Source organism: Corallococcus sp. CA049B (genome assembly GCF_003611685.1).
GTDB lineage: Bacteria > Myxococcota > Myxococcia > Myxococcales > Myxococcaceae > Corallococcus > Corallococcus coralloides.
Genome location: NZ_RAWC01000008.1, coordinates 1 through 57,671, shown reverse-complemented (window position 1 = coordinate 57,671; position 57,671 = coordinate 1). Strand labels below are relative to the sequence as shown.

41 protein-coding genes and 2 tRNA genes (1 of these 43 running past the window's edge) are annotated in these 57,671 nt (G+C 70.1%); 16 read left to right on the top strand and 27 right to left on the bottom strand.

The window, feature by feature from the left end:
• The 3 genes from D7W82_RS03040 to D7W82_RS03030 all read right to left on the bottom strand — a co-directional run.
• Positions 1 to 256: the 5' portion of a hypothetical protein gene (locus tag D7W82_RS03040; RefSeq protein WP_120616874.1), read on the bottom strand. It extends 122 nt beyond the left edge of the window; the window shows 256 of its 378 coding nt (coding positions 1-256); it begins with the start codon at positions 254 to 256; the stop codon falls past the left edge of the window.
• A gap of 211 nt (positions 257 to 467) precedes the next feature.
• Positions 468 to 1,358: a hypothetical protein gene (locus tag D7W82_RS03035; protein ID WP_147439202.1), complete on the bottom strand. Its 891-nt coding sequence runs from the start codon at positions 1,356 to 1,358 to the stop codon at positions 468 to 470.
• Positions 1,359 to 1,564: 206 nt separating this feature from the next.
• Positions 1,565 to 3,325: a SulP family inorganic anion transporter gene (locus D7W82_RS03030; protein ID WP_120616872.1), complete on the bottom strand. Its 1,761-nt coding sequence runs from the start codon at positions 3,323 to 3,325 to the stop codon at positions 1,565 to 1,567.
• Between the two features lie 173 nt (positions 3,326 to 3,498).
• Between D7W82_RS03030 and D7W82_RS03025 the strand changes: the two genes are divergently transcribed.
• Positions 3,499 to 4,995 carry a HAMP domain-containing sensor histidine kinase gene (locus D7W82_RS03025; protein WP_147439201.1) on the top strand — a complete coding sequence of 499 codons (1,497 nt, stop codon included), beginning with the start codon at positions 3,499 to 3,501 and terminating at the stop codon, positions 4,993 to 4,995.
• The gene (locus D7W82_RS03020; protein WP_120616870.1) at positions 4,985 to 6,412 is read left to right on the top strand and encodes a sigma-54 dependent transcriptional regulator; all 1,428 of its coding nucleotides are present in this window, start codon (positions 4,985 to 4,987) and stop codon (positions 6,410 to 6,412) included. The genes D7W82_RS03025 and D7W82_RS03020 overlap by 11 nt, the downstream gene beginning before the upstream one ends.
• Here the strand turns inward: D7W82_RS03020 and D7W82_RS03015 are convergent.
• Positions 6,409 to 7,755: an amidohydrolase family protein gene (locus D7W82_RS03015; RefSeq protein ID WP_120616869.1), complete on the bottom strand. Its 1,347-nt coding sequence runs from the start codon at positions 7,753 to 7,755 to the stop codon at positions 6,409 to 6,411. The two genes, D7W82_RS03020 and D7W82_RS03015, sit on opposite strands and share 4 nt — an antisense overlap.
• A gap of 118 nt (positions 7,756 to 7,873) precedes the next feature.
• Between D7W82_RS03015 and D7W82_RS03010 the strand changes: the two genes are divergently transcribed.
• From D7W82_RS03010 to D7W82_RS40405, 3 genes are read left to right on the top strand one after another with little or no spacing between them, the layout of a single operon-like run.
• A complete protein-coding gene (locus tag D7W82_RS03010; RefSeq protein ID WP_120616868.1) occupies positions 7,874 to 8,941 on the top strand; it encodes a hypothetical protein in 1,068 nt (355 codons plus the stop codon).
• Positions 8,942 to 8,975: 34 nt separating this feature from the next.
• Positions 8,976 to 9,680, top strand: a complete 705-nt coding sequence (locus D7W82_RS40410; RefSeq protein WP_158617576.1) for a hypothetical protein — start codon at positions 8,976 to 8,978, stop codon at positions 9,678 to 9,680.
• Positions 9,677 to 10,300, top strand: coding sequence for a transposase (locus tag D7W82_RS40405; RefSeq protein ID WP_370450926.1), 624 nt, complete (start codon positions 9,677 to 9,679; stop codon positions 10,298 to 10,300). Before D7W82_RS40410 ends, D7W82_RS40405 begins: the two co-directional genes overlap by 4 nt.
• A gap of 38 nt (positions 10,301 to 10,338) precedes the next feature.
• Here the strand turns inward: D7W82_RS40405 and D7W82_RS03000 are convergent, their stop codons facing one another.
• The 3 genes from D7W82_RS03000 to D7W82_RS40400 form a co-directional block, all read right to left on the bottom strand.
• Entirely contained in the window at positions 10,339 to 10,911 is a 573-nt protein-coding gene (locus D7W82_RS03000) for an imm11 family protein (protein ID WP_120616866.1), read from the bottom strand.
• A 3-nt stretch (positions 10,912 to 10,914) separates the two neighbouring features.
• A complete protein-coding gene (locus D7W82_RS02995; RefSeq protein WP_120616865.1) occupies positions 10,915 to 12,243 on the bottom strand; it encodes an AHH domain-containing protein in 1,329 nt (442 codons plus the stop codon).
• A gap of 556 nt (positions 12,244 to 12,799) precedes the next feature.
• Complete coding sequence (locus D7W82_RS40400) at positions 12,800 to 12,961, bottom strand: helix-turn-helix domain-containing protein (RefSeq protein WP_158617574.1); 162 nt, start codon at positions 12,959 to 12,961, stop codon at positions 12,800 to 12,802.
• A 99-nt stretch (positions 12,962 to 13,060) separates the two neighbouring features.
• Here D7W82_RS40400 and D7W82_RS42495 point away from each other — a divergent pair, with 99 nt between their 5' ends.
• Both D7W82_RS42495 and D7W82_RS02985 read left to right on the top strand, forming a co-directional pair.
• On the top strand, positions 13,061 to 13,159 hold the full coding sequence (locus D7W82_RS42495) for a hypothetical protein (protein ID WP_370450923.1): 99 nt from the start codon (positions 13,061 to 13,063) through the stop codon (positions 13,157 to 13,159).
• Between the two features lie 138 nt (positions 13,160 to 13,297).
• Positions 13,298 to 13,714: a hypothetical protein gene (locus D7W82_RS02985; RefSeq protein WP_147439200.1), complete on the top strand. Its 417-nt coding sequence runs from the start codon at positions 13,298 to 13,300 to the stop codon at positions 13,712 to 13,714.
• Positions 13,715 to 13,821: 107 nt separating this feature from the next.
• On the opposite strand, the gene D7W82_RS02980 is transcribed toward D7W82_RS02985, so the two are convergent.
• The 9 genes from D7W82_RS02980 to D7W82_RS02945 all read right to left on the bottom strand — a co-directional run bounded on the left by D7W82_RS02980 (position 13,822) and on the right by D7W82_RS02945 (position 23,889).
• Positions 13,822 to 13,898 (bottom strand) — tRNA-Asp (locus D7W82_RS02980).
• Between the two features lie 13 nt (positions 13,899 to 13,911).
• Positions 13,912 to 13,983, bottom strand: a tRNA-Val gene (locus tag D7W82_RS02975).
• A 137-nt stretch (positions 13,984 to 14,120) separates the two neighbouring features.
• Positions 14,121 to 14,270 (bottom strand): hypothetical protein, encoded by a 150-nt coding sequence (locus D7W82_RS40395; protein ID WP_158617573.1) that lies wholly within the window; start codon positions 14,268 to 14,270, stop codon positions 14,121 to 14,123.
• Between the two features lie 96 nt (positions 14,271 to 14,366).
• Positions 14,367 to 14,861 carry a Spy/CpxP family protein refolding chaperone gene (locus tag D7W82_RS02970; RefSeq protein WP_147439199.1) on the bottom strand — a complete coding sequence of 165 codons (495 nt, stop codon included), beginning with the start codon at positions 14,859 to 14,861 and terminating at the stop codon, positions 14,367 to 14,369.
• A 214-nt stretch (positions 14,862 to 15,075) separates the two neighbouring features.
• Positions 15,076 to 18,534 (bottom strand): PD40 domain-containing protein, encoded by a 3,459-nt coding sequence (locus D7W82_RS02965; protein WP_120616862.1) that lies wholly within the window; start codon positions 18,532 to 18,534, stop codon positions 15,076 to 15,078.
• Positions 18,528 to 19,067 (bottom strand): DUF1318 domain-containing protein, encoded by a 540-nt coding sequence (locus D7W82_RS02960; protein ID WP_120616861.1) that lies wholly within the window; start codon positions 19,065 to 19,067, stop codon positions 18,528 to 18,530. The genes D7W82_RS02965 and D7W82_RS02960 overlap by 7 nt, the downstream gene beginning before the upstream one ends.
• A complete protein-coding gene (locus D7W82_RS02955; protein WP_120616860.1) occupies positions 19,064 to 22,735 on the bottom strand; it encodes a hypothetical protein in 3,672 nt (1,223 codons plus the stop codon). The genes D7W82_RS02960 and D7W82_RS02955 overlap by 4 nt, the downstream gene beginning before the upstream one ends.
• A gap of 112 nt (positions 22,736 to 22,847) precedes the next feature.
• Positions 22,848 to 23,624, bottom strand: a complete 777-nt coding sequence (locus D7W82_RS02950) for a hypothetical protein (protein WP_120616859.1) — start codon at positions 23,622 to 23,624, stop codon at positions 22,848 to 22,850.
• Positions 23,625 to 23,628: 4 nt separating this feature from the next.
• Positions 23,629 to 23,889, bottom strand: a complete 261-nt coding sequence (locus D7W82_RS02945; RefSeq protein WP_147439198.1) for a hypothetical protein — start codon at positions 23,887 to 23,889, stop codon at positions 23,629 to 23,631.
• 224 nt (positions 23,890 to 24,113) lie between these two features.
• Here D7W82_RS02945 and D7W82_RS02940 point away from each other — a divergent pair, with 224 nt between their 5' ends.
• Entirely contained in the window at positions 24,114 to 29,288 is a 5,175-nt protein-coding gene (locus D7W82_RS02940; protein WP_147439197.1) for an HYR domain-containing protein, read from the top strand.
• Positions 29,289 to 29,411: 123 nt separating this feature from the next.
• On the opposite strand, the gene D7W82_RS02935 is transcribed toward D7W82_RS02940, so the two are convergent.
• A complete protein-coding gene (locus D7W82_RS02935) occupies positions 29,412 to 31,322 on the bottom strand; it encodes a glycoside hydrolase domain-containing protein (RefSeq protein ID WP_233587261.1) in 1,911 nt (636 codons plus the stop codon).
• A gap of 264 nt (positions 31,323 to 31,586) precedes the next feature.
• Positions 31,587 to 32,510 (bottom strand): diiron oxygenase, encoded by a 924-nt coding sequence (locus D7W82_RS02930; protein ID WP_120616855.1) that lies wholly within the window; start codon positions 32,508 to 32,510, stop codon positions 31,587 to 31,589.
• 71 nt (positions 32,511 to 32,581) lie between these two features.
• Between D7W82_RS02930 and D7W82_RS02925 the strand changes: the two genes are divergently transcribed.
• Positions 32,582 to 33,187, top strand: coding sequence for a hypothetical protein (locus D7W82_RS02925; RefSeq protein ID WP_147439196.1), 606 nt, complete (start codon positions 32,582 to 32,584; stop codon positions 33,185 to 33,187).
• 157 nt (positions 33,188 to 33,344) lie between these two features.
• On the opposite strand, the gene D7W82_RS02920 is transcribed toward D7W82_RS02925, so the two are convergent.
• From D7W82_RS02920 to D7W82_RS02910, 3 genes are read right to left on the bottom strand one after another with little or no spacing between them, the layout of a single operon-like run.
• Positions 33,345 to 35,522 carry a 3-hydroxyacyl-CoA dehydrogenase NAD-binding domain-containing protein gene (locus D7W82_RS02920; protein WP_120616853.1) on the bottom strand — a complete coding sequence of 726 codons (2,178 nt, stop codon included), beginning with the start codon at positions 35,520 to 35,522 and terminating at the stop codon, positions 33,345 to 33,347.
• Between the two features lie 38 nt (positions 35,523 to 35,560).
• Positions 35,561 to 36,772, bottom strand: coding sequence for an acetyl-CoA C-acetyltransferase (locus D7W82_RS02915; protein WP_120616852.1), 1,212 nt, complete (start codon positions 36,770 to 36,772; stop codon positions 35,561 to 35,563).
• 28 nt (positions 36,773 to 36,800) lie between these two features.
• The gene (locus D7W82_RS02910; protein WP_255417085.1) at positions 36,801 to 37,019 is read right to left on the bottom strand and encodes an acyl-CoA dehydrogenase family protein; all 219 of its coding nucleotides are present in this window, start codon (positions 37,017 to 37,019) and stop codon (positions 36,801 to 36,803) included.
• Positions 37,020 to 37,187: 168 nt separating this feature from the next.
• Between D7W82_RS02910 and D7W82_RS02905 the strand changes: the two genes are divergently transcribed.
• Positions 37,188 to 38,261 (top strand): hypothetical protein, encoded by a 1,074-nt coding sequence (locus D7W82_RS02905; protein ID WP_120616851.1) that lies wholly within the window; start codon positions 37,188 to 37,190, stop codon positions 38,259 to 38,261.
• Between the two features lie 21 nt (positions 38,262 to 38,282).
• On the opposite strand, the gene D7W82_RS02900 is transcribed toward D7W82_RS02905, so the two are convergent.
• The 5 genes from D7W82_RS02900 to D7W82_RS02880 form a co-directional block, all read right to left on the bottom strand.
• Positions 38,283 to 39,626, bottom strand: coding sequence for an FAD-binding oxidoreductase (locus D7W82_RS02900; RefSeq protein ID WP_120616850.1), 1,344 nt, complete (start codon positions 39,624 to 39,626; stop codon positions 38,283 to 38,285).
• A gap of 120 nt (positions 39,627 to 39,746) precedes the next feature.
• Positions 39,747 to 40,820, bottom strand: a complete 1,074-nt coding sequence (locus D7W82_RS02895) for a fatty acid desaturase (RefSeq protein ID WP_120616849.1) — start codon at positions 40,818 to 40,820, stop codon at positions 39,747 to 39,749.
• Between the two features lie 26 nt (positions 40,821 to 40,846).
• Positions 40,847 to 47,620 (bottom strand): type I polyketide synthase, encoded by a 6,774-nt coding sequence (locus tag D7W82_RS02890; protein ID WP_120616848.1) that lies wholly within the window; start codon positions 47,618 to 47,620, stop codon positions 40,847 to 40,849.
• A gap of 26 nt (positions 47,621 to 47,646) precedes the next feature.
• On the bottom strand, positions 47,647 to 49,104 hold the full coding sequence (locus tag D7W82_RS02885; RefSeq protein WP_120616847.1) for an SDR family oxidoreductase: 1,458 nt from the start codon (positions 49,102 to 49,104) through the stop codon (positions 47,647 to 47,649).
• A 90-nt stretch (positions 49,105 to 49,194) separates the two neighbouring features.
• The gene (locus tag D7W82_RS02880; protein ID WP_233587259.1) at positions 49,195 to 49,725 is read right to left on the bottom strand and encodes a hypothetical protein; all 531 of its coding nucleotides are present in this window, start codon (positions 49,723 to 49,725) and stop codon (positions 49,195 to 49,197) included.
• Positions 49,726 to 49,916: 191 nt separating this feature from the next.
• Between D7W82_RS02880 and D7W82_RS40880 the strand changes: the two genes are divergently transcribed.
• The 3 genes from D7W82_RS40880 to uvrA all read left to right on the top strand — a co-directional run bounded on the left by D7W82_RS40880 (position 49,917) and on the right by uvrA (position 53,921).
• Entirely contained in the window at positions 49,917 to 50,072 is a 156-nt protein-coding gene (locus D7W82_RS40880; RefSeq protein ID WP_199727665.1) for a hypothetical protein, read from the top strand.
• A 68-nt stretch (positions 50,073 to 50,140) separates the two neighbouring features.
• Complete coding sequence (locus tag D7W82_RS02875; protein WP_120616845.1) at positions 50,141 to 51,259, top strand: serine hydrolase; 1,119 nt, start codon at positions 50,141 to 50,143, stop codon at positions 51,257 to 51,259.
• Positions 51,260 to 51,377: 118 nt separating this feature from the next.
• On the top strand, positions 51,378 to 53,921 hold the full coding sequence (uvrA, locus tag D7W82_RS02870; protein ID WP_120616899.1) for an excinuclease ABC subunit UvrA: 2,544 nt from the start codon (positions 51,378 to 51,380) through the stop codon (positions 53,919 to 53,921).
• A gap of 20 nt (positions 53,922 to 53,941) precedes the next feature.
• Here uvrA and D7W82_RS02865 read toward each other — a convergent pair whose 3' ends face one another.
• The gene (locus tag D7W82_RS02865) at positions 53,942 to 54,703 is read right to left on the bottom strand and encodes a hypothetical protein (RefSeq protein ID WP_120616844.1); all 762 of its coding nucleotides are present in this window, start codon (positions 54,701 to 54,703) and stop codon (positions 53,942 to 53,944) included.
• 330 nt (positions 54,704 to 55,033) lie between these two features.
• Here D7W82_RS02865 and D7W82_RS02860 point away from each other — a divergent pair, with 330 nt between their 5' ends.
• The 3 genes from D7W82_RS02860 to D7W82_RS02850 form a co-directional block, all read left to right on the top strand.
• Positions 55,034 to 55,606, top strand: coding sequence for an RNA polymerase sigma factor (locus tag D7W82_RS02860; protein WP_171422966.1), 573 nt, complete (start codon positions 55,034 to 55,036; stop codon positions 55,604 to 55,606).
• A gap of 3 nt (positions 55,607 to 55,609) precedes the next feature.
• Positions 55,610 to 56,407: a hypothetical protein gene (locus tag D7W82_RS02855; protein WP_120616843.1), complete on the top strand. Its 798-nt coding sequence runs from the start codon at positions 55,610 to 55,612 to the stop codon at positions 56,405 to 56,407.
• The coding region (locus D7W82_RS02850; protein WP_147439195.1) for a caspase family protein at positions 56,394 to 57,671 on the top strand (1,278 nt) is incomplete at its 3' end. The genes D7W82_RS02855 and D7W82_RS02850, both read left to right, overlap by 14 nt.

Below are 57,671 nucleotides of genomic sequence, written 5' to 3'. Positions count from 1 at the left end.
AGGTGAAGTCGGAGCGGTGGCCCATGCCGGTCGGGCCGCGGCCCGTGACGACGATCTTGTTGGTGTAGACGGCACCCTCGTAGCTCTCGATGGAGATCTTCTGCACGTACGAGCCGCCGTCGCCCTTGATGCACTGCGAGAGGTCCGTGCTGCCGTTGATGGACACCAGGGCGGAGCCGGGGAGCATCGGGCCACCCGTGGCGGTGCCAATCGAGGAGCCGCAGGTGGTGGAGCTGAAGGCATTGGTGCTGGACATGGTCGTTCTCTCCTGAGCGTGAGGTGGGATTGGGCCGGAGCGGCTTCGTGCCGCTCGCGACGCATCCCCCTCAGTACACAGGGCGTGCCAGCACGCGGACGCCTCGGGACACACGCGCGGCGCCTGGAATGGCCCTCCTTCGACGCGTCGAAAACGCCCGTTCGACGTCGATTCGACGCGTCGAGGTCAGGTTACACCTGCCGGGGGGCGCTCAGTACGTGCAGCGCAGGACCTGGCGGTAGGTGCCGCACTGGCTGAAGTCCGTCGTGCCCGCGGGCTGCGAGTGGTAGCAATTGGAGACGACGGGGTCGCAGGGCAGGCTGGGCCAGACGTCGTAGGCGTCGCCGTCGGTGAGCGCGAACTCCGTCACTCGCGCCACCAGCCGGGCGGTCTTCTGCATCGTCGCGCCGTTGTCGCCGCCCGCGCTGAAGGCGAGCGGGACCGTGTGCGGGTCGATGGCCTGGTGCAGCTTCGTGTACGTCCAGTCGAGCTTGTAGTTGGGCCGGCCGTAGACGGACGGGATGCCGTCGGGCGCCGTGACGGAGAGCCAGTCGGTGTACCCGGAGACCGAGGCGTGGCCCCGGTAGAGCAGGTTGTCATTGCCCTGGACGACGTAGCGGGGCGTGACCGCCTCATCAATCCAGATGCCCGAGGAGCCGCGGAAGTCGAAGAAGCGCGGGGCCACCACGATGCGCGCGGTGTACGAGCGCGGCGTGCCCGTGTTCGTGGTGACCTTGACGAAGAGCGGCAGGCCCGAGAGCACCGTGTTGAGCTCGTGCCCCTCGTGGAGGACGATCTCGAACCGGCGCTCGCTGATGACGCTCGCGTCCCCGAAGGCGTCGTCCGGAACGAAGCTAAGGACGTCCGCGAGGTAGCGGTTCGCGGTGGCGCGGATGACGAGCGCGCGGACGCCGTCACGCTGCTCGAAGGTGCCGAGCGTCTCGAAGCTCAGCTCGTTGTCACCCACCGTGGCGTAGAGGCGGGTCGCCGTCTCCGCGGCGGTGCTGACGCCCAGCTCCTCCGGGGACTCGGATTCGATGGGGGTGTTGTCACAGGCCGCGAGCGCGGTGAAGCAGGTCAAGGCAAGGGCACGCAGATGCATGGGGGGCTCTCCAGGTGAGGAGGCCTCTGTATCACGCGTCCCTGACACCGCCCCTGGCTGGGATTGTGTCAGCCTTGTCACAACAGGCCCGCTCCCCCAACCGCGGAGCCACTCACCCCCCCCCGCGCACGCCGCTGCCCTGAGCCGTTGACGGGAGCGTCCCCCTGAGGCGTTCAGCAGGGGGACGCGCGGTGAGCGCTGGCGCGCTACGGGTGCGCGGAGTGCGCGGCGCGGGCGACAGGCTCCAGGGCCACGGCGTGCGCAGGGTGGGCGAGCGGCTCCTCGATGGGCGCGGGCTGCATGAGGCCGGCACCCAGGAGCGCACCCTCGAGCGAGCCGTGCATCCGCTTCTCGAGCAGGTGCTGCGTGAGCGGCTCGAGCGCGGCCTCCAGATGGGGCGGCACCTTCACCAGGGCCAGGTGCGCGCCGCGCACGGAGAGGAACTCCGCCAGGTACTGGAGCGTCGCCACGCCGGCCGCGTCCACGAGCGACACCCGCGACAGGTCGATGACCACGAGCTTCGCCCAGGGCGGGCCTTCGACGAGATCGTAGAGCTTGAGGTGGTTGATGAAGAGGATGGGCCCGTCCACGCGAGCGACCAGCAGGTCCAGCGCCTCGGGGGCGTTGGGCGCTTCCGGGGCCTGCATGTGCAGGCCGCGCTGCAGCTGCGACGCATCCTCCACCCGCTGCACCTCCAGCCGCAGGGCGCCATGGCGCCGCACGTAGAGGAGGCTGGCCAGCGCGAGCCCGGCCCCGATGCCGACAAACACGTTGAACATCGCGATCCCCAGCGCGGTGACGACCACCACGCCCAACGTCGACTTGGACTGATTCCACATGGCAACAAGACCCTCCAGATTGAGCAGGCGCACCCCCACGACCAGCAGGATGGCGGTGAGTGCGGCAATGGGGATGCGCGCCACCAGCGGCGCGAGCAGCGCCATGGCCACGAAGAGCCACAGGGCATGCAGGACAGAAGCAGCGCGGGTGCGCGCACCCGCTTGAATGGAGGCGCTGGCGCGCACGATGGCGCCCATCACCGGGAAGCCGCCGAACACGCCGGCAGCCATGTTGGCCAGGCCCTGCGCGATGAGGTCCTGGTCCAGGTCACTGTGGGTGGTCGCACCCGTGAGCGTATCGAGCGAGCTCGTCGCGAGCAGCGAGCCGAGCGACGCGAGCAGCGCGAGGCCGAGGGCCGCCGGCAGGAGGCTCGCGAAGTGCACGCCCTCGAAGGACGGCAGCGTCGGCATGGGCAGCGAGCGCGGCAGGGCGCCCACCGCGTCGTAGCCCGCGCCGAGCGAGACCATGAGCACGGTGCCGACCGTCAGCCCCACGAGCACCGCGGGGATGCGCTTGTGCACCCGGGGCAGGCCCACCATGGCCAGCGCCGTGAGGGCTCCGGCGGCGACCCCGAGCCAGCCGATGCGCTCGCCCCAGGTGCGCTCCAGCACGAGCGCCACGGCGTTCGTGTGCGTGTCCTCCACCGCGAACAGCCTCGGCAGCTGCGTGTTGAGCAGCAAGAGCCCGATGCCCACCGTGAAGCCCATCACCACCGGGCGGGGAATGAGCCGCGCGAACCGCCCGGCGCGCGCGAGCCCCAACGCCACCTGCATGGCGCCCGCGAGCACCGTGGCGATGGCGAGGCCCGCGGCCCCATGGATCGCCACGATGGCCGCGGCCATGGGCAGCAGCGCCGCTTCAGGCCCGGTCACCTGGTAGCGGCTGCCACTGAGCAGCCCGCCCACGATGCCCGCCACCACGCCGGAGACGAGCCCCACGCTCGCGGGCAGCCCCGCGGCGGTCGCGAGCGCGACGTTGAGAGGAAGTGCGACACACGCCACGCTCAAGCCGGCGGCTGCGTCGGCTGGCAGGCTGCTGGGCTGTACCATCTCGCGCCAGCTGTGGATGAGCTCGCCCGCACGCCGGGTCGAGAAGGGTCGCTTGGAGAGAGCGGTCGTCGAACGCATGGACGGCGCGTCTTTCAGATGCCGTGCCAGCCCCTGTGTCAGAGGGGAGAGGGCCCCCGTTGTCGGTCTACCCCAGCAGCCTTCCTGTCGGCTGGGACCAACACTGTTGGGACCGGCAGACGGCCGTGAGAAGTGACGGGCCGTGCGAACGGACGCGCGTTAGATTGCGCGCCATGTTGGTGCTTCGACTGCGCGCCCGGCTCCTGTTGTCCTACGCGGTGGTCACCGCGCTGCTGGTGGCGGCGTTCTCACAGATGGCCGTGGGCCTCATGCGCACCCACGAGGTGGTGGCGAGCGTGGGCCAGGAGGAGCTCGCGTCCTTCGAGCGGGAGCAGCGCGTGTACGTCGCGGCCTGGGCGCTGGAGCTGGCGGTGCGGCGCGGCGTGGTGGCCTGCGAGCAGCACGACAGCAGCGCGGCCTCCGTGCACCACGCTGTCGCCAATGCACGCCAGGACCTCCAGGCCGCGCTCGGCGCCGGCACGGAGCAACTCGATGCGGGCTTCCGCGCGAGCGCCCAGGACTATGTGCAGTACGCCCTGCAACTGGAGCAGGCCGGCACCTGTGAGTCGATGCTGTCGTTTCCCCTGCGGGAGCGGCGGTTGCAGCTGGATGAGGTCCTGACCACGGTGTGGTCCGAGCGCACGCGGGACATGCGCCTGGCCATCCAGGCCAAGGAGGACCACGCGCGTGGCATCGGCTCGGCGGCGCTGCGCTCCGGCGGACTCTTCGGCCTCCTGGGCATCCTCGCCGCGGGCGCGCTCGCCTTGTCTCAGGCGCGCGCGGTGTCGAACTCGGTGGCGCTGCTCTCCACGCACGCGCGCCGCATCGGCCAGGGTGACTTCAGCCCGCTGCCCCCCTTGCGCGGGCCGGAGGAGCTGCGCGCGCTCTCGTTGGACCTGGACCGCATGCGGGGGCGCCTGGCGGAGCTGGATCAGCTCAAGAGCGCGTTCGTGGCCTCGGTGTCCCACGACCTGCGCACGCCGCTGGCCCGGGTGCGCGAGGCCCTCTCGCTCCTGGGTGATGGCAGCACGGGGCCTCTGACAGCGCAGCAGGCCCGCGTGGTGAAGCTCGCCCAGGCGGCGTGCGAGCGTGAGATTCGCATGGTGACCTCCGTGCTGGACCTGTCGCGCGTGCAGTCCGGCCAGCCGCTGCAGCGCAATGCCGGGGCCTCGGTGGAGCAGATCGTCCAGAACGTCCTCCAGGACCTCGCCTTCGAAGCGGATGAGCGCAAGGTCCAGCTGGTGTTCGACGCGGCCTCCAAGCCCGTGCGTGCGCCCATGGATACCGCGCTGGTCGAGCGCGCCCTGTCCAACCTGGTGAGCAACGCCATCTCCGTCTCCAGCGCGGGCAAGACGGTGCGCATCACGTGTGAGCTGGTGAGCCGCAAGCGCCCTGGCGCCGCCAGCCCCGTGCCCGCGGTCCAGCTGTCCGTGTCGGACGAGGGCCCGGGCGTGCCCGCGCACGCGCGCGAGTGGATCTTCCGGCCCTTCGCGAGCCTGGAGGTCGGCGGGCGCCGCAGCACGGGGCTGGGCCTGACCATCGCGCGTGAGATGATCACCGCGCACGGAGGGGAGCTGTCGCTCGCGGAGACGTCCGGGCCTGGCGCCACCTTCACCTTCTGGATTCCCCTTGAAGACCCCGCGACCCCTGGAGTCCGCCTTGACGCCTGAGACCACCGTCCAGCAGCCCCACGTGCTCCTGGTGGACGATGACCTCCAACTCGCGGAGCTCATGTCCATGCGGATGATGTCGCGAGGCTACCGCGTGACCGTGGAGGGCGAGGGCAGGACCGCCCTGCAGAGGATCGCGCGGGAGCGCGTGGACGCGATGGTGCTCGACCTGCGCCTGGAGGACATGGACGGCATGGACGTGCTCCGGTCCGCGCGGCAGTGTGCTCCCGAGCTGCCCGTCATCATGCTCACCGCGCATGGCTCCATCGAGACCGCGGTGCAGGCCATGCAGGAGGGGGCCTACGGCTTTCTCACCAAGCCGTTCCACGACCACGAGCTGATGCAGAAGCTCACGCACGCGCTCGAGCGCTCGGTGCTGCGCCGGGAGGTGGCCGAGCTGCGGCGGCGCATGGGGGAGGACGGGGAGCCCCTGCTCCTGGGCATCAGCGAGGCCATCTCGCGCGTGCGCGAGGTGATTGCCCGCATTGCCCCCACCGACGCCACAGTCCTGCTCACCGGAGAGAGTGGCACCGGCAAGGAGCTGGCGGCGCGGATGCTCCACGTGCTGTCGCGCCGCAACGCGGGGCGCTTCGTCGCCGTCAACTGCGGCGCCCTGCCGCCGGAGCTGCTGGAGAGCGAGCTGTTCGGACACGTGAAGGGCGCGTTCTCCGGCGCCGTGCGCGAGCGCGAAGGCCTGTTTGGCGCGGCCAACGGCGGCACGCTGTTCCTGGATGAGATTGGCGAGGCGTCCCCGTCCGTGCAGGTGAAGCTCTTGCGCGTGCTGCAGGAGCAGCGGCTCACGCGCGTGGGCGCGGACGTGGAGGAGCCCGTGGACGTGCGGGTGGTCGCCGCCACCAACCGGGACCTCGCGGAGGAGGTGGCCGCGAAGCGCTTTCGCCAGGACCTCTACTTCCGGCTGCACGTGGTGCCCATCGAGCTGCCGCCCCTGCGCGAGCGGCTCGAGGACATCCCCCTGCTCGCGCAGCTCTTCCTGGAGCGCACGGCGAACCGCTATGGCCTGCGTCCGCCGCGCCTCGCGCCCGCGACGGTGGAGCTCATGCAGCGCTACAACTGGCCGGGCAACGTCCGGGAGCTCATCCACGAGATGGAGGCCGCGGTGCTCCTGGCCGGCGCGGACGAGCTCCAGCCGCGACATGTGCCTCGCCTGGGACAGGCGCTGGAGCGGCCCCCGGCCGAGAGCGCGCAGCTGCCAGGCGTTCCAGGAGGGGCCGCGGACCTGCCCTCGCTGCGCGAAGCCCGCGATGCCTTCGAGCGCGCCTACCTCGCGGAGGCCATGCGCCGCTGCAGCGGCAGCGTCAGCGCCGCGGCCCGGATGGCCGGGCGCAACCGGAGCGACTTCTACGACCTGCTCAAGCGGCACGGACTGTCCGCCGCTGACTTCAAGGGAACAGACTAGGGCGGGCCCCTGCTGGGAGCGCGGGCGTCCAGGACCACCTGCCCGTCCTTCATCACGAACCGGACCTGCCTCAGCGCCCGGAGGTCCTTCAGCGGATCCCCCTCCACCGCGAACAGGTCCGCGAGCTTGCCCGGCCCCAGCGAGCCCAGCTGGTCCTGCATGCGCAGCAGCTCCGCCGCGTTCACGGTCGCTGCACGCAGGATGTCCACCGGTTTGAGGCCCGCCTCGGCATAGGAGATGAACACCCTCACGCTGGCCTCGCCGCGCGTCAGCCCAGGCATCACGAGGTACATGTCCGAGCCGGCGGCGATCCGGACCCCCGCGGCCACCGCACGGCGGAGGCGTTCCTGGACCCTGGCCACGGCCTTCTTGCAGCGCTCCTTCACCTGACGCTTGCGCTCCGCGTTGCCGGTCTGGGCATCGAAGGCGTCACACATGTCCATCGGGCCATCCGTCGGGACCAGGAAGATGCGATTGCGGACCATGGGGGCCAGCACGTCATCCGGGAGGGAGTACCCATGCTCGATGGAGTCGACGCCCGCCTGGACCGCGATGCGGATGCTCTCGTCGGTGGTGGTGTGCGTCGCCACCGGCCGCTTCTTGCGGTGGGCCTCCTCGACGATGACCTTCAGCTCCTCCAATGAGAGGAGGTTGTGCCCGTTGTCGACGATGACCTTGATGCAGTCCGCGCCGTCCATGAGGGCCTGCCGCACGGCGCGCCGGGCCTCCTCCACGCCGGAGATGGTGACGTACTCCTGCTCGATGAGGGACTGAGCCGGAGGTTGGAGCGTGGGGAACTGCCCGCCCTGGGGCGCGAGCGCGCGAGTGCAGGCGGAGATGCGCGGGCCCTGCACCCAGCCCCGCTGGATGGCGTTGCGCAGCGCCACGTCGCCGTTGACCCCCGAGTTGCCGACGTCGCGCACCGTGGTGACACCCGCTTCGAGCAGCTCGCGGCCCAGCTTCGCGCCCAGGAGCGCGCGCTCGGCGGTGCTGCTCTGGGCGACAGGGGTGAGGAGGCTGTCGCCTCCGTTCGCCGGGTCGATGTCCAGCAGCAGGTGCGAGTGCGCGTCAATCAACCCGGGCAGCAGGGTGACGTCGCCCAGGTCGATGACCCGCGTTCCCGAGGGGATGGAGAGGCCGGTGCCCACGGCCTGGATGCGCGAGCCTTCGATGAGCACGACCGCATCCGGAAGGACGCGCTCACTCTTCCCGTCGAAGAGCCGGGCGGCGCGGAGGGCGATGCGCGTGGGGGAGGGCGTCTGGCCCCATGACGGCAGGGAAACGCAGCACAGGAGGAGCGCGCCAACGACAGTCGTCACCAGGCGTCGGGAAAGGGAGGACAAGGCGTGGCTCCTGGGTGCGCTGACGTATGCCTGTGACGATAGGCGCACATTGCCCTGGTGTCGGCATTGCAAATCCAGGGAAATGCAGGCGAGCCTTACGCATTTCCCGGGAGACACCATGGGCAAGATAAAGACGACCTCCTCCATCAAGCAGGCCAGGCAGTCGGTGCAGCACAATCCGATTGCCTCCAAGGCCCAGGTGCAGGCGCAGGCGAAGGCCAAGCCGAAGAAGGAGCCGGCCCTCAAGCCGCCCCCGGAGCACAAGGTCTTCACGGACGGCTTTGGCGGCGCGGTGTACGGCTCCAAGAACCCGGACAAGACGCTGAAGCTGGACGACGGCAAGGCCCTGACGAACGAGCACCAGCGGCTGGCGGGCATCGAGGCGAATGCGCGCACCGAGGGGGTGAAGGGGAGGACGGCGGGCGGCGCGGGCCTGAGCAAGAACACCAACTTCTTCGCCACGTCCTTCGGCGCGGTCCACACGCAGGGGGCCTACACGAAGTCGGCGGGCTCCAACGTGCCGCCGCCGGACGCGATGAAGCGCATGTACCACCCCAACGTGCATGACCTGACCAATGACGGCAAGCGCGTGTCCGTCAGCGGGATGAAGGATTCGACGACGAAGACGCCCGGCTACGAGTTCAGCGGCTCCAAGGTCGCGGGCTCGGACGACTTCGGCCGCACCCCCCAGCGCAACGCGCTGCAGGCCGGAGCGCCCGCGGAGGCCCGGTATTCGAAGCCCACTCCGCCCAGCGCGGACTTCAACACGACCTTCGCGCACAGCGAGCAGTCCGACGCCGCGAGGCTGATGGCGCCGGGCGCGGCGAAGGACATCGCCGCGTCCTTCAAGGGCACGCTGCCGCCGGGTTCGAAGATCCACGCGGTGACGTACAGCGGCCACACCACGCGCTACACCTGCGCCAACTGCGAGTACACGACGGGCCACCTGGCGAAGAACCCGAACCTGTTCCGCAAGGACCTGAGCGCGGAGTTGCAGGCGCAGGGCTTCCAGGTGCCGAAGGACGGCGTGCGCCTGCTGCCCATCATCTCCGCCCACGAGAAGACGGCCGGCGTGCGGCAGAACCCCCAGACCCCGCGCCGTCCGCTGGAGGCGGGAGAGGTCGACCTCAAGGACCTCGCCGGCAAGGGCAAGTTCATCGAGACGCCGCTCGCCAACGTGAAGTGAGCCGCACGCTCCCTCCTTCCAGGACTCTCTTTCAATGATGACCTCTTCCGGGAATGAATCGCTCCGCCACCTCGCGGACTGCCAGACGCCGGAGTTCGGCGCGGTGTCCGTGCATGGCGCCACCTGCACCGACGACGGCTGCCTCTGCGACACCGTGAACCTGAAGGTGACCGCGGGCGGCGAGCAGAAGGCCCTGACCCTCACCGCTGACGGCACCCTGTTGGATGACGAGCTGCGCCCCGCCGAGGACCGCTGGGGTGGCGTCGTGCGCGCGGCGTCGCAGGCGCCCGGCTTCCAGGAGGGCTTCGACACGCTGGTGACCCAGCGCCGCGCGCAGGTGCTCGAAGCGATGGGCCGGCTGGAGGGCGCCTTCGAGGTGCAGCTGCCGGAGTCGCTCCTGGGCGAGGGAGCGGACCTGGAGCGCGACATCCTGGGCCGCGTGGAGATGGATGGGCAGCGCTACGCCTGGCGGATCGAGCTGTGCGCGGACCCCGGGTGTGAGTGCGAGAACCTCTTCCTGGTGGTGTGGCTGCCCGGAGAGCCCAAGCGCGCCGTGTTCGCCATCACCGCGGACGGCCGCTGGATGGTGGAGCAGGCGGGGAACGCGGCCCTGACCATGGACGCGGTGGAAGGGGCGCTGGTGGCCACGGAGGCGTTCCAGGCGCTGCTCGGCCAGATGCGCGTGGAGCGCATCCTCCAGAAGTACCACCGGTCCTTGCGAGGGCCCTCGGCCGTCTGACGCGGGGCCTTGCCCGCCGTGAGGAGCTTCGAACACGAGAAGCTCCCCGCGCAGGGGAGCTTCCTCCGGCGTGCCCGGTACAGTTGGAGAAGCACGGGCGCACGGCCCAGGTGCGTGTCGTGGCCGTGGAAGGGCCGGAGGGCGAGCGGCGCTGGAACCTGACGACGGTGGGCCGCGACGTGCTGACGGCACAGCAGGTGGCCGAGGCCTACCGTCTGCGCTGGCGAGTGGAGTTGCTTTTCAAAGCCCTCAAGTCCGGCGTGGGACTGTCGGCGCTGCGCGCCACTCGGCCGGGCGCGGTGCTCTCGCTGGTGTACGCCAAGGTGATTGCCCTGGCCCTGTCGCGCCTGCTGGAACTGTCGATGCAGCAGAAGGCAGGCGAGCCGGGCCAGGCGCAGGCGACAGGGCGGCTCGCCCTGGTGCTGGCACTGACTCGCTGCGCCCCGCTGCTGCTGTCGCATGCGAAGATGAGCCGGGGCGTGACGCTGGAGCAGTTGGAGGAGCGCATCCTGCTCATCGCCGAGGTGACGGCCCGCTCACGCCAGCAGCGCCGAGAGCGCGAACGACGGAAACGTGAGGCTTCCCTCGGGAGTGGCGGCTCAACCGGAAGCGGATGGTGAGCGGCGTCGGGGCATGTTCAGCAACTATGGGGGACGGTTTAGACCTCGTCGAAACGAGCACCCGAGGCGCCAACCCGCTCCAGCGCTTCCTTGATTTCTTCGTCGACGACGATTGGCAGGGGCCATCCCCATAAACGAAATACACGCTCAGATTCAACCTTCGCCTTGTCTATGCGAAGACCGGAGACGACATGATACTGACCAACCTTTTCAGGCTCATCATCTTCCGGTGCCCACCGTCGAGCTTCTTCGCATGCCGCGTCGTCAATGGCGCGAACCGTGCGCGTAACGTTCAGGAGGAAAAAGGGCTCGGCCTGCCCCTCAATCTCTACGGGAAAGAGCTGCACGTCGTTGGGTGCCAAATCACGAAATACTCTCGCAACCAACGCATTCACAATTGGAGCCTGACCTGCGCCGGCAAAGTCGATATCGAGCGCCTTGCCGGGCCTGGAAAGCGGTATGGATAACGGCCCTGGGTCGGCAATTCTCCTTCCGTCAAGAAATTGCCAGATGTCGTCAATCTGTCGACCCGAAAGGTCTGTTGGTTCTGAGAGATACCAACGCCCCTTCACGTACACGTCGATCTTCAAGTCAAAGTAGCGTCTCACCATGCCTTAGTTCCCAGCAGCTTTCGTAATTAGCATTCGCAGCTTACTTCCCTCCGTTGTCAGGTCGCGCGCAATCCTACCTAACTCCCTAGTCAAACTGCCCCGGCACTGCGCAACATCTCGGCATCCTTTCATTGCCAACGTGAGGCGCCGAAAAATTTCCTCATGATACCCACGGGGGTGAGGTCCCTGGTGCCCATTGATACGAACTTGGTTGGCACGATCACTTATCTTCATGTCGGCTTGCTTAAAAAAGTTCTCAAATAGAGGTGTCCACGGCCCTCCTGAAGCGGGCGAAACCTCGTTCTTGTCCGTGCAAATGTGGTGTACCTCCCCGTCTGGGTCGCCTTGAATGCCTCCCCCAACTCCCCCGGCAGGGCGAGCCCCCACACCAGCACCGGGCCCCATGGCGACCGCGGCAACAGCAGTCGGAGCAAGCGCAATGTTGAGGACCCCAGCAGACGAGATCGAGATCGACTGGACTTCTCCCGACAGCGCGCCGGCAAGCACGAAGCCCCCTTCTGCCTCTGCCCTGACCGCTGCCTGAGCGAAGCCCGGCATTCTCGGCCCCTGTGCAGCCATCGCGTTCTTACCGCCGAGCGCCGACAGGGCGACGATCACCAGCACGCGAGCGCCGTTGTCGCCAAGGATCTTTCCGAAGCGATGCCCAGCGCGCTCCAGCTCCGAAACGTTAGCGGCGTCCCTCGATTCGTCCATGAGGCGCAGGAACCCCCGCCCGAGATTCCACACCGGCCCTGTGCCGAGATACGCAATCAGTGATGCCGTTAGCGCAACTGCAATGACCTTCGTAATCGGCTCAGGCGCGACGAGCATTACAAGCGCCGTCCCGATCATCGTCGTCACCATGGCCCGCAAAGCAGCCCCGTTCACCATGTCTCGGATGGCATCCTCGACGCCTTCCCAGACCGTATCGAGCGCGAAGTAGAGCGCCATCATACGGCGTTCCATCGGCCCGAACGTAAGCCCACCCGCCAACATGCCCATGCAGCCGTTGGGGTCGTCCTGTCGCTGGCAGATTCGCTCGTAGGCCGACGGGACGGCTCGCCCCTGAGCACCGTCAACGACTCCGCCACTCGACGCGAGCAGGGAGCGACGGTCGTCCCGTTCAACTTCGTTGAACGCGACATCTAATTTCATGTCGAGCACAAGCTGCGTGACAGCTTGCTTGAAGGCATCCCGCCCTATCTCGACAGGGTCGGACTCAAGGGGCGTGTAGCTGATTGTCTTGCCGTATCCCGTGTTGAGGTTGACGACCCGAGTCGTAGCGCATCCGGCCGTCAGCAGCATCAGCACGGCTATTACGAAAGCTCTCATGTGGCCCCCAGGTTCAGCCGCCAGCATCAGCAGCGATCCGCCACATACCAATCGGATCTGGCAACCTCAAAAGCTCGCTAGAATTCGTGGCTATCGGTAGACATTTCTACCCCAGACGAACGCCCCATTGACAAGCGGCATGCTGTAGGCAGCGACATGCCTTGTCGGCAGCAGGTACGCGCCGAGTGTACCGCACCGGATTGTTGAGACACCAGATTGGTTGTAATCAGGCCGCCTGCTTCGACTGCATCAGCGCTCGCCGGGCCTGACTCGGCGAGAGGAAGTTGTGGCACTCCCGCACCCTCGCTGCTGCCCGGAACCTGAATCCATCTCACGCTCGCGGTCGCCAAGCCCCCTGAACGCTTACGGACGGGCAACCCACGCCCACGCCCTACCGCCGCAACGTGAACTTCACCCATGTCACCCTGGGCATCGTGGACTTCGACGGCGAGACCCAGACCGCGCTTGAGGTGTGGCTTGCGAGCCTGCGCCGCCGTGGCCTGTGGTTCCTCGCCTACCCAACGCACTCCTACGGGCGCACCGCGAAGCCCATCCGCTACCGCGTCGTCGCCCTCTTCAGCCACGTCGACAGCGTCGACTGCGGCACTCCCACCTGCTTGCCCAGGGCCGTCGCGCTCAGTCCCTCCGGTCCCATCATCCGGCGCACCATCTGCTCCTTGAACTGCTCCGTGTACGGCACGTCCGCTCTGCCCTTCACGCCCCCTGGGTGCTTCTGCCGGCCTCGCGGTACGGGCGACGACTACGCTGGCACAGGGGGGAGCCGCTGGCGGCCACGCAGCGCAAGGAGCTGCTCGAAGTGCTCGATGACCGCTACCAGTTGGGCTCGACGATTGTGGTCAGCCAACTGGAGCCCAAGGACTGGCACTCCGTCATTGGCGACGCGACGCTGGCCTGACGCCATCTGCGTCCGGCTCGTCCACAACGCGCACCGCCTCAAGCTCGGCGGCGAGTCGATTCGCAAGGCCGAGAGTTCGACCAGCGGGAAGAAGGCGGCGAAGTAGCCCCCACCAGCGTCGTCATCCCGGTGTTCGGCATGCTCCGGAACGGGTGTTCGCCTTGGGCCGGACTCAGTGATCGGCATGGCCGGAATACGCAGCCGGAGTCGCTCCTGGGCGAGGGAGCGGACCTGGAGCGCGACATCCTGGGCCGCGTGGAGCCGGACGGGCAGCGCTACGCCTGGCGGATCGAGCTGTGCGCGGACCCCGGGTGTGAGTGCGAGAACCTCTTCCTGGTGGTGTGGCTGCCCGGAGAGCCCAAGCGCGCCGTGTTCGCCATCACCGCGGACGGCCGCTGGATGGTGGAGCAGGCGGGGAACGCGGCCCTGACCATGGACGCGGTGGAAGGGGCGCTGGTGGCCACGGAGGCGTTCCAGGCGCTGCTCGGCCAGATGCGCGTGGAGCGCATCCTCCAGAAGTACCACCGGTCCTTGCGAGGGCCCTCGGCCGTCTGACGCGGGGCCTTGCTCGCGTTGAGGAACTTCGAACACGAGGAGGTTCCCCGTGCAGGGGAGCTGAAAAAGCGAAAGGCCCGGAACCTTTCGGTTCCGGGCCTCTCTCGTGGCGAGGAGTACGGGACTTGAACCCGTGGCCTCCGGCGTGACAGGCCGGCGTTCTAACCAACTGAACTAACTCCCCACAAAACTCTATATGGGCGGAACAGGGATTGAACCTGTGACCATCGCCTTGTAAGGGCGCCGCTCTACCGCTGAGCTATCCGCCCTGCGCGGCCCCGCCGTGATTCAGTGAGGCGGCTTGTACCGTCCTCATCCGCCCCCGTCAAGCATCTGTTTTCGAGCCCCCGTCAGCACGATCCGCTCCCTCGGAAGGGAGCGGATCCGGCGGGCGCGGATCCGCCTGCTACCCGGGCCGCACCTTCCACCGCCGCACGCGGCGGCGGGAGCGGGGAATCATCACCACGGCGCCCACCAGCAGGGCCACCGGCACGAACACCAACATCGTCTGCATCATCGCCTCCATGCCCGACACCATACGGAGGACGTCTGACATCCTGACGGGGAGTTCGTGACTTTCAGGAAACGACACTCCAAGCCGCCGGGTCTCCGGCCGTCCCGGCGGGCAGGGGGCCGGACTGGCGGTGGGGGGCTATTCGCCCCGGGGAGGGCCGCCCCGGCCGCCGTGGCCCAGGCCGTGCGAGCGGCGCTCCGATTCCAGGAGCGTGCGGGCCTGGGTCTTCTGCGCGTCCGTCAACACCTGCTCGGCCTCCTGGTACGCCGCCAGGTCGTTGGCGCGGAGCTGTTCGAACAGGCCGCGGGCCTGCTCGTGGTGGGCCTGGTCCTGGGCGGACGGCGCGGCCTGGGTGTTCCGGTCGGGCGGCGCGGACGGGCGCAGGGCCTCCAGGGACTGCTTCACGGGCGCGTTCTTCGCGTCGAGCGCCGTTTGAAGCTGACTCAGGCTCTTGGCCTGGGCGTCGGTGAGGGCCAGGTCCTGGCGGTGGTCGATGAGCACCTGGACGGGCGACTTGCGCTCGAACGGGGGCGGGCGGCGCGCGCCCTGGGACGCGTCCTGCGTCGCGGTGGTGGATCCGGCGAAGGTGGGAACGGCGAACAGCAGGCCCAGCATGAACAGATGGCGCTTCATGGTGATGGGTGCCTCCAGATTGCGCGTGATGACCGCACCCGGAAAGCCCTTGGCCTGATGGCACGAGGACACCATGCGGGACTCATGGGAGGGGTTTGTCCCCCACGGCGTCCCGTGCCGCTCAGGCCCGGGGCTTCCGGGCTGACATGGTGCAAGGTGCTCCCGCCATGTGCCGCGAAGATGTCTCGCGCGTTACCGAATGTGTTCGCAGCCGCTATTCAGACGCCGTCTGGATTTCCTGCGCCTGGGCTGGGACCTTGCCGTCGAGCGCCAGGTAGATGTTGAACCACGCCAGATAGGCGCGCCACGCCGGGTCGCGCTGCTCGAGGAGCGTCCGCCGCGCCTGCTCCATCCGCTGGGGCACGTCGAAGGGCATCCGCGTCTTGTCCTCGGATTGCAGCTGCGCCGCGAACCAGAGCACGTCCAGCTGGCCCGCATCGATGGGTGCGTGCGTGCGCGCCATCAGCGAGTCGGCGTGCTCCAGCGCCTTGCCCAGCCACCGCGCCGCCTGCGCCGGGTCGCGGCGGTCCACGGCGTTCTCCGCCAGCCGCAGCTCCGCCAGCGTCACCGCGCGGATGTCCTCGTCGCGATCCAGCTCGTCGAACTGCTCCAGGAACAGCGCGCGCCGCTGCTCCAGCGCCCGGGCGGCGGCGTCCATGCGCCCGAGCCGTGTCTCCGCGTTTGCGCGCAGCCCCGCGGCGATGATGCGATACGCGCGCTGCACGAACTTGGGCGTGGCGCGCGCCTGCTTCAGCGTGGCCCTCACCGCGGGCGTCGCCAGGTCCCGGTCCACCTGGTCCAGGTCCTCCAGCGCGCGCTGGGGCTTGTCCGCGCCCAGCGCCGCGCCGCAGCGGGCCAGCCGCACCACCAGCCGGTTGCGCAGGCCCGCCTCGTTGCGGGGGCCGGCTTCGATGCCGGGCAGCGCGCGGTCGTAGAGCGTCAGGGCCCGCTCGAACCGGCCCGCGGCCAGGTTGTAGAGCGCCGCGCGGTCCGTCACCAACGGGAGGAACCGCTCCATCTTCGGCGTGGCCTCCACCGTGGCCAGGGCCTTGTCCGCCGCCTGCGCGGCCTCCGCCTCGCGGTTGACGTGCAGGAGCGCCCGGGCACGGGCCAGGGAGACCGACAAGCCCGCGCCGTTGTCCGTGTAGGGCAGCTTGTCGCGCTCGTCCAGGTAGCCCAGGGCGATGTGGTAGTTGCCCACCTGCGTGTGCAGCAGCCCCAGCGCGCCGAGGATCATGGCCTTGTAGCGCGCGTTGTTGCGCACCAGGTCCAGGGCGACCAGGTAGTGCCGGTTGGCGCGCTCGGCGGCTGCGGGGTTGCGGCCGCGCAGGAAGTCCTCGTGGTGGATGGCCCCCATGAGGGCCTGCACCTCGCGCTGGTTCTTGAGCTCCTGCCATGCCGCGCGCAGCTCCGCGAGGCCGGTCTTCACCGCCTGGGCGTGGGCGTCGTCATCCAGCTTGGACAGCCGGCGCGTCGTCACGTAGGCCTTCACGAAGTGCGAGAGCGACCAGGCCTTGCCCGGCACCTCCGTGGTGACCTCCTTCATCACCACCTCGGGGGCGACGCCCGCGCGCAGGCGCAGGCTCATGGACTCGACCGCGCTCTCCAGCGAGCCCGTCCGCCGCGTCACCAGGTCGAAGTCCGCGCGCGCCTCGTCCATCCGCTGCCGCGCCATGCGGCGGTAGGCGCGGCCCATCAGCGCGCGGCGGAACAGCCGCTCCGCCCGGCGCCGCTCCTCGGTGCCGGCTGGCGCGTCGTCGACGTAGAGCGTCGCCAGGGCCTCCATCACGCCGTCCGCGCCCAGGCTCGCCGCGCGCTCGGCGGTGTCCTGCACCACCATGCGGCGGCGGAGCGGATCCGTCTGCTGTTTGTAGAACGCGACCAGGGCGTCCCGGACGGGGCGGGGAGGGCGCTCCTCGTTCAACGCATTGACGTGGCGGCCCAGCGCCAGGGCGAACGCGTACGGCGTCCCCGGAGGCTCCGCCGCGAGCGCCTGGGCCATGGCGGCGTCCGCCTCCGCGTAGGGGCGTCCCCGGTACAGGGCGCGGACCGCGCCGCGCGCGAAGTCGAGCTGGTCGTCCTGCTTGAAGACCTTGTTCTGGGAGAGCTTGATGCCGGCGGCGACCAGCGCTTGCCGGTCATCGAGCTCGCGGTACAGCGCGTCCGCCTGTTCGTACCAGCCCTCCAGCACCGCGCGCGGGGTGGTGTCCGTCAGCTGGGCGGCCTCCAGCTCCTGGCGGGCGAGCGTGAAGTCGCCGGATGATTGCGCCAGCTCGCTGCGCACGACGCGCTGGTAGACGGCGGAGGGCGGGCTGGGCGCGGCGGCGGGGTCCAGGGCCGCCATGCGTTGGCGCTCGGCCTCCTGCAACTCGTCCACCATGCGGCCCCGGTCGCGCTCCTTCAGGGCCTTCCGGTGGGCGATGAGGATGCGCAACGGCTCCGACAGCCCGGCGGTGACGGGGTCGTCCACCTTCGGCATCTGGCGGGCGTAGAAGTCCGCGGCGTCGAAGTCGCCGTAGGCCAGGTGCAGCTGGCTCAGGCGCATCATCAACAACCGGCGGAGCTTGGGCCGGGTCTCGAGCAGCAGGCGCTGTCGGTACAGGATGAGCTGATCCGCGCGCCGGCCCACCATGCCCAGCTCCTCGTTGAGGCGCTTCACGTCCCATGCGCCGGGCACCTGGCCATCCAGCGGCAGCCGATACACGTCCAGCGACTGGCCCCGGGAACAGGTCGTGATGAGGGACACGGCGGTGGGGGACGGGTACTCGCAGTTCCACGCCTCGCTGGTGAGCTGGTCCGGGCTGGCGGCGGCGGCCTGGGCGGGCGCGTCGTCGCGCTCGGAGGCGAAGGGCACGCGGAACAGCACCCCGCTGTCGCTCGCGTCAATCACCCCGTCCCCGTTGGAGTCGGTGAAGAACTGCACCACGTACAGCGAGCGCCCGTCGCGCGCGAACACCGGCTGGCCCGTCTGCCCCGGGATGTCCAGCGTCAGCGGGATGGGGGCCGCGCCGGGGACATCCAACCGGACGGCCTCCAGGTGCGGCGCCGCTCGCGCGGCGAAGCCCGGCCCCACCGCCTGCACGGAGCGTTGGACCGGGACGTACACCAGCCAGCGCCCATCCGGAGAGAAGGTGGGGCTGGTCAGGTTGCGCTCGAGCAGCGGCGTCACGTGCCACCCGGCCCCCAGCGCCACCTTCGACAGCCGCAGGTCGCCCTGGATGGTCGCGCGGCTCACCAGCGCGATGTGCGTGTCGTCGATCCACTCCGCCTGCAGCGCGCTGAGCTCCTCCTCCAGACAGCGGCGCTCCTTCGCCTCTGGCAGGTCCCTCACGCAGAGCTGGCCGCCGGCCTGGGTGCGGAACGAGATGTAGAGCAGCTGCTTGCCATTGGGGCTGAGGCGCGGCCACGTCACGTCCGCGCCTTCGTCGAAGAGGCGGCGCTCGCGGCCCTTCTCCAGGTCCTGGACGAAGACCTCCGTCGCGATGTCCCGGTTGGACACGAACAGCAGCGAGTTCTCGTCGGGCCCCAGCTGCCCCAGGAACTGGTCGCCCATGCCCACGGTGAGCCGTTCGGGCAGGACCATGCCTCCGTCGTTCTCGTCGTCCTGGGCCCAGGCGCCGCCCGCGACGAGCACGGTCAGGGCCAGGACCCAGGGGCCCGGGCGCGTCAGCACTTCTTCTCTCCCCAGGTGCCGTCCTCGGCCTCCACCCAGCCGCCGCAGACGACGCCTTCCGCGTGCGCCTGGCGCCAGTTCTGGCGCAGCGTCGCCTCCGGCACGCCGGGGCGCACGGTCTTCATCCACTGCCACAGCTGGCGGCGGGCCCGGTTCACCCGCTCCACCTGGGCGGTGTCATCCGCGGACACGCGCCCGGCCGTGCACTGGCGCCGGGTGACCACCAAGAGCCCGTCCTTGCCCTCACCCACGCAGTGGCGCCGCACCAGGTCGTCCATGCGGTCCGCCTGCGTCTTGCCCAGGTTCTCCACCAGCGGTGGAGGCTGGATGCCCAGGTCCTCCAGCTGGTTGGGCGTGAGCGGCACCGGCGTGGGGTTCATGCCCGCGCGCGCCAGCCGCTGCTCCACGTCCTTGTACGAGCCCGCGGCCTGCTCCTCGAGCGCCGTCGCCCGGTCCACCATGACGATCTCCGGGGCGCTGATGCACCCGGACGCGGAGAGGGCGGCCACGAGCAGCAACCCACGGTGTCTCATTGCAGGGCCTCTGGAGGGGTCATGGAGGTGATGAGGCGGTCGACGATGGGGCCCAGGGGGATGCCCCGGATCTCGTTGATGCTGATCAGCCGGGCCAGGCCGCCCATGGTGATGAGCAGGCTGCCGAAGCCCTGCTTGAAGCTCACGCGCACGTGCTCCGGATACCCCAGGCCCAGCGCGTAGCGGACGCGGTTGGTGGCGGGGTCCGTGTGGTGCGGGTCCTCCAGGTCCAGCAGGTCCAGCAGGTGCCGGTTGCCGATGCGCAAGATCTCCGCGCGCCCGTTGATGCTGCGGTCCCTGGCGGAGATGACCATGGCGGCGTTGCCGTCGAAGGGCTCGCCCCGGGAGGACTTCACGCCCGTGGCCCGCACGTGGGCCTCCAGCGTGGAGTGCTTGCCCTGCCAGTCCAGCATGCACTGGCCGGTGATGCGCCCTCCGCGGACGCCCATCTCCAGCTGGCTCATGGAGAACACGTTCTGGTTGATGGCCAGGTTGCCCGCCAGCGGCGCGATGGTCACCCACGGCGTGGTGATGCGGTCCGCGGACATGAAGCCGCTGCGCGCGAGCAGCGGGTGTTGATCCGCGAAGCGCAGCATCGAGTACGGATTCACGTCCAGGTCGTTCAAGAGCCGCACTCCATCCTGGGAGACCTCCACGTTCTCCGTCAGCGGCACGTCGCCGTTGAGCGCCTCCACCGCGATGCCGGACTCGGGCATCCGCACGTTCACGTCCTGGAGCTTGAGGTTGGAGGATGTGCGGAACACCACCAGGTCCGGCGACGCCACGCGGAAGTCCACCGTGACCTTGCCGCTGCCTTCGACCTGGCCGGGCCGCGCGAGGTGGGCCAGGTCCTGCTCCAGCGAGCCCCGCAGCCCCATGCGCTGCTGCTCGTTGCTCAGGTCGAGCCGCCCCCGGACCTTCAGCAGCGTCTGGGTGCCCCCATTGGACAGCTTCAGGTCCGGGATGCGGATGACGCCCGTGGGCTTGCGCACGACGGAGAACGACGCCTCCACGTCCTGGACGGGGTAGGGCAGCGCCGGCTTCTGCTCCATCGAGCGGACCTTCACCAGCTGCTTCAGCTCGATGTCCCCCTTCTCCCATTGGTCGGTGAAGGTGGCGGTGCTGTCGCTGGACAGGTCCGCGAAGGTGAACCGGCGGTCGTTCATGCTGACGGTGAGCTTCTCCACCGCCAGGGTCGTGCGGACGGTGCGCTGGGCGCCGTCGGCGTGCGACTCGCCCTGCCAGCGCAGGGCAGGGACGTGGATGGTCTGGTCCGCCTGCTTCCAGCGCACGCCGCGCAGGTCCATGTGGGCCTTGCCCTCGAAGCTGGCGGCGCGCGGAGGCATGGGGGCCAGGCGGAAGCTTCCGTCGGAGCCCAGGTGCGTGATGAGCCCGGTCAGGGTGCCGTGCAGCTCGCCGGTCATCGCGAGCTTGGAGGGGTCTACTTCCGGGGGCACCCGCGCCTTCGCCAGCAGCGGCGACAGGGGGCCCAGCGGCGGGAAGTCGCCCTTCACGTCCATGCGGAGCGCGCGGGCCTTCGGGTTGAACGCCAGCGCCGCGTCGGCTGCGACCTTCAGGCCCTCACGGCCGTTGAGGCCCAGCTTGAGCGAGAGCTTGCGGCGGTCCACGTCGAACGTCAGCGTCTGGTGCTGGGTGCCCGCGTCGGTCTCTCCAATGCGCAGCCCTTCGACCTTCAGGTCCAGGTCCCCCTTGTGCTTCCACGCGTCTCCCTGGGAGCGCAGCGCGAGGGTGGTGGTGGCGGCCGAGAGGTCGTCCCAGCCCGCCTTCCGCAGGCGCAGCTCCGTCTGGTGATCCACGCGCGGCGATGGGGCGAAGAGGGCCGTCAGCCTGCCCTTGGAGGTCAGCGCCACGGCGAGCTGCTTCCAGGGGAGCCTCGCGGCGACGTCATCCGGGATGAAGGGCCGTGCCATGACGAGGTCCGGCAGCAGGGCCTCCAGCGTGTACGCCACGTCGTCGGTGCCCTTCGTGGCGTCCAGCGATGCGTGCAGCGTGTCCACGTCCAGCTCCAGCCGTGCGCGAGCCCTGCTCAGCCGTGGCTCCTCCAGCGAGGGGAAGGCGTCCGTCACGTGGAGCCGCACGCGCGCGGGACCCTTCAGCACCTCGCGGCCCTCGGCGGTGATCCGCAGCGCCTCCACGGGCAGGTCCGCCTTCAGCGCGAAGGGGGGCTTCGCCGTCAGGGGCACCTGGAGGTTGATGCCCAGGCGCTCCGCCAGCGCTCGGTATCCGGAGGCACGGACATCCAAGGCTTCCACCCTGGCGGACAGGGCCGCGTCCCCCGCGGCCCTGAAGGGCGAGGCGAGGTCGGGCCGCAGCTGATGTCCCGTCAGCTCTCCGGAGGCCTTTGGAACGCGGAGCGGCGTGGCGCCCCCGACGTCCAGCCCCTGGATCGCGAACGCGAGCCGTGCGGCCAGTCCCTGGGGCGCATCCGGGGTCGCCGTCAGTGAGAGGCGTCCATCGCCAAGCTCCACCCGGAGCGCCTCCTGCACGAGGAGGAGCTTCGCCATGTCGACGTCCAGCCCGAGCCGGCCCTGGGCTCCCAGCTGGGGCAGGTCGCTGAGCGTGACCTCGCGCGCCTCCAGGTGCACCTTGCCGCGCTCCAGCGTGAACGGGCGCAGGTCCGCGGGGATCCATTGCATCAGCCGTCCGAGGTCCACGTCCGCCAGGGCCTGCGTCAGGACGGGAGGAACCTCCGACGCATCCGGGAGCACCAGCCGGGCCTGCACCTCGGCGCTGTCGGTCAGCTGCGTGCGCTCCAGCTCGACGGTGGTGTGTTGCTTTACGGCGTCGAACTTCGCCGTCACCGCGCCGTGCAGCAGCGAGCGGAGCGTGAAGCGCGGATCGAAGGTCTGCTTCGCGACGTCCAGGTCCACCTTCACGTGCGCGGCGTCCGTGCCCGCTTCCACCGACAGGGCCAGCTCCAGCAGGGCCTCGGCGGCGGGCGCTTCACGGTTCAGCGTCACGGCCAGCGGCTTCCCGGCCTTGCCGAGGTCCACGAGGAGCTTCCAGCTCTTGTCCCGCGGCTTCGCTTCGATTCCGGCTTCGAGCCCGCGCAGCGACCAGCGGTCCACCACCGCGCCGCCCTGGACGCGGACATACGCCAGCGACACGTTCGACAGCGCGATGTCCGAGACCGGGAACGGGGAGGCGAAGAGGTCCGCGACCTGCCGGGTGGTTCCGGGGGACACCTCCTCCACCGGTTCGGGCTCCGGCGGTCCGGTCAGGTTCGTGAGCGAGGTGGTCCCTTTGTCATCCGCCACCAGGACGACGGTCGCGTCGCGCACCGCCACCCGCTCCACCCGGACCGGCCCCTTCACCAGGGCTCCGAAAGACCACGCGGCCTCCAGCGTGCCGACGCGCAGGAGCTCGGGCGCGACGTCCTGGAACGGCGGCGGGGTCCGCACCACCAGGCCTTCCAGGCGCAGCCCGGAGAGCACGTCGATCCGCGCGGTCTGGTAGTCCAGCCGCACGCCCGAGGCCGCTTCCACCTGCGAGACGACGTGCGGCTTCAACCAGGGGTGGTCGAGGTGGTGGAGCGCGGTCACGACCGCGATGAGCAGGAGGACGAGCGCCGCGAGGAGGCTCAGGACCGCGCCCGCGATGATTCGCGTCAACCGCCGACGAGGCCGCTCAGCACCGGGGGAGTCCATGATGTTCCGTCGAGGCGACCGGCTCGCCTCCTCCTACCATGCGGCGGAATCGGGCTTCAATCCGCGCGCATGCCTCGCGAGCCGGGCGGCGTCGTGCGCCCGGTAAAACGCTTCAACCGAAGCTGGACGGAGTCATTCCCGCCGTGCCGCCCGCGAGGGGTTTGTAGGGGAAGTAGAGGTTTCGCACGAAGCGGGTGAAGAGGTGCTCCTCGTTCCACCGCTGGCGGGCCATGCCGTACACGCCGGGGGCGCGCAGGTCGTGCGCGGAGACGCCGGTGACGAACTCGCGCTCGCTGTAGATGGCGAAGACCTCGTCCACCGCCGCGCGGCTTCGGTACGTGCGGAGCATCGTGCGGTAGATGAGCTCGCTCTCCTTCTGGGTGAAGGCCAGCCCCTGGATGGCGTGCGCCATCTCGTGGAAGACCAGGTACTGCTCCGACTCCAGCCGGTCCTGCCGCAGCGCGATCCGCGCCCGGGGCCAGTCCGGATGATCCCAGAACAGGCCCGCGGCCTGGGGGGACACGGCCCGGGGATAGCCGTACTTCGCCAGCGCGTGCCCGGGGGGAATCAGCTCCAGCGTCAGGGGCCTCGCGGCCTCCATGCGGGCGATGAGCTGGAGGTTCCCGGCGAGCTGCCGGATGAGCTCCTCCTGCACCCGCTTCACCTGCGCCGCCGGGGCGCCGTACGGCTTGAGCTCCAGCTTCGCGCTCACATAGGCGCGGGCCCGCGCGGGGCCTTCCGCGGGGGGGCGGCCTCCGCGTGACTCGAAGACGTCGCCTCCCTCCAGCAGGGTGAAGGCGCTCAACGGTTGCTTGAGCCCGACCTCCGCCGCCAGTGGGGTGACGTCCGGCGTGGAGCCGTCCAGCGTCTCGTAGCGCTCCGGGGCCATGGGCTCAGGAGCAGGTCTTCGCCTGCTGCTTGCAGGCGTCGGTGCAGGCCGGCGTCTGCGTATCGGGGGTGAGCCGCTCCGCGTAGCCCTGCGCGGAGTCCGGCGGCTGCCGCGATGCGGGCCGGCCGCGAGGCTGACAGCTGTTGAGGCAGGCGTCGTACTGGTCGCGGCAGGAGGGCGACATGTTCGACGTGTCGAGCGTCGCGCAGCCGGACAGCAGGGACAGGGCGGTCACTCGCAGTGCGAGGGCGGGAAGCGTCTTCATGCCCTGGAATCTACCCCTGAACCGACCCCGCGGGCTTCATGGGAGTGGCGGACGCCGCGAAACATGGAAGGCATTCAAAACGTGCTTGTGATTCGCGCGCTTCCGGGCCCGGGTCAGGGCGCACCGACTTATCGAAGGGGGCGGCCTTCAGGTAGTGTCTGTCCTTGTCGGCGTGCCGCACCGTCGCGCATGGGCTGACACCTCTTCCCGCACTGAAAGTCCTCATGGCCTCCAGCCATTGTCTCCGTCTGACTTCCGCGCTCGCGGCCGGTCTGGTGTTGCTCCTCACCGCCTGTACTCCCACGCAGCTGCCCGTGGAGCCCGCATCCAGCGCTCCCGCGTCCACTGGCGATTCCGCTCCGGTGGACGTCTCACCGGCCATCGACTTCCAGGCGGTCATCCGCCGCGTGCGCCAGTCCTTCCGCGCGGAGTCCGGGGCCTTCACGAGCGGGCAGGGGACGTACTCGGTCCGCGTCGACGCCGGTGGGACGGTGCAGGTCTCGCCGCGCCATGTGACGGAAGGCCAGGAGGCCCCCGTCACCGGCTCGCCGCTGCGGGTGAGGACGGCGTCGGTCTCGCGGGATGGCCGGTCGCTGGCGAAGGCCGCGCGGACGTCGGTGCGCGACGACGGGGCGCTGGCGCTGGAGCGGGGGCCGGTGGTGGAGGTCCTCCAGAATGGCGACGCGGGCCTGGAGCAGCGCTGGGAGCTGGCGGCGCGGCCGGAGGGCTCGGGCGACCTGGAGGTCCGGGTGGAGCTGACGGGGATGGAGTACGTCAGCGAGACGGCGCAGGGACACCACTTCGTGGACCGTCAGACAGGGCTGGGCGTGAGATACGGCCGGGCCACCTGGGTGGACGCGGCGGGCACGCGCATCCCCGTGGCGTCCTTGCGGGAGGGGCAGGCGCTGGTGCTGCGCGTGCCGGCGCGGGTGCTGGAGGCGTCGGCCTTCCCGGCGGTGCTGGATCCGATCATCTCGCCGGAGTTGAGCCCTGATGCACCGGTGCCCACCGCGACTGGCGTCGGTGAAACCAATCCTGCTGTCGCGGTGGGCAATGGCATCTCCCTGGTGGCATGGGTCATCCACAACGACATCGACTACGATGTCGTGGGCACCCGCGTACGCAACTCGGATGGTGCGGTGCTGGACCTGCCGGGCTTGCCCCTGGCCACGGGGTGGGGCTCCCAGTCCAATCCCGTCGTGGCCTCCAACGGAAACGATTTCGTCGTGGCCTGGGAGGAGTTCGGCGGCATCCGGGCGGTGAGGGTGAGCGGCGCCACGGGGCAGCACGTGGGGAGTTCGTTCGTGGTGGCCAACACCACGTTGGCCGCGAACTCGGTGGCGATCGCCTTCGGTGGCGACCAGTACCTCGTCGTCTGGGGCGATTACCGGAACTCCAATAGCGACATCTACGGCGTGCGACTGAGGGCGTCGGAGGGTGGGGTGCTTGGCAGCTCCATCCCCATCTCCACCGCGCCCGGCACCCAGGGCTTCCCCGCAGTGAGCTTCGACGGCAGCCAGTTCCTGGTCGCGTGGTCTGACAGCCGGAACAGCGGTTCGGATCTCTACGGGGCCCGGGTCAGCACCGCCGGCACGGTGCTAGACCCTGCGGGGATTGCCATCTCTACGGCGACGGGCAGCCAGGACCGGCCTTCCATCGCCTCCGTTGCGGGCACTTCCCTCGTGACCTGGGATGACACGCGTCTTGGGCGGAGCGGCATCTTCGGCGCGCGGGTGAGCGGGGCGGATGGCGCGGTGCTCGACCCGCAGGGACTCGCGCTGGCCACCGGCTCGTTCAACCAGTACTCGAGCTCCAGCGCTTCCGATGGAAGCCAGTTCCTGGTCGTGTGGCAGCGGGCGCTCGGCTCCCAGTCGGATCTCTTTGGCCTTCGGGTCGGCGTGGACGGCACGGTGCTGGGGCAGGAGGTGGCCCTGGCCGCGTCCCCCACGCATTACGAGCAAGTCCCGGCGACGGTCTTCGATGGCACCCGGTTCCTGGTGGTCTGGGGGAACCTCTCCGCGGGCTACAACGACATCCTGGGCGTGCGAGTGCGAAGCTCGGACCTGGCGGTGCTCGACACCCCTGCGCTGTCGCTCTCCGTGGAGGCCAACTCCCAGAGGGAGCCCGCTGTGGCCGCGGGCGCGGACAGCTACCTCGTGGTGTGGCAGGACTCGCGTGACCGCGGCGGGTACTACGACATCTACGGCGTTCGGGTGCGGGCCTCGGACGGCGTCGTGCTCGATCCGGTGGCCATCCCCATCGCCACGGGCGCCATCAATTCCCAGACGAATCCCACCGTCAGCTTCTCAGGGGGCCAGTTCCTGGTGGCGTGGATGGACGGCATGACCGGCCGTAGCTCCGGTTACGACATCCTGGGCGTGCGTGTCCGGGAATCGGATGGAGTGGTGCTGGAGTCCGCCCCCATCGCCATCAGCTCCGCGTCCAACTCGCAGTTCTATCCGAGGGTGGCCGCCGGCGCCGGGCTGTTCTTCGTCACGTGGGAGGACTACCGGAACGGCACGGGCGGGACGAAGGATGTGTATGGCGCGCGGGTCCGGGCCTCGGACGGGGCCGTGCTGGACCCCTCCGGCATCGCGGTGTCGCGGGGGAGCTACGACGAGGGCACTCCCGCGGTTGCCTTTGGTGGCGGTTACTTCCTGGTGACCTGGACGGATTACCGCAACGGGAGCTCGAATCCGGACATCCGTGCCGCCCGCGTGCGCGCCTCGGACGGCACCGTCGCGGACAGTCCGAGCCTTCCGGTCACGACCCGCGCCGAACTGCAGCGCTCTTCCGCCGTGGCCTTCGATGGAACCCACTTCCTGGTCGTTTGGTACGACGCGGTGAGCGGGACCCCATCGAGGCTCTACGGCGCGCGGGTCAAGGCCCAGGATGGAGCCCTTTTGGACGGCGCGGGTCGCGAACTCTTCGCGGGCAGTGCCTCCAAGGGCGGCCCTGCATTGGCGTTCGATGGCAATGCCTATCTGTTGGTCTGGCGGGAGCCCTCCGCGAATCAGCTCCTGGGCGGGCAGCTGATGCCAGACCTCACGCCGGTGGACGCGGCGCGGTTCCTCATCTCCGACATCTCCACGATCGTATCGGGCACGGCGGTGCCGGCGGTCGCATCCTGGGGGCGGGGTCGCTTCCTGGTGGCGTATGATCCGTATGACGTGGTGGCCGCGCAGTTGCGCATCAAGCTGCGGCTCGTGTCCGACCCCGTGAGCGGCGCGAAGTGCGCCAATGGCCCGGACTGCACCAGCGGCTTCTGCGTGGAGGGCGTCTGCTGTCAGAGCGCGTGCGAGGGAGGAACGTGCGGGGGCGGAACGTGCGCCCATGGGCCCCCGAGCATCACCTGTCCGGGGGACGTGGTCGCCGAGGCCACCTCTGCTTCGGGCGCGTCCGTGAGCTATCCGGCCGCCAGTGCCGTGGGCATGCCTCCGCTCGCCGTGACGTACAGCCATGAGTCCGGGAGTGGGTTCCCGCTGCGCAGCACCACCGTCACGGCCACGGTGGTGGATGGCGCCGCGCGCACGGCCTCCTGCGGCTTCTCCGTCACCGTGCGGGACACCACCGCGCCGGAGCTCACGTGCTCAGGGGAGGTGGTGGCGGAGGCCGTGGGACGCACCGGGGCTCCGGTGGACTTCCCTGCACCCACGGCCACGGATGCCGTCACGGCCGCGCCCACGCTGTCGTTGAGCCACGAGCGCGGCAGCACGTTCCCCTTGGGCACCACGCCGGTGACGGCCACGGCGACGGACGCGGCGGGCAACTCCGCCACCTGCTCCATTCCCGTCACGGTGCGGGACACGACGCCGCCCGCGCTGTCCTGTCCGGCGGACGTCACGGTGGAGGCCACGAGCCTCCAGGGCGCCACCGTCACCTACGCGGCGGCGAGCGCTTCGGATCCGGTGTCGGATGTCACGGTGGCGTACAGCGCCGCGTCGGGCTCGCACTTCGACGTGGGCGGCACGCAGGTGCGGGTCGTCGCGGCAGACGGTGCAGGCAACAGCGCCGCGTGCACGTTCACCGTCACCGTGGTCCTGCCGCCTCCGCCCACGATCACCTGTCCCGCGCCGCTCGCGGCGGAGGCCACCCGCGCCGGGGGCGCCTCCGTCGTCTACCCGTCCGCGACGCCTTCTGGACGTGGACCGCTCGCCGTGACGTACAGCCAGGACTCCGGGACGGAGTTTCCGCTCGGGGTGACGTCCGTGAGCGCGACCGTCACGGACGGGCTGGGCCGCACGGACACCTGCGGCTTCACCGTCACCGTGCGCGACACGCAGGCGCCGTCCGTGTCGTGCGCCGCGGACGTGGTGGCCGAGGCGACGGGCCCCTCTGGCGCCTCGGTTGTCTTCCCGATGCCCACCGCCGCGGACGCGGTCACGGCCGAGCCCCAGGTGGCGCTGAGCCATGTCAGCGGCGCTGTCTTCCCGCTGGGCTCCACTCGGGTGAGCGCCACCGCGACGGATGGGTCCGGCAACACGTCCGGCTGCACCTTCACCGTGACGGTGCGTGACACAGCGGCTCCGGTCCTCTCCTGTGGCGCGGATGTCATCGCCGAGGCGACGGGGCGCAACGGCACCGCCGTGGACTTCGTGGCCCCCACGGCCGTGGATGGGGTTACGGCCGTGCCCGTGCTCGTGCTCAGCCATGAGCCCGGGGCGCTCTTCCCGCTGGGCACCACTCGCGTCAGCGCGGAGGCGACGGACGCGGCGGGCAACATCGGTCAGTGCGCCTTCACCGTCACGGTGCGGGACACCACGGCGCCGGACGTGGGCTGCCCCGGTCCGTTGACCCGCGAGGCCCAGGCCGTCACGGGCACCCAGGTCGCTTTCTCCGTGCCCGCTCCGCGCGACACGGTGACGGCGTCTCCCGGTGTGTCGCTGAGCCACGCCCCCGGCAGCCTCTTCCCCCTGGGCACGACCGAGGTCGTCCTCTCCGCCACCGACGACGCGGGCAACACGGCGTCCTGTTCCTTCACCGTCATCATCCAGGACACCACCGCTCCGGTGCTCACCTGCCCCGCGCCGGTGCAGAAGGCGGATGCGCCCTCGGAGGGGTTGGCCGTGGACTACCCGGCGGCCATCGCGCGGGCCCCGGCATCCACTCCGACGCTGAGCTACAGCCACGCCTCCGGCACCGTGTTCCCCGTGGGGACGACGCAGGTGACGGTCACCGCCACGGATGACGCGGGCAACAGCGCCACCTGCACCTTCCCGGTGAGCGTGGCCGCGCGCGTCCAGCCGCCTCCTGACGAGCCGCTCCCCGCGGGAGGCTGCGGCTGTGGCGCGAGCAGCGAAACCTCCGCGGGCCTCAGCTGGAGCGGGCTGCTGATGTTCACCTGGTGCGTGATGCGGCGCCGCCGTTCACGCTCGGGAGGTCAGGAGGGCAGGGCGTAGCGTGCTGCCTCCAGGGTCGCGAGCCGCTGGGCCTCCGGTGGAGGCTCATGCCGATGGGAAGAACTTCAAACTGGAGCCATGTCCCGCTCTCGCTGTCCACGGCGCTGATGCGACGCAGGTCCTTCAAGGAGCCGCGTCAGGCCGTGGCACCGCGCCGTTCACGCGCTTCGACCTGGAGTGTCTGGACGAGGACCGGGGGCCTCCGCCCGGCCGCCGCCCCCGCGCCCGGCGGCTCCTGCCCAGCGCCCAGGCCGCCCATAGCAGGACCCCCGCCACGGAGACGCCAGGGGCCGCGCCGCAGCCGTTCGCGTTGCCTTCCCCGCCCGGCTGCCCCGGACCGCCTGGAACCTGCGGCTCCAGGGGCATGGAGACAGGCGCCCCGCCCATGCGCGGGGCGGCTGGGTTTCCGGTGGTCAGCTCCCCGTAGCGCTGGATGAGCCGCAGCCGCGCCGCATCGAACAGGGCGCCGTCATCCGGCACCTGCCACGCGTTGGGGAGCAGCTCCCGCGCCACCTGGCGCGCGAAGGCCGGGTCTCCCGCGTCACTCACCGCCTTGAGCCATTCATAGTCCTGCATGCCCTGGCGGATGAGCTTCAGGCGCAGGGATGCCACCGGCACGTCCGTCTTCCCGCCAATCATCTCGGGCGTGCCCGCGTAGAACAGCGTCCCGTCCCCGTTGCCACCGAAGTGGTACTGGTCCGTCCACGCCGTGGGGAGCAGGGCCCCTGTCTCGTAGTACAGCTCGCCGCTGGCGCCGAAGAGGAAGGCCAGCCACTGCATCGCGCGGGCCTTCGCCGAGGGGCGGTCCACCATGTAGGACGGCCAGCCCGACCCCGGCTGGTTCTCCGGCATGTGGCTTCCGGGCGCGCAGCCGTGGCTGGAGCAACTCTGATACATCCACAACTCCGTTCCGGGACGTGAGAGGAAGTCCGCGTACGTCGGGCTCTGGTCACCCAGGTAGTCCGGGGTCGTGCCCTCCAGGTGGTTCACCAGCGGCACCGCGATGTCCACGAGGGACTCCATGGCGTTGCGCTTCAGCTGGAGGGAGTTCACCGTCAGCAGGGTGCGAAGGCCGGGCGCGGCCTGCCGCACCAGCGTCCCGGTGGCCTGCACCAGCTGGAAGGAGAGCGCGTCGAACGGCTCATCGCCAATCTTCGCATGGGCACGCTCCAGCCAGCCGCGCTCGCGCATGTGCCCGGCGAAGGCCTCCAGGCCGCCAGCGGTGAAGGGGCCCGCGTATTCCACGCTCGTCATCCGCGCGCCGGACAGCCGCGTGGGCGCGGTGCCATCCAGGCTGGGTCCCCACGTCGCGTCGAACTCGCTCCAGCCTTGAGGCCCGGGCCTGGTCAGGTAGAGCTTGGGCTGCGTGAGGCGGTGCTCCAGCGACAGCTGCTGGTAGCGCACAAGCAGCGGCTGGAGCTCCGCGGGCGTGCATTCACTCCGGCCCAGGTGCGCGCGGCACACCTGCGTCGGCAACAGGGGGAACGCCGAGGCCAACGAGGACGTGCTCGGCATCGCCGCGTCCACCACCGTCAGCCTCGCGGTCACCTGCCGCTGGAAGCCGCCCTCCGCCTCCACCGTCACCGTGCCCGTGTATTCGCCCGGCGGGGCGCTCGCGGGCACGTGCACGTCCACCCAGACGGCTCGCGCCTCGTGCGCGGGCACGTCGAAGGGAAAGGCGTTGCGCGGCTCCCTGGCGATCTCATCCGTGTCCGGCACCAGCCCGTCCGGCCATCGCCCCAGCGGCTGACCGGGCTCGGAGGCCTGCAGGATGGTGAGGTACGCCTGCCGGTACAGCGTCACGTCCGGCCCCGTCAGCGTCGAGGGCCCCACCAGCCCGGGCAGGTGGGCGCGCACGCCCCGCAGGCCCAGGTCCCCGCCGTGCAACGCCACCTGGAAGGAGACGAACTCATTGCGCGCGGCGGTGAGTCGTACCTCGGTGCTGCTTCCTGGCGTGGTGTCGTCGGGGCGGACCTTCACCATCATCCCTTCGCCCCACACCGCGGGGTCCGCCGCGTAAACCGGCCAGGCCACGGACAACGCCAGCCAACCAAGTCCACACTGTCGAAGAGCCAGCATGGGGAATGGATGCGCATGGGCCGTGCACGGCTCCAGCCTCCCGGCTGTCCCGCCAACCGGGCCCGTCAGCGCTCACCGGCTCGGATGGCGGAGGACGGCGCCAGGCGCAGGCAGGGGCGGCCACCGATGGCCTGCTCCCACGTCTGGTCGGGTAGGGAGTCCTCACCCCCGGGCCCGCGGCGGGCCCGGGCGCTCGCTGAGCTTCAGCGGGGGGCCGGCTCAGGCGCAGTAGTACGTCGGGGCCAGCTCCAGCACGCGCTGCTCCGCCAGGGGAGAGAGCGCGCGCAGGCGGGAGAGGAAGAGGGGCGCCTTCATCCCCATCCCGATGAAACCCCAGACATACGAACGCTCCTGGGACTCGGACAACTGCTGGCGTTCGGTGGGCGTGAACGCGCGCCCCACCGCCTTCTCCAGCGTCTGGAGATCCAACGCGAGCTGCGCGTTCAGGGTGCCGCGCAGCGCCTGGAGCAGCTCCGCGTATTCGGTCAGGGCCGCGTCCAGGGCTTCGGGCGCCTCGGCGAGGATCTTCTGGGCCTCCAGGAAGTCCAGCCGGGTGTGCTGCGCCTCTTCCAGCCAGTGGTGCTTGAGCAGGTTGCAGAACAGCGGATCCAGCGTCTCGTCTTTGTTTCCGCGAACCGTTTCCTGGTAGTGCTGCTGCGTCATCAGCTCCATGTGCAGGTTGAAGATCAGCACGCCCAGGTTCGACTTCGCCATGATGGCCCGGGCCACCTCCACCTGGTTGTCGAGCAGGGCAGGGGCGACCTTGAAGCCCTTCGCGAACGCGCCGGTGAAGCGCGCGAAGAGCTGCTGGTGCTTCAGCTCCTCCTCGGTGAAGCGCAGCAGCGCCCGCATGTGCGTCGCGTTCCCGTGAAGCTCCAGGCCGGCGCGCTGGGCGGCCAGGGCGACGGCGTACTCCTCCAGGAACAGGAACAGGTGCGCGTAGCTGTTGGAGCGGATGTGATTCAACATCAGCCGCTCCTCCGCGCTCAGGAAGGGGATGGCTTCCGTCCCGGTCAGCGCATCCGAAAGGAACCGGCGGCTGAAGTCGAGCACGGTGTCCCTGGGCAATAGCTCATCCAGACGCCAGGATACCCGTTCGGAACTCTGGATACAGGATTGGTACTCAGGGGTTTGATTGAGCATGGCTGAATCAAACGGGTTTTTCATGCTTTTGGTCAATGGGAGGGAAGGGAGGAATGGGCTATGAAGCCGCCATGCCCAGAAACCTTGTTCTGCCTTTGTTCGCGCTGCTCGCGTTCGTCGGCTGTACCCACCAGGTGCGGCCGAGCCCCGCCCCCATGTCCAACGCGGGGACGCCGCTGGCGCTCCGCGCGCGCTACTTCATCTCCCCCGAGCAGAAGGCGCGCATCGACTCGGACAGCTACTTCGTCCTGGGCGCCGGGCACACCTGGAACATCACCATTGGCGAAGGGCTCACGCGCAGCTTCCCGCAGATGCTGGGCACCGTCTTCCAGTCCGTCCAGGAGGCCTCCGGCCCCGAGGACATGGGCGACGCGGACGTGCTCATCGTCCCGGAGATCCAGCACTTCGACGTCAACGGCGGTGGCTTCGTGTCGCAGTTGAAGCTGACGGTGCGCTCCCGGGGGAGCCAGGACTCCGTCCAGGTGAGTGACCTGATCGAGGGCGAATCCCAGAAGAGCAAGGCGGCCTCGGCGTGGCTCGGTGGGGCGACCGCGGGACAGGAGGCCCTGCGGCAGTCCACCGAGATGGCCTTCGAGGATGTGATGCCCAAGGTCGCCACCCGCCTGCGTGAAATCTTCGCCAAGACGCAGGCCAAGGCGGCACCGGGCGTGCTCTGACCCAAGACGCCAACATCCACGAACACGCGAGGGCCCGGAACACAACCGTTCCGGGCCCTTTGTTCTTCCCAGACACGCCCCCGGCGCCGTTGACGGGTGCCTGCACGTCATGCTCCCGCTGAGGCCTCATGGGGCGACCTCTTGTGTGGGGGCGGGGTTACTCGAGCAGCTCTCCACGCTCAGCTTTGGCGACCAGGGACGCCGGAGGCAGGAAGTGCTTCCCGTAGCGCTCCGCCAGCTGGCGCGCGCGGATGACGAAGCCGCGCGGCCCCGTGCCGGACGGGCCTTCGTAGCCGTTGATGTACTGCACCACGCCGCCCGTCCACGGCGGGAAGCCGATGCCCAGGATGGAGCCCACGTTCGCGTCCGCGACCGAGCGCAGCACGCCCTCGTCGAAGCAGCGCACCGTGTCGATGGCCTCCGCGAAGAGCATCCGCTCCTTCATGTCCTCGAAGGGGATGGTGTACCCGGGCTTCGTGTAGTGCTGCGTCAGCCCCGGCCAGAGGTTCGTCCGCTTGCCGTCCGCGTAGTCGTAGAACCCGCCGCCCGTGGAGCGGCCCTTGCGCCCGTGCTGGTCGATCATCGCGTCCATCACCGCGTAGCTGCCGTGGTCCGTCCACGGCTGGCCCGCGGCCTCCACGGCCGCCTTCGTCTCCTGGCGGATCTTCCGGGGCAGCGTGAGCGTCAATTCATCCACCAGCTGGAGCGGGGCGGCGGGGTAGCCCGCCTGGAGTCCCGCCTGCTCGATGGACGCGGGCGCGATGCCCTCGCCCACCATGGCGACGGCCTCGTTGAGGAACGTGCCAATCACGCGGCTGGTGAAGAAGCCCCGGCTGTCATTGACGACGATGGGCGTCTTGCCAATCTGCACCGCGATGTCGATGGCCTTCGCCAGCGTCGCGTCGCTGGTCTGCTTGCCGGCGATGAGCTCCAAGAGCGGCATCTTGTCCACGGGGGAGAAGAAGTGCATGCCGACGAAGTCCGGCGGCCGGCTTACGCCCTCCGCGAGCAGGGTGATGGGCAGGGTGGAGGTGTTGGAGCCCAGCACCGCGTCCGGGGCCACCACGCCTTGAATCTCCTGGAAGACCTTGTGCTTGAGCTTCACGTCCTCGAACACCGCTTCGATGACCAGGTCGCAGCCCGCGAGCGCGGCCGGGTCCTCCGCGGGGGTGATGCGCGCCAGGAGCGCGTCGCCCTTCTCCTTCGTGACGGAGCCCTTGGAGACGGCCTTCTCCACCAGCTTGACGGAGTAGCTCTTGCCCTTCTCCGCGGCGGCGAGGCTCACGTCCTTGAGCACCACGTCGATGCCGGCCTTGGCGCACACGTAGGCGATGCCCGCGCCCATCATGCCCGCGCCCAGCACGCCCACCTTCTTCGCGGTGTGCTGCGGGAAGCCCTTGGGACGGCCGCCGCCGGAGTTGATGTGCTGCATGTCGAAGAAGAACGCTTGAATCATGTTCTTCGCGACCTGGCCGACGACGAGCTCCGTGAAGTAGCGCGACTCGATGGTGAACGCGGTGTCCACGTCCACCTGCGTGCTCTCCACCGCCACCGCCATGATGGCGCGCGGCGCGGGCATGTTCGTGCCCTTGATCTGCTTGCGCAGGTTGGCGGGGAACGCGGGCAGGTTCGCCGCGAACGCCGGGTGGGACGGCGTGCCGCCGGGGATCTTGTAGCCCTTCTGGTCCCACGGCTGCTGCGCCTTCGGGTTCGCCTTCACCCACGCCTTCGCCGCGGGCAGGAGCGCGTCCACGGACGGCACCACCTCATGCACCAGCCCCAGCTCCTTCGCCTCCTGCGGGCGGTAGCGCTGACCCTGGAGCAGCACCTTCATCAGCGCGTCCGTGATGCCCAGCATGCGCACCGTGCGCACCACGCCGCCGCCGCCGGGCAACAGGCCCAGCGTCACCTCCGGCAGGCCCACCTGCGCGCCCTTCACGTCCGCGAGGATGCGGTGGTGACAGGCGAGCGCGATTTCAAGACCGCCGCCCAGCGCCGCGCCGTTGATGGCCGCGACCACGGGCTTGCCCAGGGTCTCCAGCGTGCGCAGCTGCGCCTTGATCTCCTGGCCCAGGTTGAAGACCTGGTTCGCCGCGTCCTTCTTCACGTTGCGCAGGTCGTTCAAGTCGCCGCCCGCGAAGAAGGTCTTCTTCGCGGAGGTGAGGACGACGCCGGTGAGGGTGTCCTTCTCCTTCACCAGCCGGTCCACCGCCGCGCGCATGGACTTCACGTAGGCGGCGTTCATGGTGTTGGCGGACTGGGAGGGGTCGTCCAGCGTCAAGACGACGATGCCGTCCGCGTCCTGTTCCCAGCGCAGGGTGTTCTGTTCGCTCATGGTGTTCGCTCGAAAGTCTTTGAAAGGGGAGGGAGGGTTCAGACGTGCTCGACGAGGGTGGCCACACCCATGCCGCCGCCGACGCACAGGGTGACGACCGCGCGGCGCGCGTTGCGCCGCTCCAGTTCATCCACCACGGTTCCAAGGATCATGGCGCCGGTGGCGCCCAGCGGGTGCCCCATGGCGATGGCGCCGCCGTTGACGTTGAGCTTCTCGTCCGGGATGTCCAGGTCCTTCTGGTACTTGAGGACCACGGAGGCGAAGGCCTCGTTGAGCTCGAAGAGGTCGATGTCCTTCACCGACAGGCCGGCGATGTCCAGCAGCTTGCGGGTGGCCGGCAGCGGGCCGGTGAGCATGATGGTGGGCTCCGCGCCGGACGTGGCCACGGCGGCGATGCGCGCGCGAGGCTTGAGGCCCAGCGTCTTGCCCACCTTCTCCGAACCCACCAGCACCAGCGCCGCGCCGTCCACGATGCCGGAGGAGTTGCCCGGCGTGTGCACGTGGTTGATGCGCTCCACCGCGTGGTACTTCTGGAGCGCCACCGCGTCGAAGCCGCCCATCTCACCCATGGTGGTGAAGGACGCGCTCAGCTGGCCCAGCGAGGCCACGGTGGAGTCCGGGCGCATGTGCTCATCGCGGTCCAGGATGGTGAGCCCGTTCTGGTCCACCACGGGGACGACGGACTTCTGGAAGTAGCCGTTCTTCCACGCGTGCGCGGCGCGCTCCTGCGAGCGCACGGCGTAGCGGTCCACGTCCTCGCGGGTGAAGCCCTCCATGGTCGCGATGAGGTCCGCGGAGATGCCCTGCGGCACGAAGTAGGTGTCGTAGTTGGTGGCGGGGTCCATGGCCCACGCTCCGCCGTCAGAGCCCATGGGGACGCGGGACATGCTCTCCACGCCGCCCGCGATGACCAGGTGCTCCCAGCCGGAGCGCACCTGCTGCGCGGCCATGTTCACCGCCGTCAGGCCGGACGCGCAGAAGCGGTTGAGCTGCACGCCGCCGGTGGTCTCCGGCAGGCCCGCGGCCAGCACCAGCGTGCGCGCGATGTCCGCGCCCTGGTCGCCCACGGGGGTCACGACGCCCAGCACCACGTCGTCGATGTACTTCGGGTCCAGGTTCGGGTGGCGCTGCTTGAGCGCGTCCACCAGGCCGACGAGCAGCGACACCGGCTTGGTGCCGTGCAGGGCGCCCTTCTTGCCCTTGCCGCGAGGGGTACGGACGGCGTCGAAGATGAATGCTTCCTGGCTCACGGGGAGCCTCCTTGTGAGAAGGGAGGGGCTACAGGGACCGGGCGACGAGCTCCTTCATGGCCTCGTTCGCGCCGGCGAAGATTCGCAGGACGCGGGTGTCCGCGAACAGATGGGCGATGGGGTATTCCTTCATATAACCGGAGCCGCCGAACAGCTGGAGGCAGCGGTCCACTACCAGGCAGGCCTGGTCGGACACCCAGTGCTTCGCCATGGCCGCCGTTGTCACATCGGGTCTGCCCTCGTCGATGAAGGCCTGTCCGGTGCACTCGAGCGGCGGGCGCTGGCTGGAGCCCCCTGGTGACGCCAGCCATCAGCTGGTGAATGGCGTCATCGCGATGGGCGGGGGGCGCTCGGCTCAAGTGACTGAATTCACGGAGCCCGGGGGCTGGCATGCGTCCTGCTCTTGGGTTCCGGCATGTCCATCTCCTCCCTGAACCGCGCGTCCTCCTTCCAGCCTTCCTCGAGCCTCTCCCAGCTCAAGCCGGCCGCCGCTTCGGCTCAGGGTGTGGTGGGCACCTCGGCGCAGCAGCCCCGGAACGACCTGCGCCGGATGCTGATGACCGACTCCTTCGAGGCGGGTCCGAGCCGGCCAGGTGGCGCCTCCGGCGGGGGCTTCGAGAAGCAGCTGTCGCAGCTGGTGAGCCAGCTCTCGCAGCTGGTGAAGATGCTCCAGACGCAGTCGCCCGCGGGCCTGGGCCAGGGCGCCGAGGGTGCCGCGTCCGCGGTGGGCGGCGCGGCCCCGGCGCAGAAGGCGGCGCTCGCGTCTTCGGCCTCCACCTTCGAGGGGCCGGCGGCGTCCGCGGGTCCTTCCGCGGCGGCTCCCGGGGCCCAGGGCGCGGCTCAGGCTTCCAGCGCGGCTGCTCCGGCGCACCCCACGTACAACAGTGACGCGGGCCCCGGCTTCGGCCCGCCGTCCGCCGGCTCCACGGAGCCCGCGCCCGCGAACGCGCCGTGGCTCGCGAAGAACAACGTCGGGTCGCCCTACAACAGCAACATGCAGCTCATCGACGAGGGCCAGAAGGGCCAGTTCAAGTACACGAACACCTTCACCAACAAGACGAACGAGCCGCAGACGATCACGCTCTGGAACAAGACGGGCGAGAACGGGAACCCGAACGACGGGCAGAACTTCGACAAGAGCACGCCCAAGACGTTCACGCTCCAGCCCGGCCAGTCGCAGGTGGTGGCGTTCGACAGCAACACCAGCGTGGCGTGGGCCGCGTCGAAGGACGGCACGGCGAAGCCCGGCGCGAACTCCGGGCAGACGTGGGGCGAGGCCACGTTCGCGAACTCCGGCACGGGCTGGAGCGGCTTCGACACCAGCCAGATTGCCCCCGCGGGCCACAACGGCAAGATGTCCATCACCAACGAGGCGACCGGCAAGACCGTGACGGAGGCCAACGCCTGGCAGACGGAGAAGGACGACCCCGCGCTCCACGACGTGGGCGTGCCCGCCGGTCCGCTGAACCTGCGGACGGAGATTGGCTGAAGCCTGGCTGGCCCGCGCTGACTAGAGGCCGAGCGCCGCCTTGCACGTCTTCACATACAGGTCCCGGAAGAGGTTGTCCGGGTCCGTGCGCTGCTTCACGGCCTGGTATGTCTCGCGGTTCCAGATGCTCCAGAAGGTCGCTTCGTCGTAGTAGTTGTAGGAGATGAGCGTCTTGGTGCCGTTGACGCGCTGGAGCTCGTCCTCCAGCTCCTTGTAGACGTTGCGGCCCGGTGGCTGCGGCATGCCGTACACGGCCAGGTCCAGGAACAGCGGGTCCTTCATTCCAGACCACCACCGGGGCGTCAGCCACTCGTAGTCGCGCGTCCGCCGGAAGGGCACGCACCAGACGGGGTAGTGCCGCATCTCGCGGTGGTACCAGTCCATGAAGTCAGCGGAGCGCGAGAAGGGGACGAACACGTCCACGATGACCGGCGGGTCCTTCTTCGGCAGCAGCTGGGTGAAGCGGTTGGCGGTCCTCAGCACGCTGTCGGAGTGGATGAGCTTTCCGAACAGCGCCCGCGCGAGCAGGTTCCGTGGCCGGGCGTGCGTGACGCCCCGGTTGTAGCGGAAGAGATAGTCATACGTCGTGAGGTAGTCCTCGCTCCGGCGGGGGATGGTTTCGCAGTACGCGGTGAGCCATTCGTAGCGGTTCACGTACGGCGCCCGGTCCACGAAGTGGCCCACGCAGAGCACGTGCTTCGTGGGAGAGAAGATCTGCCCGTCCAGGTAGTCCGCGCCCGGGTCCTGGAAGTGGTTCCAGATGCCCTGCTGGAAGGACTCCAGCGAGGAGTGCGTCTCGTTCGTCACCCGCACGTAGGGCGCGCAGCGCGTGAGCTTGAAGCGCACCTTGGACAGGACGCCCAGCGTCCCGAACGAGCCGTGCATCATCTGGAAGAGGAGCGGCTCGCTCGTCGGTGAGCAGCGCAGCACGTCTCCCTTCGCGGTGATGACCTCGTACTCCAGACACGTGTCGTGGAAGCCGCCCTGGCGGAAGGACATGGACTCGATGGAGCACCCCGCGATGGCGCCCCCGAGCGTGATGGTCTTGTGCTCGGGGACGATGAACGGGACGAGCCCGTGCGGCAGCGTCGCGCGCACCACCGCGTCGAAGGTGGCGGCGGGCTCGGCGGTGCAGGTCATCCCCACGGGGTCGATGTCGAGGATGGCGTCCAGGTCGCCCAGGTCCACCTTCTCGTCGCGGCGCCGCGCATCGAACCGCTTGGGGACGCTGTGGGGCGGGGACCTCTTCTTGAAGGACGCGGGGCCCTTGCCCTTGCGCTGACGCAGCTGCCGGCTGATGGCCTCCACCTTCGCATCGTGAAGCGTCTCCGTCCGGGGACCGCCTGACACCGACTCCGTGAGCATCCATCTCCTCCGTTGGCGGAAGGGTGGGGATGCCGCGGCGCGTGGTGAGCCCTTGCCTGTCGGAGCGGGGCCAACCCGGACGCCCGCCCACCGAGCGGGCGTCCAGGCGGGTGAGTCCGCTCAGGTGGCTTCGAGCTGTCGTCGCAGCTCCGTGGTGCTCACTTCCGGCGTTCCATCCCGGCCCATCAGTGACTGGCCATCCGCGGAGTATAGCGCCGGGCGCCGGTACAGCGTGCGCAGGGCGTGCAGGTGCGGATAGACGATGGAGGCCCGCGGGCTCAGCTCTCGCAGGTGCTTGCGCAGGAGCGGGGCGTACTTCGGGCTCTGCGCCGGGAAGATGTGGTGCTCCTGGTGGTAGCTGAAGTTGAAGTGCATCCAGTTCAGCAGCGGGTGCGTCTCCACGCTGGCGGTGTTCACGAAGGGGTTGTCCGTCTCCTCCGCCGCGGGCTGCATCCAGTGGTTGGTGGCGATGTAGATCATCAGCGAGACGTTCCCGATGAGCAGCGGGAGCACCAGCGCGTAGAACGCGGCCCTCGGGCCCAGGACCCACCCGAGCGCCACCCAGCCCGCGGTGACGAGCACCGTGAGCACGCGCTCCCGGGCCCGGTGCAGGTGCACGTGCTGGAACGCGGGCAGCCGGCAGTGGTGCCAGAGGAAGGCCTGGCCCTGCGCGGTGAAGAAGACGCTGAAGCTGATGAAGCTCAGCCAGTGTCCGGAGCCGGGGGACATGGCGTGGAACAGCTTCGCGAACCCCTGGGTGTGCCAGTCCGTCCTGCGCGGGAGGATGTCCGGATCCCTCACGAGGACGTTGGCGGCGCTGTGGTGGGCCTGGACGTGCCAGGCCCGCCAGTTGCCCGGCGTCACCAGGAAGGGCGCGAAGCCCACCCAGCCCAGCAGGCTCTCCCACTTGCGGCTGTGGAACACCGAGTGGTGCAGGGCTTCATGCGCGGCGAGCCCCACGGCGGTGATGAGCTGGCCCAGCGCGAAGGCGATGAGCAGGCACGCCCAGTGGGGCAGCGTCCAGGTGCCGAGCACCCAGATGAGCGCCGCCTCCACGGGCACCAGGCACAGCGCGACGATGCCGCGCAGGGGTTGTCGTTCGAAGGCCTCCGGGGGCAGCACGCGGCGCAGCTCCGAGCGGAGCCGCCTGGCGTCATCCGGGGGCAGGGAAAGGGACGAAGAGGAGTCAGTCATGGCGGTTGCCTGAGCGGGAAGGGGGTTCAAGCCATGGGGCGGGCGATGCCGCCTTCGACGAGCATCCGCAGGCGGCCGGCTTCGTCATGGGCCGCCACGGTGCCGCACTGGAGCAGGTCGCCCTCCACCCGAGGAGCGAGCGACTTCAGCGTGAGGCGGCGAGGAGCCCTGGCGTCGTGCGCCACCAGGTCCCGGTCGAACGTGGCCCGCTGGACACCCACGGGAGCGAATACGTCGTTGGACACGCCCTCCACGTGCATCGCGCTCAGGCGCAGGGCCGCGTCCAGCACGAGCGCCGGCACGCCGTGGCCCGCTTGCCGTGGCACCTCCGGCAGCCCGAGTCTCGCGAAGCGGGCGTCCTCCTCCAGGCGGATCTCCTCCAGGCAGTCGAACATCCTGCGCAGCTCGATGGGGGAGCCCGTGGCGCAGTGCGGGTCGTGCACGGACAGGCCGTGGCCCGAAGCGCGCGCGGCCTCCAGCCGGGGGAGGGGCCGGGGCGGTTCCGCCGTCAGCGTGAAGCGGGCCTCGGCGTAGACGAGGTCGCGCTCCAGCACCACGCCGGAGGCATGGACGATGTCGCCCGTGAGCTTCACCTGCACGCTGTGCTGTCCCGGAGCGTCGGTGAGTGGAGTGCACTCGGCGCGCAGGGACTGCTGGGCTCCGGGCTTCACGCGGATGAAGCGGGAGAAGCGGACGTCCTCGATGGTGACGGTGCGCAGTTCGGGGCGCGTGTCGTCCAGGGCCGCCTGGAACATCAGGTCCAGGGCCCAGGCGCCGGGCAGGGTGGGCGTGCCTCGGACGAGGTGGTCCTCCAGGCACGGGATGCTCGCCGCGTCGACCGTAAGGTCCCTTCGCGTGGGACGCGGCTGCTCTGGAGTGGGCATGGGCGGGGCGATCACCTCCAGGCCGTAGAAGCTGCGCTCGCTCTCGGTGAGCTGGACGTTGATGGGTTGGACGGGCTGTCCGTCCACCAGCTGGAGGAAGAGCGCCTCGCCCTCGTCGGCGCGGATGCCTCGCAGCCGGCGGCTGGCTCCGAGCACGCGGTACTCCGAACCGCGCGTCATGCCGATGCCGTCCCAGGCGAGCCAGCCCACGCTGCACCACTGCACGTCCTGGCGCGCATCGCTGACCCAGGCGCAGAGCCGGTCCAGCGCCTCGTTCGCCGCGCCGTAGTCCGCCTGTCCGTCGTTGCCGATGTAGCTGAACGCGGAGGTTAGGACGTGGAAGGGCACGGGAGCCTGGAGGCGGCGAGCGCAGGCCTCGCGCAGGTTGTGGAGTCCCACCAGCTTGGTGTCCAGCGTGCTCCGGAGCTCCGTGAGCCGGCGGCGGTGGAGCTTCTTGGAGACCTGCGTGCCCGCGCCATGGACCACCAGGTCGAGCCGCCCGTGTTCGCGGATCAACTCCTCCACCACGCGGTCCACGTCCTCGGGGCGGGTGACGTCCGCGGCGCGGTAGGTCATCTGGCCGGGAAGGCGCATGAGTCCATCGAGCGTGGCCCGCAGCTCACGCACGGCCAGGTGGCGCTCGAAGCGTGCGCGCAGCGCGGGCATCCGCACCGTGCGGTCACGGGCGAGCTCGGTGGCGTAGAACTCGCGCTCCACGGCGCCCAGTTCCTCGTCACGTGCCTGGAGCACGCGCTCGGGGGCATCGGAAGGGTCGCTGCGTCCGAGGAGGATGACCTTGCAGCCGTACCGCTTGAGCAGCGCTCCCGCGAGGACAGCCGTCACGCCGCGGCCACCGCCCGTGAGCAGGACCACCGAGCGGGAGTCGAGCGCGACGGCGGGACGTGCCGGGATGTCCGTGGGCTGGAGCAGCCGGACGCAGCGGACGGAGCCATCGAAGCAGACCTCCACGGGCGCGGTGTCGTCACCGGTGCCCAGCTCGGACGCGACATGGTCGAGCGCCGCGCGGAGCGGAAGCGGACCGGTGGCGATGGCCCGGATGCCACGCGCCGGGACCTCGCGGCCCAGGGACTTGAGCAGGCCGGCGAAGAGGCCGGTGACAGGGTGCAGCGTCCGGCGCGCACCGACGCCGCCGATGCACAGGCTCGCCAGCATCACGGTGCCGGAGGACAGTCCCTCATAGGCGCGGCGGGCGGACAGGAAGAGCAGTTCCAGCGCTTCGTGGCGCAGGGCCGTGTCCGCGACGACGGAGGACTCGCTCTCCGCGGAGGGCATCCGGCACACCGCGACGATGACCTGAGGCTCGAAGCCGAGCGCCTCCAGGCCCGCCTCCGCGGTCTCCTCCCGCGTGAGGTCGATGCCATGGATCCGCGCTCCTGCATCGGATGCACCCGGGTGGAGGATGCGGAACCCAGGGCCGCAGATGTCGTGTGCCTGGGCCGAAAGCTCACGGGCCACGGCTTCGTCTTGAGCGATGAACAGCACCCGCCGGCCGCGCAGCTGTGACGCTCCGGACGTCAGGGCCGGGCGCTCGACGAGCACCGGCGCGTGGTAGCGGATGGCAGCCGAGTGGTCGAAGCCGTCAGCGGCCTCCGGGATGGGAGCGGAGGTCGACGGCGGATGTGCCTCATCCGTGCGCCCCGCGCCCGCCCCCGGACCGGAGCGGCCCAAACCTGTCCGACTGTCGGACAGGTTTCCGCGGCCCGGCTGAAGGGGGAGCCCCTCCCGGCCGCTGCTCTCCAAACCTGTCCGACTGTCGGACAAGTTCCTGTGGCCCGACTGGAGCAGCAGCCCGTCCCGGCCGTGGTCCTCCAAACCTGTCCGACTGTCCGACAGGTTTCCGCGTCCCGGCTGAAGGGGGAGCCCGTCCCGGCCGACCGGGCTGTCCAAACTTGTCCGACAGTCGGACAGGTTCGTGCGATTCGCCGCCGACGGGGCGGTCTTGCCGAGGTCTCGATTCTCAGCACTGGAGACAGAAGGCATGCCCCAGGGACTGGCGGACCTCTCCGGATCGCGGCGCTTCGCGGACGGCGACCCCTCCGCCACCGCTTGTTCCTCCGGTGCTCCAGTCCGGGCGCTGAGGCCAGTCTGAAGCTGGAGCACCAGCCGTGTGCCGGTCGCGGCATTCGGATGGAAGCGCAGCGTGATGGCCTGCCCTTCGGCGGCGGCCCGCACCGCGCTCAGTACCTCCCGCGCTTCCACGGCCGAGTGGGGCGGCAACGTGACGCCCGACCCTGAACCGGAGCCCACCTCTTCGGACATCCGCAGGTGGCACAGCGGCTTCAAGCCCCTCGCTTCCGCCTTCGCGGCCGTGGTCACCGCCAGCAACGTCATGCCCTCTTCGGGCTCGGATGCAGCGAGGCCTTCCCCGGGCCTCTTCACGTGAGCGCTGCCCACGAGCACCAATTCGAAGCCGCTGTCCAACAGGGCCCTCGATGCCCGCAGCGACGCGGCCAACGTGCCGGCCCCCGCGTCCACCACGAAGTTCGGTCCCTTGGTGTCGAGCACCCCCGCCACCCGCCCCGGCGTGACGTTGGGCATCATCCCCTGGAGCGTGTACGGCCCGGACGGCCGCAGTGCGCCCACCGCCGCATGGAGCCGATCCACCAGCGGCAGCAGCCGCCCGGCGTCTGGAGTCCGCTGGAGGTGCTCGCGCAGCCTGCGCCTCGTGGAGTCCGCCATCACTCGCTGCGTGGCCTCCACGCCCCGGCGCGTCTTGCCCTCCAACCCCAGGACGATGGCCGTCCCCGTCCGCAGCGAATCGAACGCCCCGAGCTTCTTCACGACGTCGCTCGCGACGATGAGCCCCACGTGCTGCGTGAGGTCCATGTCCTCCGTGATGTCCGGCAACAGCCTCACGGACGCGGGCAGCCGCATCCCCTCGGCGTCGAACCGCGCCTCCGGGAACATCCCCTCCGCGGCCACCACCACCAGCGCTTCGCTCATGGGCGGCACGGCCCTGACGCGCGGCGCGAGCGGGCCTCCCCGGTACTCCTCCAGCACCAGGTGCGCGTTCGTGCCTCCGAAGCCGAAGCCATTCGTGGCCGCACGGCGCGGATGGTCCCCGTTCTCCGGCCACGGCTGCTCCCGTGTGGTCACCTCGAAGTCCGGCCCGAGCGCTCGCAGCCCCGCGCCTGGACGGTCGAAGTGGGACTGCGGCGGGAAGCTCCGGTGCTCCAGCGCCTTGCACAGCTTGATGACCGACGCCGCACCCGCGGCCCACCCCACATGGCCGATCAACGCCTTCACGCTCGCGAGCTGGAGGCCCTTGCACTTGCCTCCGAAGACGCGGCCAATCGACTGCAACTCGGTGGTGTCCCCGGCCGGCGTGGCCGTTCCGTGCGCTTCGATGTACTGGATGGACGCCGGTTCAACGCCCGCCGCCGCGTAGCACGCCTCCATCGCGGCCACCTGTCCGTCCGCTCGCGGGACGTTGGCGGAGCTGCTGCGCCCGTCGCTGGAGAGCCCCGCACCACGGATGACCGCGTGCACCTTCAGCCCCGCGGAGACGGCATCGTCCAGGCGCATCAGGCCGACCACTCCCGCGCCCTCGCCGAAGATGACGCCATCCGCGCGCTCGTCGAACGGCCGGCTCCCCGTCGCGGAGAGCCCCTTGAACTGGGAGAACAGACAGCTGTTGCCCGGGCCCGGGGAGAACACCCCGCCCGCGAGCACCAGGTCGGCCTCGCCGCGCTCCAGCGCCTTCATCCCCAGCGCGATGGCGTAGAGCGAAGAGGCACACGCCGCGTCCAGCAGCACCGTGGACACGCTCGGGCCCACCACATCCGTCACCACCGTCTGGAGGGTGGGGTGCGGTGCCAGCTCGGAGGACGTCGCGGTGACGCCCAGCGCCTCACGCATCAGCGCGGAGAGCTCACGCGCCGCCCCACCGCGAGCCCGCAGCAGGGCCTCTCCCGCTTCCACGCACAGCGCGTCGTCGTACTCGGGCGAACCGTCCGCGGTGGAGCCGAGCAGGCACTGGATGCGCCCGGGCGCGCGCGGCGCGGTGGACCGCAAGGACTCCATCGCCTGACTGAGCGCGATGGCCAGCAACCGCTGCTCACGGCCGTAGCGCTGGAAACGGTCCAGCGTGATTCCCGGAGGCGGAGCGAGGTCACTGTCCAGGACCCGCCCGGTGAGCAGCGTGTACGTGCGGTCCGGAGTCACCGCCGGACCCACGAAGTCCACGACCTGGTCCGGATGGCTCACCCCCGTGTCGACGATGCCGCTGATGCCCCGCTGGATGTTCCGCCAGTACGTCTCCGGATCCTTCGCGCCGCCCGGAAGCATGCAGCCCAACGACACCACCGCGATGGCCGGAGCCACGGGCGCTGCATCCCGAGCGACAGGCGCCGCGGCCAGTGCACCCTCGGGCAGCGAACGATCCACGGACGTCAGCGCCACGGGCGTGTCCTGGGTAAGGATCCGCTGGACGATGCGCGTCAGCCGTCCCCCCGTGCCGCAGTCCACGAACCGCACGCAGCCCGCGCCCACCAACGTCTCCACCGCGCCCGGGAAGTCGAACGGACGCACCAGGTGGGACGCGAGCGCTCCCGCCAGCTCGGACCCTCCACGTCCGTACACCCGCCGCTCGATGGGCGAATAGATGGGCCCTCGCGCCGGATGCACGGCCAGGTCCGCGAGGCTCGCTCGGAACGCGGTGACCGCGGGCGCCAGGCTCGGGTGGTGGAACGGGTAGCGGCTGGTGATGAACGTGAAGCCCTTGCCCTGCCGCTCCAGGAACGCGCGCAGCCGCTCCAGTTGCTCACGAGGCCCCGCGACCACGGTCTGCCGCGAGTGATTACGGCCCGCGACCTCCAGCGTCCTGGCCCCGCTCTCCGCAACGGCCCGGACGGTCTCCGGCTCCGACAGGGCGACCGCCGCGAGCGTGCCCAGGTCGTCCGGTACCGTCTGGAGTGCCCGGATGCGACGGCACACCACCGCCGCGCCCGTGCGCAGGTCCATGGCTCCGGCCGCGGTCATCGCCGCGATCTCCCCGAAGCTGTGCCCCACGAACACGTCCGGCCGGGTGCCCTGACGCTCCAGCCACCGCGCCCCCAGCACCCCGGACAGGAAGATGCCGAGCTGATCCAACAGCGGCGCCGCGTCCAACGCCCTGCCCACCTGGACCACGTCCTCCGCCGCGAGCAGCGGGCCCACGTCGATGCCCTGCGAACGGCAGGCCTCCGCCACCGCCAGCAGCTCGTCACGCAGCTCCGGCTGGAGCGCCTTCAACTGGAGGAAGAGGGCGGGCTCGAACGTGCCCTGGCCCGCGAACAGGAACGCCGTTGCGTTGGCCGGCAGCTGAAGGCCGGGCGCGGACACTGGCTCCGGAAGGTGCACCGTCCTCGAAACGCCACGCGGAGCAGTGTCCGCCAGCAACGTCCTCGCCAGCTCGCGCACGACCTCCGGGAACAAGGACTGCACGCCTCCGCCTCCCTGCAAGGCGAGGTCGCGGAAGCTCCTCGGACCCTCCGGCTCATGCAGGGCCGCCAGCGATTCGAAGCTGCGCTGGAAGGACTCCGGGAACGCACGCAGCACTCCCTGCCGGTCCGCGCAGAGCACGGTCTGGTAGCCGCAGGCCACCGGCGTTCCGTCGCTCTTCAACGTGCGGAAGCAGAAGCGCAGGGACACCTCGCCGCGCTCCTCCAGCGACGTCAGGATGATCAGCCGGTCCCCCAGCACCGCCGGAGCGAGGTTGCGCGAATAGCCCTCGTAGGTGAGCAGGAGCACCTGGTCGAAGTCGCGCCGGAACTCGGGCTCCTCGAAGGCGTGCGGGCTGAAGAGCAGGTGCTCCCGGCCAGCGCACTGGAACTTGAAGTTGGTGAGGAAGTGATGGCTCCCGTAGGCCATCGTGTCGTCGAAGTGGATGTCATACGGGACGGCGAAGAAGTCCATGGTGATGGCTCCTGGAAGGTGAAGGGTCAGGACGCGCGCGCGGCCGGCAGCAGGCCGTCCACGGTTCCGGAGAGGCCGGCGTCCACCACCCAGATGGCGCCATTCACACGCTGCGTCTTCGGCCCCAGCAGCAGCTCGGTCACGTCCGCGACGTCGTCCGCGGTGCACAGCCGTCCACCGGGCGTCGCGGACTCCCAGCGCGCCACGCGCTCCGGCGCGTCCGGGAACATGCCCAGCAGGTCCCCGTGCACGGGCCCCGCGGACACGCAGTTGGTGCGGATGCCCTCCGGCGCCAGCTCCGCGGCCAGGTAGCGCGTGAGGGACTCCACGCCCGCCTTCACCACGCCCTGGCAACCCAGGTCGTGCATGTACCGCTGGGACATGGACGTGGACATGGTGACGATGCTCCCGCCCCCACGCGCGGCCATCAGCGGGCGAGCGCGCATCGCGCACTCGTAGGTGCCGGTGATGCAGGTGCGGAACGCCTTGTCCCAATCCCGGGGCGCGATGCGGTCGAACGGACCGATGAGCCCGTTGGACGCGTTGCACACGAGCAGATCGAGCCCGCCCATCTGCTCGTGGATCGCCGCGAACATCCGCTCCAGGTGCTCCTCCTGCGCGACGGAGCCCCACAGGTGGACCGCCTTGCCCCCCGCGTCGACGATGTCCCGCGCCGTCTTCTCCCCGTCCTCACGGGAGTGGAACGAGTTGACGACCACCGTCGCACCCGCCCGCGCCAGCCGCGTCGCGATGACCCGGCCGATACCCTTCCCCGAACCCGTGACGAGCGCGACCTTCCCCGCGAACGGCTGCTCCGTGCGCGACGGAGCAGACGCGGGCGCGGCGTGGACGACGGGCGCGCGAGGCCTGGCTTCCGCCACGGGCGGCGTGGCCGGCAGCAGCGCACGGGCCGCGTCGGCGATGGCGACCATCGTGCGCAGGCGCTGCGACGGCTTCGGCGCGTCGCTCAGCCCCAGCTCCTTCATGAGCACGGCCATCACCTCCGCCTGCTTCACGGAGTCGATGCCCAGCTCGTCCTCCAGGTCCGCGTGCGGCGTGAGCAGTTCCTCCGGGTAGCGCGTCACGCGCGCGAACACGGCGCGCACGCGCGGCAGGAGGTCCAGCGTGGCGTGAGCACCGGCGCTCGCCTTCGCTTCAGCGACAGCGGGGGCGACGGGCGCGGCGACTTGGAGCGCCGGTCCAGGCTCCGTGCCCAGCGCCTCCGTCACCGCCCCGGCGATGGCGCCGAGCGTGCGCGCCTTCCCGCTTCGCGGCAGCCGGTCCGGCGGCAGCTGGAACTCACGAGCGATGACCGCGGCGATCTCCGCGAGCTTCACGGAGTCGATGCCCAGCTCGTCCTCGAGCTGCGCATGCTCCGTCAGGATGTCCAGCGGATACCGCGTGACGGACGCGGCGCACTGCCGCACCTGCTCCAGGATGTTCGAAGGCTTGGATGTATGGGATTGGGAAGAACGCGCGGACATGACGACCCCTGTCGGTTCAATGCGTGACGGGGCCGACTGTAATTGGGGGTCTGACACGTGCCGCGAAGCGACGTGCACAGCTCGCAGCAATCAAGGAGGCAGTGAAGACTCCTCGTGCGCGGGAATACGCGCGCCCTGTTCGCGAGCACGCCGCCACCCCAGCCACAGGGGAATGAACAGCGACGGCAGCGTGAGCAGATCCGTGATGTCCACCGTGTGCACCGTGGGACGGACCGAGGGTATGCGCGCGCCCGCGAGCCCCGCGCGCAGCGCGTAGAAGGGCCACTGCAGCGCGCCCAGCGCCCAGCGCCACGCATCCCCGGCGTCGGAGGAGAGCTTCGTCGCGCCGAAGCACAGCCCCGTCAGCACGACCGCTCCCACGAGCACCCGGAAGGACGGACGGAATTCCCGCGCGCGGCGCTGGAACGCCTGCTCCCACAGCGCCTGGAGGAGCACCGGGAACATCGCGAGCCCGGCGACGTCGGAGAGCTTCCCCGTCCACCACGACGGCCAGCGCGCCTTGAACACGTGGTCGTTCAGCACGAGCAGCACCACGGCCACGAGCACCGCCGGGTGCAGGAGGCCGCTGGCCGGAAAGGGCTTCGTCCCGGTGGATGTCACGCCCGCGTGCATGGGGGCACTGTCACATTCGCGACCGGGACATGGGAAGCCTCGTGATTGCGAGGGTTTGGGAGACCCGGCGGGAAAATAAAAAGGCCGTGTCGATTTTCCCCAGGCCCATTCGTTGCGTTCCTGAAGGCTGCAGAAGCACACCCCCCGCGGCCCCACGGCGCGCGGCAGGAGACACGACCGTGCGATTCATGATCATCCGCAGGGCGGACAAGGACACCGAAGCCGGCGTGCTCCCGGACGAGAAGCTGCTGGCAGCCATGGGCGCCGAGTTCACGCCCGAGCTGCGGGAGCAGGAAGCGCGCATCCGCGAGCAGGCCGCGACGAACCTCCGCTAGTCACGATGGCGCCTCCGCGTGACATAGGCTGCCGCGCTTCCAGGGCCGGAGCGAAGGCAGGTGCAGCGATGTTCCAGCGGATGGTGCTGCTGTGCGCGGTGTGGCTGATGGCGTGCGGAGGCAAGCGGGTGCCCACGGGGCCTGGCTCGCCACCGGACCGGCTCGATGACGGCTGGGCCGTGGCCTCCTTCGAGGACACGGGCATCCAGCGCCCGTGGTTCGACGCGCTGGAGCACGACGTGTCCGAAGGCACGGTGGAAGCGCCAGACGCGGTGCTCGTCGCGCGCGGGGGCCAGCTCGTCTACGAGCGCTACTGGAACGACTTCACGCGGGAGAAGGCGCACGACCTGAGGTCCGCCACGAAGAGCGTCACGTCGCTGCTGGTGGGCATGGCGCACGAGCGCGGCCTGCTGCCGGACCTGGACGCGCCCGTGCTCCCGCTCCTGTCGCACCTGGCGCCGGTGAAGAACGCGGATCCGCGCAAGGAGCGCATCACGCTGCGCCACCTGCTCCAGATGCGCTCCGGGCTGTCGTGCGACGACTGGGACCCCGAGTCCCCCGGCAACGAAGAGCGGATGTACGACACGGACGACTGGGCCCGCTTCATCGTGGACGTGCCCATGCGCGACGAGCCCGGCACCGTGACGCGCTACTGCACGGGCGGCGTGGTGCTGCTGGGCGCCGTGCTGGAGCACGTCAGCGGACGCTCCATCACGGACCTGTCGCGCGAGTGGCTGTTCACTCCGATGCAGGTCCAGGACGTCACCTGGCAGCCCGCGGGCAAGAAGGGCACGGACACCGGCGGCCACCTGCGCCTGCGTCCGCGCGACTTCCTCAAGGTGGGGCAGCTGATGCTCGACGGCGGCTCGTGGCAGGGCGAGCGCCGGGTCTCCGAGGCGTGGGTGACAGAGTCCGGCAAGGCGCTGGGGCTGCTGGGCGACGCGAACTACGGGCTCCTGTGGTGGAGCGCCCGCTTCGTCATCCAGGGCACTCCGGTGGAGGTGTCCTTCGCGCGAGGCAACGGGGGGCAGTACGTCTTCATCGCGCCTTCGCTGGGCGTCACCGCAGCCTTCACCGGCAGCCACTATAATGATGCGGGCTCGGCGCTCCCCCTGGTCCTGTTCGGACAGTACGTGCTGCCGGCGGCGCTCGGGCTGGAGCGGCCGGGGGCTCGGGGAGGCGGCTGAGCCGTCAGGTCTCGTGTCCTCCGCCAGACGGTGGAGGCCCGGGCCGCATCTGGATTCCGACGGGGCGGTGCGCTTCGTGGATGACCGCGCGCTGACGGGTGGGCAACGTCCGCCCGGCATGGCACCTTCGAAAGCACCGCGTTCCCGCAAGACCCCCGACCCCTCCGGCTTCGTCCGCGTCCGGGGCGCACGGGAACACAACCTGAAGCACGTGGACGTGGACATCCCTCGCGACGCGCTGGTGGTCTTCACCGGCGTGTCCGGCTCCGGCAAGTCGTCGCTGGCGTTCGGGACGCTCTACGCGGAGGCGCAGCGGCGCTACTTCGAGTCCGTGGCCCCGTACGCCCGGCGCCTGATTGATCAGGTGGGCGTGCCGGAGGTGGACGCCATCGACGGACTGCCCCCGGCGGTGGCGCTCCAGCAGCACCGGGGCGCGCCGACGTCGCGCTCGTCGGTGGGCAGCGTGACGACGCTGTCGAACTCCGTGCGCATGCTGTACTCGCGCGCGGGCAACTACCCGCCGAAGCTGGAGCGGCTGGACTCGGACGCCTTCTCCCCGAACACACCCGCGGGCGCGTGTCTCAAGTGCCACGGCATCGGGCGCGTGTTCGAGGTCACCGAGCGCTCCATGGTGCCGGATGACTCCTTGAGCATCCGCGAGCGCGCCGTCGCCGCGTGGCCGCCCGCGTGGCACGGCCAGAACCTGCGCGACATCCTGGTGACGCTCGGGTACGACATCGACAAGCCCTGGCGCGACCTGCCGAAGAAGGACCGCCAGTGGATCCTCTTCACCGACGAGCAGCCCACCGTCCCCGTCTACGCGGGCTTCACGTCCCCGGAGGTGAAGCGGGCCATGGCCCGCAAGGAGCCGCCCAGCTACATGGGCACCTTCACGGGCGCGAAGCGCTACGTGATGACCACCTTCGCGACCACGCAGAGCGCGATGATGAAGAAGCGCGTCGCCCGGTACATGGTCGCCAGCGACTGCTCGCTGTGCGAGGGCAAGCGCCTGAAGCGCGAGTCCCTGTCCGTGACGTTCGCGGGCCGCGACATCGGCGAGCTGTCCCGCCTGCCGCTGGAGCAGGTCGCTGAACTCATCCGGCCCACGGCGGAAGGGAAGGGGAAGGACGCGGACGCCATGGCCCGCGAGCACCCGGAGAAGCTCATCGTCGCCCAGCGCATCACCCAGGACCTGCTCGCGCGCATCCAGGTGCTGACGGACCTGGGCCTGGGCTACCTGTCGCTGGAGCGCAGCACGCCCACGCTGTCGCCGGGGGAGTTGCAGCGGCTGCGGCTGGCCACGCAGGTGCGCTCCAACCTCTTCGGCGTGGTGTACGTGATGGACGAACCGTCCGCCGGCCTGCACCCCGCGGACACGGAGTCGCTGCTCACGGCGCTGGACCGGCTGAAGGAGGCGGGCAACTCGCTGTTCGTCGTAGAGCACGAGGTGGACGTCATCCGCCACGCGGACTGGATCGTCGACGTGGGCCCCGCCGCCGGTGAGCACGGCGGGCGGGTGCTCTACAGCGGGGTGCCGGAAGGGCTCGCGAAGGTGGAGGCGTCCCGCACGCGGCGCTACCTCTTCGAGGAGGAGTCCCTGCGCCGCCGCTCGCCGCGAAAGCCCACCGGGCGCCTGCGCCTGGAGGGCGTGAAGCGCAACAACCTGCGCGGCCTGGACGTGGACTTCCCGCTGGGCGTCTTCACCACGGTGACGGGCGTGTCCGGCTCCGGAAAGTCCAGCCTCGTGAGCCAGGCGCTGGTGGAGCTGGTGGCGGGAAGACTCGGCCAGACCCTGGCGCCGGAAGAGGAGGAGGGCGAGCCGCTGGACCGGGAGCCGGTGCTGGCGAGCGAGGGCCATATCAAAGAAGGGATGGAGGCCATCCGCCGGCTGGTGACGGTGGACCAGAAGCCCATCGGCCGCACGCCGCGCTCCAACCTGGCGACGTACACGGGCCTCTTCGACCACGTGCGCAAGCTGTTCGCGGCGACGCCGCTGGCGAAGTCGCGCAAGTACGGCGCGGGGCGTTTCTCCTTCAACACGGCGGGAGGCCGCTGCGACACGTGCGAGGGCGAGGGCTTCGTGAGCGTGGAGCTGCTCTTCCTGCCCAGCGTGTACGCGCCGTGCCCCACGTGCCACGGCACCCGCTACAACGCGAAGACGCTGGAGGTGCGCTACCGCGAGAAGAACATCGCGGACGTGCTGGGGCTGACGGTGGACGGCGCCTTCGACTTCTTCACCGAGGAGCCGCCGCTCCAGCGAGCGCTCAAGGTGCTGCGGGACGTGGGCCTGGGCTACCTGCGCCTGGGCCAGCCCGCGACGGAGCTGTCCGGAGGCGAGGCCCAGCGCATCAAGCTGGCCACGGAGCTCCAGCGCACCCAGCACGGCGACACGCTCTACGTGCTGGATGAACCCACCACGGGCCTGCACCCGGCGGACGTGGACAAGCTGATGACGCAGCTGGAGGGACTGGTGGACGCGGGCAACACGGTCATCGTCGTGGAGCACGACCTGCGCGTCATCGCCGCCAGCGATCACGTCATCGACGTGGGGCCCGGCGCGGGCAACGCCGGGGGCCGCGTGGTGGCGCAGGGCACGCCGGAGCAGGTGGCGAAGGTGAAGGAGAGCCGCACCGCGCCTTATCTGGCGCGGGTGCTCCGCTGACGTAGGCGGGGACGGCGAACTCAGTCGTCCTTGCCGTCATGGTGGCTGCCGTTGTCGTCGTCATCCTCGCCGCCGTCGCGGTCGTGGTCGTCGAAGGCATCGATGGACTTCTGGAGGTTGTTCTCCAGCTGCGACCGGGCGCTGGACTCGCGCGGGTCCAGCCGCTTGCCGTCCTTGTCGGTGAACCAGCCGCTCGGGTCGATGTTGAAGGTGACGTTCTGGTCGTCGCCCTCGGCGATCTCGAAGCTCACCTTGCGCTCCTGCTCCACGCGGAGGCTGGAGACGAACTGGAAGGGCTCGCCGTCGATGTGGCCGTCGATGATGAGCGACGCGCCCTGATCCGCCAGCTCCTTCAAGCCGCCTGTGGCGTTCGCGGGATCGACCTTGCCGATGTCGAATTCGATCTCGTCGTAGGTGCCGACATCCACGGAGATGTCCTGCAGGCGCACCAGCTGGCCTTCCAGTGCCGTGCCGGACAGGTCGATGAGGAACGACCCCGTGCGCTGCTTGTGCTCGCGCTTGTCGTCGGTCCCGGCGTCGGAGTCGTCGTCGGAGCTGTCGTCATGGTGGCCTTCACGCTTGAGCTCCAGCTCGCGGACCGACAGCCGCACCCGATCCACGGTGATGCCATTGGAGAGCGCCAGCCGCTGGCTGGACGTGCGCGTCAGGGCCGAACCCGTGACCGCGCTCCCCATCCGCGTGCTCAACCCCACCGACGACGTGCTGTTGCCACACGCGGACAGCCACATGAGGGACGCGAACAGACCGATGAAACGACGCATGACGTGTGTCTCCTGGTTCCGGTGGGGGACGCCGGGCCCGTGGGCTCGCACCGGCCGTGCGATGCCCGCCCGTCATCCCTTCCGCTGAAGGAAAGGAGTCCGGCCGCGAAAAACGGCCACGGGAGGGGATTTTCCCGGACGATTTTCCGGGGACTCGGCCGGGCGGGCGTGGCCGGAAAAGCCCCCCGTGACTCCTTCCCTGGGGACGGAGTACTGAACAGGGGACATGGCCTGCATCCTCTCACCTGGACCGGCATCGCGTTGGTGGCCCTGCCCCGGCACGCGGCCGTCGCGCGCGTGCGCGAAGCGCGTGGGGACGGGGAGGGCGCCATGACGGAGCTGGAGCTGGCGGACTGCATCCGCCGGGCGGCGCGGGGGGAACAGGCCGCGTGCGGTCAGCTCTACCAGCGCTTCCACGGGGCCGTGCGCCGCGTGGCCCAGGGCTCGGGTGTCCTGGGCGCGGCGGAGGTGGAGGACGCGGTGCAGGAGACGTTCGTGCGCGCCTTCCGCGAGCTGCCCCGGCTCCAGCATCCGCGCGCGTTCAGTGGCTGGCTGCTGACCATCGCGCGGCATCACGCCTACGCGCTCAGCCGTGGCGCGAAGGCCCGGGCCCGCGTGGAGGAGGACCTGGCGCGCGAGCTGGACACCGTCGCGCCCGCGCTGCCGCCGTCGTTGACGCTGGAGCGCCGCGTGGCCGTGGTGCGCGAGCTCATCGAAGGACTGCCCGAGGGCCCGGAGAAGGAGACCGCCCGCCTCTTCTATCTGGAGGGTGAGTTGAGCGCGCGGGAGATCGCCGACCGGCTGGGGCTGGGCAAGAGCGCGGTGACGATGCGGCTGGAGCGCTTCCGGGCCCGCGTGAAGCGCGAGCTGCTGGCGCGGCTCCTGGCCGCGGAGGTGGGCTGAACCATGGGCGCGAGCGACAGACACCTGGACGTGGAGTCCGCGAAGCAGCTCGAACGGCGTGAGCCCGAAGCGGTGCGCTACTTCGCCGAGCACCTCGCGCATCCCTGTGAGACGTGCGAGGCGTTCCTCGCCCGCGACGAATCAGCGCATGACGCGTTCCCGGGTCTGGACGCGCTGGCGGACGAAGCGCTCGTCGCGGCCTCGGGGCGTCCCGTCCGGGAGGACGCGGTCGGTTGGGCGCGGGTGCGCCGGAAGCTGGGTGCGCCCCAGCGGGTGTGGCTGACCGGAGGACTGGGCGCGGTGGCCGCGGCGGTCCTCCTGGCGCTCCTGGTGCGTCCGGGGACCGGCGGGCCGGGGCACGTGGAGCCGTCCTCGCAGCGCATCAAGGGCACCGCGCCGCTGGCATTGGAGCTCACGGCCGCGGCGCAGATGCCAGACGGTGCGGTGCGCGCTGTCGCCGAGGACGCTGTGCTTCCACCCGAAGCCGTGGTGCTCCTTCGCTACCACGCCAGTGAGTCCGCGGACGCACTGCTGGTACGCGAAGCCCCTGGTGTGCCGCCGCAGGTGCTGGGCCGCCATGTGTTGACGCCGGGCACGCACGACCTGCGCGACGGCGAGGACCTGGCCGGCGTGTCCCTGGAGGACGAGCGCGGACCCGTGACGCTGGTGTTGGTCGCCTGGCCGCAGGGTGAACAGGGGAACGCGGCGCTGGAGGGGGTGCGCGTCAGCGGACAGGTGCCTCCAGACGCGGCCCAGGCCCGCCTTCGCTTGAAGGTGGAGTCGGGGCATGCTGCTCCCTGAGGAGCCGCGCGTGTCCCGCCTGCTGTTCATCCCCATGGTGCTGGCGCTGGTGGTGCTCGGCGCGTGCCGCTCCGTGGAGTCGCGGGAGAAGGGCCGCGCGGTGCGGGTGCGCCTGGATGATGGCGTGCTGGCCTCGGCGCAGGAGGGTGAACGGCACGCGCTGCTCATCGGCATCTCCGCGTACACGGACCCCGCATGGAACGGGCTGCGCTACGCGGCGAAGGACGCGGACGACCTGGGCCGCGTGCTGGCGGATCCGGCGCGAGGAGGCTTCCGCTCCGTGACGGTGCTCACTCGGCCCGAGCAGACGACGCGCACGTCGGTGCTCGCCGCGCTCCAGGCGCTGGAGGCACGTCCCTGGCGTCCCCAGGACACGGTGGTCGTGTACGTGTCCGGACACGGCTCGCTGGCGCGCGACGTGAGGGGCGAGCTGCAGCGCTACCTCGTGACATCCGACACCCGCTACCGGGACGTGGCCGGCACGGGGCTGGACATGGCCACGCTGGAGCAGTCGCTGGAGCGGCTGGGGTCGCGGCGGCGCGTGCTGGTGCTGGCCACGTGTCACAGCGGCACGGGCAAGTCGCTCTTGCCGCCGGAGGTCCGCGACGAGCTCGCGCGCACCAAGGCGTCCTTCCTGCCGCAGCCGCTGGAGGCCGCGAGCCGCGCCTCGCTGGTGCTGTCCGCCAGCGACTGGGGCGAGGCCGCGCGCGAGGACGACGCGCTGGCCAATGACATCTACACGCACTTCCTTATCCAGGCGCTGGATGGAAGCGGAGACCGCAACCGCGACGGCGCGGTGAGCGCCACCGAGGCCCACGACTGGGCCCGCCGCAACACCTGGGCCTATACGGAAGGGCGCCAGCGTCCCAGCGCGCAGATATTGGAGGTGGGCGCGGATCCGGTGCTGCTCTCCGGCACGTTGCAGCGGCCGGGTCAGCCGGAGGTCTTCTCCTACAGCGCGAGGCTGGAGGGCTTCACTCTCAAGGTGGACGGCCACGACGCGGGCGAGCTGCCCGGAGGCGTGGTGGTGCCGGAGGGCCGGCGGAAGCTGGAGCTGCGCAAGGGCGGCCAGGTGTTGTGGGAGGACACCGTGGCGCTGCGCTCCGGCGAGCGGCGGGAGCTGGAAGCATTCCTTCGTCCCATGGCGGAAGGGCCCAAGCGCACGGTGACGCTGGGCGGGGGCGTGCTCGGCTTCCTGGATGGACAGAGCCGCGAGCAGGTGCTGCCGGCGTCGGCGCAGGCGGGCGTGGGGCTGGGCTGGGAG

Bases quoted from the DNA above. Each gene is read 5' to 3' on its own strand.
- D7W82_RS02930 (WP_120616855.1), bottom strand. From the start codon at position 32,510: ATGCTCAATCAAACCCCTGAGTACCAATCCTGTATCCAGAGTTCCGAA.
- D7W82_RS02895 (WP_120616849.1), bottom strand. From the start codon at position 40,820: ATGACTGACTCCTCTTCGTCCCTTTCCCTGCCCCCGGATGACGCCAGG.
- D7W82_RS02900 (WP_120616850.1), bottom strand. From the start codon at position 39,626: ATGCTCACGGAGTCGGTGTCAGGCGGTCCCCGGACGGAGACGCTTCAC.
- D7W82_RS02925 (WP_147439196.1), top strand. From the start codon at position 32,582: ATGCCCAGAAACCTTGTTCTGCCTTTGTTCGCGCTGCTCGCGTTCGTC.
- D7W82_RS02955 (WP_120616860.1), bottom strand. From the start codon at position 22,735: ATGGACTCCCCCGGTGCTGAGCGGCCTCGTCGGCGGTTGACGCGAATC.
- D7W82_RS03010 (WP_120616868.1), top strand. From the start codon at position 7,874: ATGGGCAAGATAAAGACGACCTCCTCCATCAAGCAGGCCAGGCAGTCG.
- D7W82_RS40395 (WP_158617573.1), bottom strand. From the start codon at position 14,270: ATGTCAGACGTCCTCCGTATGGTGTCGGGCATGGAGGCGATGATGCAG.
- D7W82_RS02865 (WP_120616844.1), bottom strand. From the start codon at position 54,703: ATGCGTCGTTTCATCGGTCTGTTCGCGTCCCTCATGTGGCTGTCCGCG.
- D7W82_RS03025 (WP_147439201.1), top strand. From the start codon at position 3,499: ATGTTGGTGCTTCGACTGCGCGCCCGGCTCCTGTTGTCCTACGCGGTG.
- D7W82_RS03035 (WP_147439202.1), bottom strand. From the start codon at position 1,358: ATGCATCTGCGTGCCCTTGCCTTGACCTGCTTCACCGCGCTCGCGGCC.
- D7W82_RS02995 (WP_120616865.1), bottom strand. From the start codon at position 12,243: ATGAGAGCTTTCGTAATAGCCGTGCTGATGCTGCTGACGGCCGGATGC.
- D7W82_RS02885 (WP_120616847.1), bottom strand. From the start codon at position 49,104: ATGTCCGCGCGTTCTTCCCAATCCCATACATCCAAGCCTTCGAACATC.
- uvrA (WP_120616899.1), top strand. From the start codon at position 51,378: ATGGCACCTTCGAAAGCACCGCGTTCCCGCAAGACCCCCGACCCCTCC.
- D7W82_RS02945 (WP_147439198.1), bottom strand. From the start codon at position 23,889: ATGAAGACGCTTCCCGCCCTCGCACTGCGAGTGACCGCCCTGTCCCTG.
- D7W82_RS02940 (WP_147439197.1), top strand. From the start codon at position 24,114: ATGGCCTCCAGCCATTGTCTCCGTCTGACTTCCGCGCTCGCGGCCGGT.
- D7W82_RS02855 (WP_120616843.1), top strand. From the start codon at position 55,610: ATGGGCGCGAGCGACAGACACCTGGACGTGGAGTCCGCGAAGCAGCTC.
- D7W82_RS02950 (WP_120616859.1), bottom strand. From the start codon at position 23,624: ATGGCCCCGGAGCGCTACGAGACGCTGGACGGCTCCACGCCGGACGTC.
- D7W82_RS02890 (WP_120616848.1), bottom strand. From the start codon at position 47,620: ATGGACTTCTTCGCCGTCCCGTATGACATCCACTTCGACGACACGATG.
- D7W82_RS02970 (WP_147439199.1), bottom strand. From the start codon at position 14,861: ATGAAGCGCCATCTGTTCATGCTGGGCCTGCTGTTCGCCGTTCCCACC.
- D7W82_RS02860 (WP_171422966.1), top strand. From the start codon at position 55,034: ATGACGGAGCTGGAGCTGGCGGACTGCATCCGCCGGGCGGCGCGGGGG.
- D7W82_RS02905 (WP_120616851.1), top strand. From the start codon at position 37,188: ATGTCCATCTCCTCCCTGAACCGCGCGTCCTCCTTCCAGCCTTCCTCG.
- D7W82_RS02960 (WP_120616861.1), bottom strand. From the start codon at position 19,067: ATGAGACACCGTGGGTTGCTGCTCGTGGCCGCCCTCTCCGCGTCCGGG.
- D7W82_RS03000 (WP_120616866.1), bottom strand. From the start codon at position 10,911: ATGGTGAGACGCTACTTTGACTTGAAGATCGACGTGTACGTGAAGGGG.
- D7W82_RS02920 (WP_120616853.1), bottom strand. From the start codon at position 35,522: ATGAGCGAACAGAACACCCTGCGCTGGGAACAGGACGCGGACGGCATC.
- D7W82_RS40410 (WP_158617576.1), top strand. From the start codon at position 8,976: ATGATGACCTCTTCCGGGAATGAATCGCTCCGCCACCTCGCGGACTGC.
- D7W82_RS02875 (WP_120616845.1), top strand. From the start codon at position 50,141: ATGTTCCAGCGGATGGTGCTGCTGTGCGCGGTGTGGCTGATGGCGTGC.
- D7W82_RS03030 (WP_120616872.1), bottom strand. From the start codon at position 3,325: ATGCGTTCGACGACCGCTCTCTCCAAGCGACCCTTCTCGACCCGGCGT.
- D7W82_RS02985 (WP_147439200.1), top strand. From the start codon at position 13,298: ATGCTCCGGAACGGGTGTTCGCCTTGGGCCGGACTCAGTGATCGGCAT.